A 57518-nucleotide genomic window follows, 5' to 3' on the forward strand; every position below is an offset into this window, starting at 1 on the left:
CTTGACTGCGAGACCTACAAGTCGAGCAGGGACGAAAGTCGGGCTTAGTGATCCGGTGGTTCCGCATGGAAGGGCCATCGCTCAACGGATAAAAGCTACCCCGGGGATAACAGGCTTATCTCCCCCAAGAGTCCACATCGACGGGGAGGTTTGGCACCTCGATGTCGGCTCATCGCATCCTGGGGCTGTAGTCGGTCCCAAGGGTTGGGCTGTTCGCCCATTAAAGCGGTACGCGAGCTGGGTTCAGAACGTCGTGAGACAGTTCGGTCCCTATCCGTCGTGGGCGTAGGAAATTTGAGAGGAGCTGTCCTTAGTACGAGAGGACCGGGATGGACGCACCGCTGGTGTACCAGTTGTTCTGCCAAGGGCATAGCTGGGTAGCTATGTGCGGAAGGGATAAGTGCTGAAAGCATCTAAGCATGAAGCCCCCCTCAAGATGAGATTTCCCATAGCGTAAGCTAGTAAGATCCCTGAAAGATGATCAGGTTGATAGGTTCGAGGTGGAAGCATGGTGACATGTGGAGCTGACGAATACTAATAGATCGAGGACTTAACCATATAATATGTAGCAAATGTTATCTAGTTTTGAAAGAATATAAAAAACTTGTTGACTTTCGAGGTCGAATGAGTTAAAATGATTCTTGTCTTAAATGAATACAGTCTGGTAATGATGGCAGAGAGGTCACACCCGTTCCCATACCGAACACGGAAGTTAAGCTCTCTAGCGCCGATGGTAGTTGGGACCTTGTCCCTGTGAGAGTAGGACGTTGCCAGGCAAAATGGAGGATTAGCTCAGCTGGGAGAGCACCTGCCTTACAAGCAGGGGGTCGGCGGTTCGATCCCGTCATCCTCCACCATATATGTCGGAGGGGTAGCGAAGTGGCTAAACGCGGCGGACTGTAAATCCGCTCCTTCGGGTTCGGCAGTTCGAATCTGCCCCCCTCCACCATTCTTAATTAATGGGCTATAGCCAAGCGGTAAGGCAACGGACTTTGACTCCGTCATGCGCTGGTTCGAATCCAGCTAGCCCAGCCATTAAGAGCCATTAGCTCAGTTGGTAGAGCATCTGACTTTTAATCAGAGGGTCGAAGGTTCGAGTCCTTCATGGCTCACCATTTTAATGAAATATGCGGGTGTGGCGGAATTGGCAGACGCACTAGACTTAGGATCTAGCGCCTTTGGCGTGGGGGTTCGACTCCCTTCACCCGCACTTTTAATAAAATAACTCATACATGTCTTGCGGAAGTAGTTCAGTGGTAGAATACAACCTTGCCAAGGTTGGGGTCGCGGGTTCGAATCCCGTCTTCCGCTCCAATTTTCAATATGACATGCCGGGGTGGCGGAACAGGCAGACGCACAGGACTTAAAATCCTGCGGTGGGTGACCACCGTGCGGGTTCGACCCCCGCCCTCGGCACCATATGCGCCCGTAGCTCAATTGGATAGAGCGTTTGACTACGGATCAAGAGGTTAGGGGTTCGACTCCTCTCGGGCGCGCTTTTATTAACGGGAAGTGGCTCAGCTTGGTAGAGCACCTGGTTTGGGACCAGGGGGTCGCAGGTTCAAATCCTGTCTTCCCGATATTCCCAAAAAACATGGGGCCTTAGCTCAGCTGGGAGAGCGCCTGCCTTGCACGCAGGAGGTCAGCGGTTCGATCCCGCTAGGCTCCACTTTATTTAATATATGTCTCGGAGGTATACCCAAGTTCGGCTGAAGGGATCGGTCTTGAAAACCGACAGGCGGTGAGAATCGCGCGGGGGTTCGAATCCCTCTACCTCCTCCATTTTTTCTTTAATGGTGTAGACATATAATAATAAAATATTTATTTTTTCCTTCATGGAGGTATACCCAAGTTCGGCTGAAGGGATCGGTCTTGAAAACCGACAGGCGGCGAGAGTCGCGCGGGGGTTCGAATCCCTCTACCTCCTCCATTTTTAAAACTTTATATTGTCGCGGGGTGGAGCAGCACGGTAGCTCGTCGGGCTCATAACCCGAAGGTCGCAGGTTCAAATCCTGTCCCCGCAACCAAATGGTCCCGTGGTGTAGTGGTTAACATGCCTGCCTGTCACGCAGGAGATCGCCGGTTCGACCCCGGTCGGGACCGCCATTTATGTTGGCTCGGTAGCTCAGTCGGTAGAGCAGAGGACTGAAAATCCTCGTGTCGGCGGTTCGATTCCGTCCCGAGCCACCATTTTTTTATGCCGGCTTAGCTCAATTGGTAGAGCAACTGACTTGTAATCAGTAGGTTGGGGGTTCAAGTCCTCTAGCCGGCATCATTTAGGGGCATAGTTTAAAGGTAGAACTGAGGTCTCCAAAACCTCCAGTGTGGGTTCGATTCCTACTGCCCCTGTAAAGTATATGGGCCTATAGCTCAGCTGGTTAGAGCGCACGCCTGATAAGCGTGAGGTCGATGGTTCGAGTCCATTTAGGCCCACCATATATTATTCCGCAGTAGCTCAGTGGTAGAGCTATCGGCTGTTAACCGATCGGTCGTAGGTTCGAGTCCTACCTGCGGAGCCATGGCCCGTTGGTCAAGTGGTTAAGACACCGCCCTTTCACGGCGGTAACACGGGTTCGAATCCCGTACGGGTCATACAAAAAAGAGTCAGCATTATGCTGGCTCTTTTTTATTTTGTTAATCCTTTTTATTACGTTACTTTCCAGAAATAAATAAAGGAATTTTGGAAAAGCTATGGTATGTATAAAAAGGAGGAAATCATAATGACACGAGTGAGAGACTTAATGAGTACCCATATTGTACATTGTACACCGCTAGACAATGTATATGAGGCAGCTGTAAAAATGAAGGAAGAATCGATTGGATTAATTCCTGTTGTTGAAAATGAGCAAGTTGTTGGGCTTGTTACTGATCGTGATTTAGTCGTTCGAGGGATTGCTGAAAAACATCCTGGATCTAATAAGATTACAAATGTAATGACAACAAATATTATCTCAGTTTCTCCAAATGATTCTATTGAAAAAGCTACAGAGCTAATGGCACAGCATCAAATTAGACGATTACCAGTAGTTGATAGTGGTCAACTTATTGGCATGTTAGCACTAGGAGATTTAGCTATAAGGGAATCAGCAGATGATCAAGCTGGATTTGCCTTGAGCGAAATCTCAGAGCGTACAGAGTAAATTGAAACTTTCATTAACCGAGAGTTTAATGGTCACTCATAAAGAGCTAAATTATATATAAATTTCAGATACATTATTCTAGTATATATGGATTAAACTAATATGTTAGCGTGATGTATCTGAGACATTATATAATAAGTATGTGGTTAATAATTTCGACATTTTTTTAAAATTTGTTATTCTTAATTTTTAATAAGAGAAAAGATGATATACTGATAGATATAAGTATTATGAGAGATTTTGAATATAACAATATTAATTTTTAGTGGTGCGATAATAAATTAATATTTCCTACATAGATGAAAAGGGAAGGGGAATTATATGAAGGCTGTACAGGGCGATCCAAATTGGAATTTGGTTACAGATACATATATAGAACCAAATAATTTCGCTGAATTATTTTCTTTGCTTGTACCTTGTCACCCAAAAGGTGAGGGGAAAGAACGAACTATATTAGTATGGAAAGAGAAAGAATTTTATAAAGAAGAAAATTTAGCGGCATTTATCGTATATGGCATGAATAAAGCAAAGAAATTACCGCAGTTTCATAAAGATGAAATTCCAACTTTAGTGCGTATTCTTCGCTTATGCCAAGAGATTGGTTGGTATGAAGAGGCAAATGATTTTATGATAGCGCAAGGATTAGCTGAGTTTGTTCATACTTCATTGGAATATGAAACATGGGATCTTTTGACGCAATCAGTTGCTTTAAATTATTTAATTATTAAATATCGTATAGGTGAATTGACAGATAGGGATATTGAAATTTGGGATAGAGTTAAATTTAATGAGAAGTGTATAACCGATTGTAAACATTTATTATCTCATAAAGAAGTATTGGAATTTACATTCTTTTATATGTGCAAGAGAGCGAAATCATTATCAAAAGAGCAATTAAATAGTGATATGATGAGTTTAGCAATGTATTGTAATACTTTTGTATATGATTTGTATACACATGATTTATTACGGAAATATCGTAAGTGTACAGATTTCCTATCATATTATGGGCCTAGTCAGGCAGTTTTAGCATGTCAAAGAGCTGTATTATCTCAAATTTCCGATCGCTTAGACCCATTAAAGACAACGCATGTAGATGATTATTTATATGTGATGAAAGAAATGATGGAGCATATGACGATAGGAGTAATGGATCGATATGGTCATTTTATTGGAAAGCTACTATCTTATGTGCCATTTTTCGAAATGATACAAGTTCCACAGCATGCATATTATTGTGAAGAATTACTGTATATTTGTAAGGGCATTGAATATAAAGAAGAAACACTACGCAATTATATATTTATACAATTACATGATTGTTTACCATCATTTTTTAGGCTATTTCTTAAAAATAAGCGTTACGCAACGATTCATGATATTCTTTTCTATTGGTGCGATGACGAACAACGAATGAGCTTAGAGAAAAAATATAATCTGAGCTTTATTTATGAAAAATATGCTTGTGGATAAACAATATTTTCGATATGAAAAATTAATATAAATTAAAAAGGATCTCCAGTTTATGTGAGATCCTTTTTTGTTAGTAAAACAAGGAGAAAGTGATTAAGACAAGAAACAACATTCCATATAGGAGAAGTTGTGCAGTATAACTTCCTTGTATACCAAAAAAAGTATTGGCTTTCTTATACAAATTCAATATGTATTTTATTGGAGTATCTTTGAAAGATTGGTACACAGTGTCTCCTCTTTCTAAGCTTCTTGTTTTTGTTTTTGGTTATAAGGGACATTAATATATCTAGCTACAAATAATAAAACAGCCATAAAGAATACTGGAAATACAGTAGATAAATAAAAGCCATTACTAATTATATTTGTTATGAGAGCACTCAAAAGAAAAATAGCATTATAAATATGGGCAATTTTTTGTTTTAGTTGCACTTGAAATGATTCCATCATAATTTCTAATGCAACAAAAGCAATAATAATAGATAAAAATACAATGTTTGTATTGTAAATGATTAAACAACAGATTAAACCTAAAAAGGCTACGTATTCAATTATAAGAGGTATATTGCGTGGCATACAATTTACCTAACTAAATATGGCAGTGGATTTACTGCATCTGTTTTTTCAAAATTCCATTCTCCATTATGTAATTCACAATGAAGATGTTGCCCGTATGAATGACCTGTGTTTCCCATATGACCTATTAATTGTCCAGTCTGTACTTGATCACCAGCTTGTACAGTGCGATCCTTCATATGAGCATAAACAGTTGTATATAATTTCCCATTGATTTGATGCGCAATGAAAACAACATTGCCATAGCTAGCTGAATAATAAGATTTCACAACTTTACCTGCAGCAGCAGCTTGGATAGAGACGTTTCCTGGAGCGGCAATATCTATACCATAATGCATTTGTTCCCAGCGTATATCAAAGGTTGAGCTAATTCTTCCTTGAGCGGGGAATTTGAAAGCAGCTGGAATTGATGAAGGCTGATCTGTTTTAGCTTGTGGTTGATTTTGTACTACATAGTGTTTTGCTACATATCCGTATCCTGTGCCAAAACGAATTTTATACCAAGTACCTACAGTTTCTACTACTTGTACTTGAGTACCGTTTTGTAATGAACCGAGTAGAGCGCTACTTGTACTAGCGGTGCTACGTACATTTAGATTAGGTGTTGCAACAGTATATTTTGTATTATTTTGAACGGTGATTCCTTTTACTAAGGGTTGTGAACCATTAGAGATGAATGCTTTTTGTACGTAACCTGTTTGGCCATTATGTGATATTTTATACCATTCGCCTTGATCTTCTTGAACGGTAATAAACTTACCATTTGGTAATACATCTAAAATGGAAGATTCTAAATTAGGTTCAGAGCGAACGTTTAATGCATTAGCATTAACGATGTATTGATCATTAGATTGAAGTTTGTTTTTTAGTAAAATAGCATCTTTTTGTACATAACCTACTTTATTATGAACAGATACTTTATACCAACCATTAGTTGTTTCAATGATGTTCACTTTTGTATTAAAGCGAATTGTATCAATTGATGTGCTTTTTACGTTATCTTCTGTATGTAATGCTACTTGATCGACTTTGACATACCCAGTTTTAATATTAGATAATTGTTCAGCGTTTGCTTTTTGTACATTTGTTTCACCCATAGAAGGAAGTAAAGAAGCAATCGCTACAGTAGTTGCTGTTAAAGCAGTAGCTTTCATATTCATGGAATAGAGACCTCCTCTAGTTGTATAGTTGTAATTTTATTATAGTATAAAGATATAATATAGTGGGGGTATTCACATAAATGTAATATGAAATCAATATAAAAATAAATTTTTTGAGGATAATTATTCCTTTTTATACAATTAATTGGGGTTTTATTTTCTAAAATAGAATGTATGTATTGTATAATTTTGATATTATGTTGATAATTAAGAAAATTAAAAAAGTTGATGATGTCTTATTAGGGTGTTATACTGACAGTGATAATTTTATAGTTTGCTAGGAGAGCTGGTGTTGCCAGCTGAGAGTAGGCCGTAAGCCTTTGATCCTTTTTATTACCTGATCTAGATTATGCTAGCGTAGGGAAGCAATTCGGACACTAACAATGAGTCCCCGTTTCTTTGCGTATAGAAACGGGGCTTTTTTATTTGAAAATTTCATATTGAAACCACTAGGGGTGCTTGACTTGCTGAGAGAGGAATAATCCTTAACCCTTACAACACCTGATCTAGGTAATACTAGCGAAGGGAAGTGGAACATCGAATAAATGTATAACTTTATTTGCTGTAACCACTTCTTATATATAGAAGTGGTTTTTTATTTAGATACATATATTGGAAGGGGATAGAGAAATGAAATTTTGCGATAGATTATTAGAAACTGTGCAACCGGTTTGGGAGATGAGTCATAATCATCCGTTTGTAGTGGGTATGGGAGATGGCACGTTAGAAAAAGATAAATTTCAGTATTATATTATTCAAGATTATTTATATCTGCTAGATTATGCAAAGTTATATGCGATTGGTGTTGTAAAAGCAACGAATCCACAAGTAATGGGAAAGTTCGCTGAACAAATTGATGGAATATTAAATGGCGAAATGACAATCCATAAACAATATGCAAAAAGACTTGGAATTTCTATAGAGGAGATAGAGTCTGCGAAACCATCTGCTAAAAATTTAGCTTATACAAATTACATGATGTCTGTATCTCAAAATGGCACACTTGCGGAATTAATAGCAGCGCTTCTTCCATGTATGTGGAGCTATTGGGAAATTGGAAAGCGTTTAAATGATATTCCTGGAGCAAGAGATCATGAGTTTTTTGGTGAGTGGATTCAAGGATATAGTTCGGAAGAATACGGTAATCTTTGTATTTGGTTAATAGATTTATTAAATGAAATGGCAGTTGGAAAGTCTGAGAAAGAACTAGAAAGATTAGAGGAGATCTTCTTATATTCCAGTCGATTTGAATATTTATTCTGGGATATGTCCTATCGTAAGGAGATGTGGGGATTTGAGGAGCAAGAACATACTACAGTTTCATAATGTTTCTTTTCATTACGATGAGAAACCAATCATCCATGAATTAAATGCTTCTATACATGAGAAAGAGTTTGTCAGTATTATCGGACCGAGTGGATGTGGAAAAAGTACTTTATTTCGCCTTATTACAGGTCTAGAAAAGGTAAGTACTGGACAGATAGAACTGACAGAAACAAAGAACCATCCTGTAGGATATATGCCGCAAAAAGATATGCTTTTGCCGTGGAGAACAATTATTGAGAATGCTGCCCTGCCGCTAGAGTGCCAAGGTGTACAGAAGAAAGAAGCAGAAGTAAAGGCAAAGGAACTGTTACATAAATTTGGTTTGCAAGGGTATGAGAAAAAATATCCGAAAGATTTATCTGGTGGTATGAGACAACGTGTATCTTTTATTCGAACTTTATTAACAGGCGGGGAGATATTGCTGTTAGATGAACCATTTAGTGCGTTGGATGCTTTAACGAAGACCTCTTTGCAAGAATGGTTGTTTGAACAATGGCAAGAGTGGGAAAAAACAATTTTATTCATTACTCATGATGTTGAAGAAGCGTTATTTCTTTCAAACAGAGTTTTAGTAGTGGAACAGCAGCCGATAACGACTTTGACTGAGCGGACTGTACCGCTTGATCATAACAGAACACGAAAAGATTTATATAAACCGGAAGTATTAGCGCTGAAAGATGAGCTTCTTAGTATGTTACAAAGGCAGGTACTTGTGTGATGAACCGATTGAAAGAATTAGTTCCTGCTATTACACTTTCTAGTATTTTACTAGCTGTGTGGGAAATAGGAGCAAGAATTGTAGATGAGATGTACATTTTACCGTCACCGTCTGCGATTGTAATGAAGATATGGAAACTAAAAGACATATTATTTACAGTTCATTTACCTGCAACGTTATACGTCGTTTTAATAGGTGTTGTTATCTCTATCGTATTAGGTGTAGGGCTAGCGATGTTAATGAATGCGAGTACATGGATGGAAAGAGCATTTTATCCATTATTAGTTGCTTCACAAACGATTCCAATTACTGCGCTTGCTCCGCTATTTGTTTTATGGTTTGGATATACAATTTGGAGTAAGGTTGTTGTCACAGTTTTAATTACGTTTTTCCCAATTGCGGTCAATACGTATGATGGACTGCGTAGTACGAAAAAAGAATGGGAGGAGCTCTTAGTTACATATGGAGCAACAAAAAGAGATATTTTTCTTAAATTAAAGTTGCCGTCTGCTCTTCCTTATTTTTTCTCAGCTTTAAAAATTGCAGTTCCGCTTAGTGTTATCGGAGCAGCAATTGGAGAATGGCTCGGTGCACAAGCTGGGCTTGGATATTTCAGTAAGAGAATGATGACGCAGTTAGATGGAGCTGGCGTATTTGCACCTATTGTATTGTTATCATTATTAGCTATTTTCTTCGTCGTAATTATTTCCATATTAGAAAAGAAATTCATTAGTTGGAGGAAGCATTCATGAAATTTTTAAAGCGCATCTTTGTGTTTACATTATTAATTGCAATAATTGCAGGATGTTCGAGTAATTCAGCATCAGATAAAAGTAAAAAAGAGAAAGAAATAACAGTCATGTTAGATTGGTATCCAAATGCGGTACATAGCTTTATCTATGCAGCAATTGAAAAAGGATACTTTAAAGAAGAAGGTGTAAAGGTAAATATTAAATTCCCTTCTAATCCGACTGATCCATTAACGCTAGCAGCAGCAGGGAAGGTGACAGTTGGCTTGTATTATCAGCCAGATGTTGTTATGGCGAGAGCGAATGAGCAAATTCCAGTGAAATCAATTGGGGCTGTCGTACGTTCACCATTAAATCATGTTGTATCACTGAAATCAGCGGGCATTCAATCACCGAAAGATTTAGAAGGAAAAACAGTAGGATACTCTGGAACACCATTAAGTGAGATGTATTTAAAAACGATGGTAAAAGAAGCTGGTGGTAATCCTGATACAGTGAAAGTAGTAGATGTTGGCTTTGATTTAGTACCAGCATTAATTACGAAGAAAGTAGATGCGGTAACAGGGGCATACATTAACCATGAAGTACCTGTTATGCGTCATGAAGGCCATGAACCAGCGTACTTTAATCCAGCTGATTACGGAGTACCAAACTATCATGAGCTTGTGTTTGTAACAGGTGATAAAACGTTGAAAAAAGATAAAGAGGCGTTGCAAGCTTTCTTACGTGGTACGAAAAAAGGCTATGATTTCATGAAGAAAAACCCAGATGAAGCATTGAATATTTTATTAAATCATCAAGAAAAAGAAAACTTCCCACTTGTGCCAGAAGTTGAAAAGGAAAGTATGAAAATTTTATTAGAGAAGATGGAAACGAAAGATGAGCCATTCTTATCAGATTCAAAAGAATCTTGGGAGAAACAAAATAAGTGGCTGAAGGACAAAGGAATGACGAAAGAAACCGTCCCAGCCGATGAATTATTCGAAAATATTTTAAAGTAGGCGAATGAATATGAAAAATGAGCTCCATGTAATCTCAAATGGCCATATGCCATTCGAAGAGTTAGTGAATGTAGCGATGCAAATTGAGAGTGAGATTGATTATTTGCATATTCGTGAGCGTGAGAAGAGTACGAAGGAATTATATGAAGGTGTGGAAAGTCTATTAATGGAGGGCTTTCCAGCTTCTAAAATTGTCATAAACGATCGAATTGATATTGCAATTTTATTAAATATTCCTCGTGTTCAACTAGGATATCGAAGTACAGATGTAAAGTCAGTGAAAGAAAAGTTTTCGTATTTGCATGTCGGTTATTCTGTGCATTCGCTAGATGAAGCAATAGTAGCTTTTAAAAATGGAGCGGATTCACTCGTTTATGGCCATGTATTTCCGACAGATTGTAAAAAAGGTGTGCCAGCGAGAGGGCTTGAAGAAATTTCAGACATTGCAAGGTGTTTATCTATACCGATTACAGCAATTGGAGGAATTACCCCAGAAAACACAGTGGATGTTCTTACTAACGGTGTAAGCGGTATAGCAGTTATGTCTGGAATTGTAAGTAGTAGTAACCCGTATAGCAAAGCGAAATCTTATAAGGAATCAATAAGAAAGTGGGCGGAAAAACATGTGTGAGAAGTATGATGTAGCGATTATTGGTGGTGGTGTAATTGGTAGTTCAGTTGCACATTTTCTAGCAGAAAGAGGACATAAAGTAGCGATTGTGGAGAAGCAAAGTATTGCATCGGAAGCTTCAAAAGCAGCTGCTGGTTTACTTGGTGTTCAGGCAGAATGGGATGCGTATAATCCGCTATTTGAACTTGCTAGAGAAAGCCGAGCTATATTTCCACAACTTGCAGCAGTTTTACGTGAAAAGACGGGTGTTGATATTGGATATGAAGAAAAAGGAATTTATCGTATTGCTCAAAATGAAGATGAGAAGGAAAGAATTCTTCACATTATGGATTGGCAGCAGAAAACAGGTGAAGATTCTTATTTTCTAACGGGAGACCATGTGCGGGAAAAAGAGCCATATCTATCCGAATCTATTATAGGAGCAGTATATTATCCGAAAGACGGTCATGTTATTGCACCAGAGCTTACGAAAGCATTCGCACATTCTGCAGCGATTTCCGGTGCTGATATATATGAACAGACAGAAGTATTTGATATCCGTATTGAAAATAATAAAGTGACTGGAGTTATTACAAGTGAAGGTATTGTCACATGTGAGAAAGTCGTTATTGCAGGAGGTTCATGGAGCACGAAGTTACTCAGTTATTTTCACCGCGATTGGGGTACATATCCAGTTAAAGGAGAAGTGGTTGCGGTAAGAAGTAGAAAACAACTTTTAAAAGCACCTATTTTTCAAGAAAGATTTTACATTACTCCAAAGCGCGGTGGACGTTACGTAATTGGGGCAACAATGAAGCCACATACGTTCAATAAAACTGTGCAGCCAGAAAGTATAACTTCTATATTAGAGCGTGCTTATACAATATTGCCAGCTTTAAAAGAAGCAGAATGGGAAAGCACGTGGGCAGGATTAAGACCACAATCGAATCATGAAGCTCCTTATATGGGAGAGCATGAAGAAATAAAAGGTTTATATGCTTGCACGGGCCATTATCGAAACGGTATTTTATTAAGTCCTATTTCTGGCCAATATATGGCTGATTTAATAGAAGGAAAGCAAGAGAATCATTTGCTAGATTCATTGCTTTCTAGAAGAGTTTAGAAAGGGGATGGAAGTTTGAATTTAAAAATTAATGGTAACCAAATTGAAGTGCCAGCGAGTGTAAAAACAGTAGCTGAGCTACTTACACATTTAGAGCTAGATAACAGAATTGTTGTAGTAGAGCGTAATAAAGATATTTTACAAAAAGATGATCATACAGATACATCTGTTTTTGATGGAGACCAAATTGAGATTGTAACTTTCGTAGGAGGCGGTTGATTATGTTAAACATTGGACCATTTTCATTTCATTCTAGACTTTTATTAGGAACAGGTAAATTCCCTGATTTTGACGTACAGCAAAAGGCAATTGACGTTTCTGAAGCTGAAATTTTAACGTTTGCAGTACGTCGTATGGATATCTTTGATGCAAAGCAACCTAATTTATTAGAGAAACTTGATGTGAAAAAATATACGTTATTACCAAATACAGCAGGAGCAAAAAACGCTGAAGAGGCTGTTCGTATTGCAAAATTAGCAAAAGCTTCTGGGCTTTGTGACATGATAAAGGTAGAAGTTATTGGTGATGATAGAACGTTATTACCTGATCCGGTAGAAACATTAAAGGCATCTGAAATGTTACTGGAAGAAGGATTTATCGTACTTCCGTATACATCTGATGATGTTGTATTAGCACGTAAATTACAAGAGCTTGGCGTGCATGCGATTATGCCAGGAGCATCTCCAATCGGATCAGGACTTGGTATTGTAAATCCATTAAATTTGAGCTTCATTATTGAACAAGCGACAGTACCAGTTATCGTTGATGCCGGTATTGGTAGCCCAGCTGATGCGGCATTTGCAATGGAATTAGGAGCAGATGGCGTGTTATTAAATACAGCTGTATCAGGAGCAAAAGATCCTATTAAAATGGCACAAGCAATGAAATTAAGTATTGAAGCAGGCCGTTTAGGATTTGAAGCAGTTCGCATTGCACGTAAGCGTTGTGCAACTGCAAGTAGTCCTTTAGAAGGAATGAGCGTAGTTGAATAATCGATATTCTCGCCAAGAACTATTTTCTCCAATTGGAGAAGAAGGACAGCAAAAGATAAGAGAAAAGCATGTGCTTATTATCGGTGCAGGTGCATTAGGTAGTGCAAATGCAGAGATGTTTGTAAGAGCAGGTGTTGGCAAGATAACAATTGTTGACCGTGATTATGTAGATTGGAGTAATTTACAAAGACAACAATTGTATGCAGAGAGCGACGTAAAGAATAATCTTCCAAAAGCTATAGCGGCTAAAAAACGTTTAGAAGAGATTAATAGTGATGTAACAATAGAAGCTCTCGTTCAAGATGTAACAGCTGAAGAGCTAGAAGAACTTGTTATAAATGTTGATGTAATTATTGATGCGACTGATAATTTCGAAACGCGCTTTATTGTAAATGATATATCACAAAAATATTCTATTCCATGGATTTACGGTGCATGTGTAGGTAGTTACGGTCTTTCTTACACAATCCTTCCTAGTAAAACACCATGTTTATCATGTTTATTACAGTCGATTCCGCTTGGCGGGGCAACATGTGATACAGCGGGTATTATATCACCTGCTGTATCTCTTGTCGTTTCTCATCAAGTAACAGAAGCTCTTAAACTGTTAGTAGAAGATTACGAATCACTTCGAGATGGGCTTGTATCGTTTGATATGTGGAAGAATGAGTATTCATGTATGAATGTGCAAAAACTTCGCCAGCATAATTGTCCTTCATGCGGAGAGAATGCATTATATCCGTATTTAAATAAAGAAAACACATCAAAAACAGCAGTTTTATGCGGGCGAAATACAGTTCAAATTAGACCACCTCATAAAGATGAAATGAATTTTGAACAATATAAAGAGTTGTTGGAAGGTCGTGTAAATGATTTAAATATAAATCCATATTTACTATCATTTTCTGTTGAAGACAAGAGGTTAGTAGCCTTTAAAGATGGCCGTGTGCTCGTACATGGAACGAAAGATATAAGCGAAGCAAAAACGATTTATCATCGCTATTTTGGATAGAAAAGGATGAGTGGGATGAAAGTGAATAAAGCTTTAACAATTGCAGGGTCTGATAGCGGCGGCGGTGCTGGAATTCAGGCAGATTTAAAAACATTCCAAGAGCTTGGTGTATACGGAATGACGGCTATTACGGCAATTACTGCTCAAAACACGCTTGGCGTTCAAGGGGTATATCCTGTTCCATTAGAAGGTATTACAGAACAGCTGAATTCAATTGGTACGGATGTAACACCAGATGCAGTGAAACTAGGAATGTTATTTAGTAGTGAAATAATTCAAATTGTTGCAGAACAAATTAAAAAGTTTGGCTGGAATAATATTGTGCTAGATCCCGTTATGATTGCAAAAGGCGGTGCATCATTATTACAGCAAGAAGCAGTTCAAGCATTAAAAGAATATTTATTACCAGTAGCAACTGTTATAACACCGAATGTTCCAGAAGCAGAAGTGTTAACTGGGGTGGAGATTCATAATGTTGAAGATAGTAAGGAAGCTGCAAAAGTATTGCACAAATTAAGTGCTAAATATGTGCTTATGAAGGGCGGACATGCAGAATATCAAGGGAATGAAGTAATTGATTTCCTCTTTGATGGAGAAGAATTTATTGAGTTTAGAAGCGAGCGAATTCCTTCAAAGCAAACGCATGGAAGTGGGTGTACATTTGCTTCAGCGGTTACAGCAAGACTTGCGAAAGGATACTCAATTGAAGATGCTGTTCAAGAAGCAAAACGATTTATTAGTATAGCAATTGAAGAGCCATTGAATATTGGTAGTGGTCATGGACCGACGAATCATTTTGCGTATAAAGTGAATAGAACGCGTGTATAGATAAGTGAAAAGCCAGTTTTATAACTGGCTTTTTTTCTGTTTACTTTTTCAAAATACAGGAGTAATATATCAGCCAGAATACATTTTTTTGTAAACGCTGAGTCCAATTATATGGAGCGGAGGAACCAATTTGTGCAGTGTCACTAGGGGTGAATCTTTCAAGTTTGAAAGTAGGGCTACTCTCAAAGTCCGAATCCGACAGCTAACTTCGTAAGCGTCTTGAGAGAGGACGGTGCCATGATGGATACATCACTTCATCGATCTGATTAGTATAGGGGAATATCAATCTATGTTTGATTTCTTTTATACTAAGGAGGATGAGGTACATGGAACTAACACTTATTTGTGTTGGAGAAGAAAGTAAGGTAAATAGTTTAAGAGATTTAGTATCATTTCAACATGAGTTAATTATTTTTACAGCAAATGAAGAGATAGCGGCTGAAGTTAGGAATTGTGGGTTTGATTGGACTTATAGTTGTAGTAAGGAGCAGGACTTTACTAGTATTTGTGAGTGTATTAAGAAGGTGATTTTACTAGGGGATGAGCTTCCAATCGTTAGTTTTTTCACAGAACACATTCGCTTTTCTTTCCAAGCACCTATTACTGTTGTTACAAGGAATAAACGATATCCAGCGAGGCTCTATGAAACCATTGGAGCTAAGTTTGTCGTGTTTACAAATTGTGATAATATTTCTTTTTTATTTTTTGAATAGGGCGGGGGAAGAAATGATGAAGGTACTATTACTTGGAGATATAGCAAATCGTTGGGCAGTATCGGTAGAGCGAGTTCAAGAATTGGTTCAGATCGATCCCCTTTTTCCAGGGCCGTATATTATATTACCATCAAAAGATGCTTTGTATTTAGAGGTAGATATTACCGAGTATGAGCAGCTACATGCAGAATTGACACAAGTTTATATTCGCGGGAGAAATTTACGTGCATTTTTACGAGGAGAATAAAGGTTGAATAAAAAAGAGCGAATGCTGAGTGCAACAAGCTATGCACTTCATGTCATTCGCTTTTTTTATTTCATATTTAAAAGGTCATTTTTAAGAAAAGAAAAGAGAAATAAAGAAAATAGATGAAATAACAGTAATAATCTTCAATGTAAGCGTTTAAATTAATGTAAATATTATTATTTTCAGTAATTTACCCCTTTACAAGTGAAATATAGAGGAGTATATTTACTCTCATAAATCATTCATAAAATTTCCAAAAAAACCTAAAATCGCTGAGTTCCAGAAATGGAGCGGGGGAACCAATTTTGTGCATCGTCACTTGGGGTGAATCTTTCAGTTTTGAAAGTAGGGCTACTCTTTAGGCCCGAATCCGACAGCTAACCTCGTAAGCGTTTAGAGAGGAGGTTTACTTTTTGTTGTTCATTTTTTGAACACTGAGTAGAGCTCAGTGTTCTTTTTTAATATTTAAATGGTAAATTTTAACAAAAAGAGAGGGATAGTTATGTTAGATGTTGTAATGGTCGGGATTTTTATTTTATTAGTTGCATCGATGGCAAGTCTTGCAAGTTGGTCAGATAAAGTTGTGAAAGAAGGAAAGCAATCATGATGATTGTCTTATCGGTTATTGTCGCAGCAATTACAGTGTATTTAGTGTATGCATTATTAAATCCAGAGAAGTTTTAATTAGGGGGAATCATTCATTATGATTTGGGTTGCAGTCATTATTACAATGCTCTTGTTTATTTTAGTAGCAAAGCCAACGGGGATTTATTTAGAAAAAGCTTTTCAAGGTAGCAAAACGTTAGATAAAGTATTCGGGCCTTTTGAAAAACTTATTTTTAAAATTACGGGTGTAAAAGCATACAATCAAACGTGGAAACAGTACGCATTATCATTAGTTTTATTAAATGGATTTATGATCGTTGTCGTATACTTCATTTTCAGATTACAAGGTGTGCTGCCGCTAAATCCAGCACATATTGAAGGGATGGAGCCTACGCTCGCTTTTAATACAGCGATTAGTTTTATGGCTGATACAAATTTACAGCATTATAGCGGTGAAAATGGTTTATCCTATTTATCACAATTAATCGGGATTACATTTTTAATGTTTGCGGCACCAGCAACGACATTAGCGCTCGTTATGGCTTTTATAAGAGGACTTGCTGGAAAAGAACTTGGTAACTTTTTCGTTGATTTTACGAGAGCGTTAACGAGAGTGTTTCTTCCTATTGCATTTATTGCGGCACTAGTTTTTGTCGCACTTGGCGTACCACAAACGTTAGATGGGGCGGTTACAGCACAAACGATTGAAGGTGCAAAGCAAAGTATTTTACGTGGACCTGTTGCATCATTCGTTTCCATTAAGGAACTTGGAAATAACGGCGGTGGATTTTTCGGAGCAAATTCTACGCATCCTTTCGAAAATCCAGGACAAATGAGTAATATTTTGCAAATGATGCTTATGATGTTATTACCAACAGCACTTCCATTTACGTACGGACGAATGGTCGGAAATAAAAAACAAGGCCGCATCCTTTTCGTGTCACTATTTATGGTATTTTTACTAGGGTTTATAACGATTACGACATCTGAACTAAACGGGAACCCGGCATTAAATGGAATGGGTATCGAACATGTACAAGGAAGTACAGAAGGGAAAGAAGTACGATTTGGAACAGTATTTTCTTCACTATACGCAACGGTAACGACAGCTGCTGAAACAGGCGCTGTTAATACGATGCATGATACGTTAACACCAATTGGCGGTTTAGTTCCGCTTGTAAATATGATGTTAAATACTGTGTATGGCGGCGTTGGAGCAGGTTTTGTAAACATTATTATGTATGCAATTATCGCGGTGTTTATATCTGGGTTAATGGTTGGACGGACACCAGAGTTTTTAGGTAAAAAGATTGAAGGTAAGGAAATGAAATTAATCGCGGTCACGATTTTATTTCATCCATTGCTCATTTTAGGATTTTCGGCATTAGCTCTTTCAACAAATTTAGGGACGGATGCTATTTCTCATTCCGGTTTCCACGGTTTGACGCAAGTGGTATATGAATATACATCGTCAGCTGCGAATAACGGATCTGGATTTGAAGGATTAGGAGATAATACACCGTTTTGGAATATTACGACTGGTTTAGTTATGTTTTTAGGACGTTACTTCAGTTTAATTACGATGCTAGCTGTGGCAGCTTCATTGAAAGAAAAAACGGTAGTGCCAGAAACAGTCGGAACGTTCCGTACAGATAATAGTTTATTTGGTGGCATCTTCATCGGAACAATTGTAATTGTCGGTGCATTAACATTCTTCCCGATGTTAGTACTCGGTCCAATTGCAGAATTTCTTACATTGAAGTAATGGAGGGTAAATGATGAGACCGGTAGTAGTAAAAGAAAAACAATTAAATGAGTCACAAATACATGCTGTAGAAGATGAAGTTAGACAAGCGAAAACGATGGATCGTGATATCGTAACACATGCGATGAAGCAATCCGTTGCGAAATTGAATCCGAAAGTCATGATAAAGAATCCGATTATGTTCGTTGTGGAAATTGGATTTATCATTACGTTCATTTTATCTTTTCTTCCAAGCAGTTCTAGTAGTATACCAGGATGGTTTAATATAACAGTTTCTCTCATTCTATTATTTACAGTTTTATTTGCGAATTTTGCAGAAGCATTAGCAGAAGGTCGTGGTAAAGCGCAAGCCGATTCTTTAAAGCAGTCGAAGAAAGATGTGTTTGCAAATGTAGTAAAAGAAAATGGAGACATTGTCCAAGTTTCAGCAACTGATCTTAGAAAAGGTGACGTTGTTATCGTAAAACAAGGAGAAATGATTCCAAGTGATGGCGAAGTAATCAAAGGATTAGCATCTGTAGATGAATCTGCAATTACAGGTGAATCAGCTCCTGTTATAAAAGAAGCAGGCGGTGATTTTTGTTCCGTAACAGGTGGAACGATGGTCGTAAGTGATGAAATTACAATTGTCATTACGAGTAATCCTGGTGAATCATTTATCGATAAAATGATTTCTTTAGTAGAAGGAGCTGCTCGTCAAAAAACGCCGAATGAGATTGCTTTAAATACAGTATTAACGAGCTTAACTCTTATTTTCTTAATCGTCGTTGTGACGTTGCCGATTTTTACAAATTATTTAGGTTTTCAAATTGATACTGCTGTACTTGTAGCGTTGTTAGTATGTTTAATTCCAACGACAATTGGTGGTTTGCTATCAGCGATTGGTATTGCGGGGATGGATCGGGTGACAAAATTTAACGTGCTAGCGATGTCAGGGAAAGCAGTAGAAGCTGCGGGCGATATTAATACAATTATTTTAGATAAAACAGGTACAATTACTTTTGGGAACCGAATGGCTCATACATTATTGCCTGTAGGAAATGAAACGATTGAGCAAGTTGGAAAGTGGGCCGCTATTAGTTCTGTTTTAGATGAAACACCAGAAGGTCGATCTGTTATCGAGTATGTGCAGGGAAAATCTATATCATATAATAGAGAACTTGCAGAACAAGGTGAGTTTGTTCCGTTTAAAGCAGAAACGAGAATGAGTGGTGTTGATTTACAGGACGGAACGAAAGTGAGAAAAGGTGCTGTCGGTAGCGTGATTGAATGGGTTCAGTCACAAGGTGGAACAATTCCGAAAGATGTAAATCAAAAAGCAGATTTCATTTCAAAAGAGGGCGGAACACCACTTGTAGTTGCAGTGAATAATCGTATTTACGGTTTAATCTATTTAAAAGATACAGTAAAACCTGGTATGCGTGAACGTTTTGAACAGTTACGTCAAATGGGGATTAAAACGGTTATGTGTACAGGGGATAACCCATTAACAGCAGCAACCATTGCAAAAGAAGCAGGAGTAGATGAATTCGTTGCCGAGTGTAAACCGGAAGATAAAATTGCTGTCATTAAAGCAGAGCAAGATAAAGGGAAACTTGTAGCGATGACAGGTGATGGTACAAATGATGCTCCAGCATTAGCACAGGCGGACGTTGGATTAGCGATGAACAGTGGTACGACAGCAGCGAAAGAAGCGGCAAACATGATTGATCTAGACTCGAATCCAACGAAAATTATTGAGGTTGTAGGAATCGGTAAGCAATTGTTAATGACGCGAGGTGCTTTAACGACGTTTAGTATTGCGAATGATATAGCAAAATATTTTGCAATCATTCCAGCAATGTTTACACTTGCGATTCCGCAAATGGAGGCATTGAACATTATGAAATTAACATCACCACTGTCAGCGATTTTATCAGCATTAATATTTAACGCTGTTATTATTCCATTACTCATTCCGTTAGCGATGAAAGGTATTGCATATAAACCGATGAGTTCTAATGCATTGCTTAGCCGAAACTTACTTATTTATGGGCTTGGCGGAGTTATCGTTCCGTTCATTGGAATTAAAGTAATTGATATAATTGTCGGCTTGTTCATATAAGGAAGAGGGGAAAAAGATGGAGAAGAAACAAAGTATACTATCACCAATTATCCGTATTACTTTTACATTTCTAGTGTTGTGCGGACTTGTATACCCGCTTATTGTTACTGGTATTGCACAAGCCGTGATGAAGGATAATGCGGATGGAAGTCTAATATATAATGATAAAAATGAAGTGATTGGTTCTAAATTAATCGGGCAAAACTTCACGGATCCACGTTATTTTCAAGGGCGTGTTTCTAGTATTGAATATAAGGCTGAAGCATCTGGTTCAAATAACTATGCACCATCTAATCCAGATTTAGAGAAACGAGTAGAGAAAAGTATTGAAGAGTGGAAGAAACAAAATCCGAGCGTTCCAGTTACAGAAGTACCGATAGATTTAGTGACAAATTCAGGTTCAGGGCTTGATCCTGATATTAGTCCGAAGGCAGCTTCTGTGCAGGTGGATCGCATATCGAAATTAACGGATATTCCGAAAGAAAAACTTAATCAATTGATTAAAGATCAAACAGAAGGTGCTGCGCTTGGTTTATTTGGAGAGACCCGCGTAAACGTCTTAAAGCTAAATTTGGCATTACAGGAATTAATGAAATAGTAACAGTGCTACCTCAATCTAACGGATTGAGGTAGCGTTGTTTCGAATGAAAGGTAGTGTTTATTTTGTATGCAGATGATTATGAACCGAAGTTTCAAAGGCGAACGCCAGAGGAATATTTAGAATATATTCGTCAGCAAAATCGCGGAAAGTTAAAGTTATATGTAGGAGCAGCTCCAGGCGTAGGAAAAAGTTATAAAATGCTCTTTGATGCAAGGGAAATGAAAAAAGATGGAATTGATATTGTAATTGGTTTAATTGAAACGCATGGAAGAAAAGAGACGGAAGAAGCAATTGCTGATTTAGAAAAAGTTCCTTTGAAAGAAATACAGTATAAAGGAAAGGTATTTTATGAGCTTGATGTGGAAGGAATAAAAAAACGCGCGCCGCAAGTAGTCGTAGTGGATGAACTTGCGCATAGTAATGTTCCTGGTTCTAAGCATAAAAAACGTTATATGGATGTGCAGGAATTGTTAGAGGCTGGTATATCGGTATTATCAGCTTTTAATATTCAACATTTAGAAAGTGTTCATGATATTGTAGCTCAAATTACGAATGTAAAAGTAAGAGAACGAGTTCCAGATTTTATTTTACAAAAAGCAAATGAAATTCAGCTCGTTGATGCAACACCGGAAGTACTTCGGAAGAGGTTAATAGACGGAAAGATATATAAAGAAGAAAAAATTCAGCAAAGCTTACAAAATTTCTTTACGCTTAATAATTTAGGAGCACTTAGGGAATTATCACTTCGCGAGGTGGCCGATGATATGGACGAGAAAATTAGCCAAACAGTAATAGAACCAATTGGCGTAAAAGAAAAAATTCTTGTTTGTGTACAATACAGTTCAACAGCGGAGAAATTAATAAGACGGGGATGGCGCATGGCTGATCGGTTAAATGCTGAATTGTATGTATTAAATGTTGAAAGAGAAAATATAGACTCTCTTTCAGCTGGTAAAAAACAAACAATTGAAGAGTGGAAGACGCTCACGAATCAATTTGATGCGAGTTTTGTATTAGAAGAAGCAAAGGGAAGAAAGCCAGCGGATGTTATTATTGAAGTCGCGAAAAGATTGCAAGTAACACAAATTTTACTTGGGCAATCAGCGAGAACGCGGTGGGAAGAAATTCGAAAAGGTTCTATTGTAAATGAAATTATGAGACAAACAAAGTATATTGATATTCATATTGTTGCGGATCAAAGAGGGTAAAATAGAGCCGACCTTTTTTGGGGCTCTATTTTGCTTTTTGTACAGAATGAAAACTTAGCATTTTCATTGTATATAAGATTACAAGTAAAAATATAATTGCGCCTAGGAAGAAAATCCAAAAGTAATTTTGGTTAAATAAAAGAAATCCACCTATAAGTGGCCCTGTGCCCATACCAAGATAGCGGATGAAGTTGTACATACCGATAGCTGTTGCGCGTTCTTGTACGAATTCTTCTGTTAATAAAGTAGTGTGAGTTGGCATAGAAAGTCCCATACTAAAACCGTACAAAGATGTAACGATAATGATGAATGGGATATTGATGTTATATGTGAAAGAGAATAAAACGACACATATAACATTGAAGAAACTCGTAATAAATAAAGCTTGCTTTGTTGTGAGGCGTTTTTGCAAAAACTTGTAGCAAAAACTTCCTAGCATGATAGAAAGAGACATTGGTACAAACATAAGACCAATTTTATCTACAGTTAAATGAAATGAATTTGTTAAAATACTCGGTAAAAAAACGAGAAAGCAAAAGTAAATACAAAATTGAATGAAGCCAATAAGAGTAATAGAAAATCCAGTTTTATTTTTTAAGATAAGAGAGTAATTCTTTTGTGCTTTAGATTGTTTAATTATATTTGGCTTTGTTTCTGGGAGTAGTGAAATGTTTATAATTAATAAGATAATGCCAAGTGTAGATAAAAAGAGAAATACAGATAAGTGACCATTTATACTGCCAAGATAACCACCTATGAGAGGAGCCATTGCAGGTGCGAGGGCAAGTAACATTTGGTATAGGCTCATCGCTTCTCCGCGTTCTTTTCCTTCAAATAAATCGCCGATAATCGTTGCTGAAACTACAGGTATAGCCGCTATTCCTATAGCTTGAACAGCTCTAAAAAAGAGAAATAAATAAATGTTTGCCGAAAAGGCACATCCGATTGAACCAATTGTACTAATGACTAAACTAGGGATAAGGACAGATTTTCTCCCTTTTGTATCAATTAAAGGTCCATATACGAGCTGCATAATTGCAAGAACGAATGTGAAAAGTGAAACTGTTACATTTACAAGATAAAGAGAAGTGTGAAAAGAATTTTGAATCATCGGTAAGATAGGTGTGTAAATATTTTGAGCGAAGGAACCGAGTAAGGCACTAATACAGACAACATATAAAATGAAAGTTAGTTTAGATTTTTTCATCTTGTTAACCTCCTTGTATTTTGGTTTCCTTGGAAACTAAATTTATTTTAACATGATTTTCTCACTTGTAAAGATGAAAAAATAATTTTAAAATGGTATATAGTTAAATTGTTTCTTTGGAAACTTAGGAGGCGAACGGATTGAAGCATACAACGAAGCAAATGGAAATACTGTCGGACATTCGTACACTTTTGCATAAAAAAGAAGAACATTTAAAACGACAAAACGAGAAGTTTCTTCGTGAGACAGGTGTAAGTAGTATGTCTTTATCTGAGTTACATGTAATCGAATGTATCGGAAAAAATGGTTTGATGAATGTAACGGCAATTACGACAGAAATGGGCATGACGAAGGGAGCAATCTCTAAAATTTGCACAAAGTTGTTTCAAAAGCAATTCGTTGAGAAGCTGCAAATGTTAGATAATCAAAAAGAAATCTTCTTCAGCTTAACGGAGAGTGGGAATGAAATATATAAAGCTCATGAAAAATTGCATAAGCAAGCTGAAGAAAAGTGGTTGTTACTTTTAGATGGATATACGAAAGAAGAGCAAGACTTTATTCAAAGGTTTATAAAGGATGTCTCCGGTCATTTGGAAATATAATTGGAAGAAAAAACTCCTTTTTCTCAAGTCTTTTAAATATAATTTCTGAAAGAACTCATATATAATAGAAAAAGATACTTAACATGGTGAATAATTAAAGAGTCAATATATATAGAGGAGAGAGTAACATGCTTGAAAATACGGGGTTAGTATTAGAAGGCGGCGGTATGCGTGGTGTATACACGGGCGGGATATTAGAATACTTTATGGAACAAGATTTATATTTTCCATATGTAATCGGTGTATCAGCTGGTGCTTGTCATGCAGCGTCGTATCTTTCCAGACAAAGAAATAGAAATAAAACGGTCAATATTGATTATGCATCACATCCGAAATATTTATCGTATAAAAACTTATGGAGAAAACGTCAGCTATTTGATATGGATTTCATTTTCCACGAAATTCCAGAAAAGCATGTGCCGTTTGATTTTGAAACATACTTTAATAGCCCGGAACGTTTCCTTGTAGGAACGACGGATTGTGAAACAGGGCAATCTGTTTATTTTGAAAAAGAAGGAACGAATGATGATGCGCTAAATTTATTACAAGCGTCTAGTTCATTGCCTTTCATTGCACCAGTAGTAAATTACCGCGGTAAACAACTGTTAGATGGCGGGATTTCTGATCCAATTCCAGTTCGTAAAGCGCAAGAGGATGGATTTAAAAAATCAGTCGTTATTTTAACGAGAAATCATGGCTACGCGAAGAAAAAATCAAAGTTTGGATGGATTGCAGCGAAAGCTTATAAAAAATATCCGAACCTTGTTAACACGATGCTGAATCGTTATGAAGTGTATAATGAAACACTTCACTATATTGAAAAAGAAGAACAAGCTGGCAATTTATTTGTTATTCGCCCAGAAGTGCCGCTTCAAGTAGATCGTATGGAAAAAGATACAGCAAAACTACAAAATTTATACGAGCAAGGCTATGAAGATGCAAAGAGGCAATTTGCAGATTTGCAGGCGTTCTTGCAAAAATAAATATTAGGCTGTGGAGAAGAATTTCTCTGCAGCCTTTTTATATTGCTACTTATACGTTACTTTTTAAAAATGTATGAATGTTTAAGTGTTTAAAGAGTTTGTAAAACATCGGGGTTTCTTGTTGAGGAGAATTTATTTGAAGGATATTATGATGATGTAGCGCTACTAAAATATTAAATTTATGAGGTGATTGTTAATGAAAGGAAAAGTTTTTTCAATTACGACTTTAGTATTATTAGCAACATCAATCTCAACAAGTGCATTCTATCCAACTCTAAGCGGTCACAAAAGCGGTAACCTACTATCTTATAGAGCTCAAACTACTACGAATCAAAATGCATCTCGTTGTTCAGTAGCAATTTCTTTTATTAAATCAAATGGAAATAATTCATATATTGAAAGCGCTTCAGACAAATTAGGGTCCCATGAATCTGGAAGAGCATTAAACGCAACTGTGAGTAATGGTGCATATAACGCCTTTGGTGCAAAAGGACTATACTCGGAGCATTATGCAAATGAGAATAATGACTATCAAGAAGATACACACAAAGGTACTTTTGATAGTAACGGTAACTTACGATTACAGTGGTAAAAAGCATTAAACAGTTGTCTTTATAAATATTTGGATAAGGAGAAGGGGATGTTCATCATCTCCTTCTTATTTAAAAGGAGCACAGACATGTACCTAGCTTTTAAAAATATAAAAAGTAATAAACTGTTTTTCTTAATTCTCCTTATGTCATTTTTTATTTCTTTTCTTTCTATATCAATAGCCGCACTTTTAACAGAATCTAAACGAAACTTTATATCTGCTTTTCAAATCGGTTTTCCAGAGAAGAATCAAATTTTAACTGTTCCGATAGCGAATGCAACTGAATTGGAAGAGATAATTCCTTTCATACAAGATATTTTTGTTAAAAGTGATATTTATGTAGAGCATTTAAAAGCATTAAATAGTTCAGGGGCAACAAAGATTATAGCTGTGAACTTAAAAGATGATTATTATTGGAAGCCATATATTTCTGAAGGACAATATTTTCATCGTGAAAATGTAAACAATATGGTTGTTGGCGATCAAACGAATGTAGAGGAGTTATATGAATTTGATGATACATATAAAAAAATAGGAACTATATCAAGAAAAGACAGTGACGTCGGTGTAGCAGGTATATACGTTCCACTTCAAAACTTACCTACTATATCTAAAAAAGGTATTATCGCGAGTAAACAATTACAATTAACAGTTGTTAATCCTACATCATCTATTCATAACGAAATAAAAAAGTTTATGGATAGGAGTAAAGAAGTGCTTTCGGGAGATGTTCAAATACTGAATGAACGAGATCTTCAGGAACTACATGTGACACATATAGATCCAGCAAATAAGTATTATTATAAATTCATTCTTGTTGCAATTGTTTCTGGCATTTCTGCGGTTTTATTTTGGATTTATAAAAAAGAAAGAGAGATTTCATTAAAAAAAGCAGTAGGTGCTTCTAATATATCTATTTACTGCGAACTATATATTCAAATTTTGTTTATTTCTCTAGTGGCGATGCTGTTGGTTTTTCTGGTGTTAGAAATGTTTTCTGGAACAATTCATACGTATTTTCAGACATACTTATTAAAACCGTTAACACCATATGTATTGGTATGTAATATTGTTTTTATAATTTTTCTTACAATGTTTGTTACTGTAATTCCAATCAAGCACATTATAAATATATATCCCGGAAAACATTTAAGAACGTAGGAGGTCTTCATGTTTTTTATATTTGATTCTATACGGTCTGTGAAAAAACGGTTGTTACCAAGTTTGATTATAGTAATTTCTTTAATTATTGCATTTTCTTCAGCAATAGAATTTGTTAGTAATCTTTCGGGATATCGAAAAATGATGACGGTAGCAAATAATTTATCGACTCATAAAAATTTTTATGAACTTTATGCGACGCAAGATATAACATTGTTTAGCGAAGAAAAAGCAAAAAGTGATTATCAACATTTCATGCAAGGGTTATCTAATACGATACCAATAACAAATAAAACAAATTATTTGTTCCGTAACTATTCACTTAGTTTAAAAAAAGAAAATGGAACGATAAAGACTCTTATTGTTGATAAAGATATTAATAAGTACTTTCATATACGAATTTCACAAGGAAGATATTTTGAGGAATCGGAATTTCATAAATCAGTATTTGATATTAGACCTGTTATATTAGGGGCTAATTATATAGAAAGAGGTATCTATTGGTGATGTTATACCATCTGGAAAAATGAAGCTAAAAGTAATTGGCTTTTTAGAAAAAAATTCACCATTTACATATCCTCGAAGTGGTGAAATATCGGATAATCGTATTACATTATTAGATGACATGGCGATTTTACCAATTGGAACAGAAGAAATAGAGTTCTATAGTGTAGAACTTTTATACAATGGGTTAATTATAGAAACAAAGGAGCAGATAAATATAAATGAATTTCAAAAGAAAGTATTAAAGGTAACGGAAGGTAAGGGTTATTCGTATTATGTTACAAATCCGAATAAATTGTTAGAAAATGAAAAACAAGGTATTGATAATATGTCATACCCCTTATTATTAAGCGGTACAGTCTTATTTTTTTCATTTCTATCTATTGTATTGACATCAATGGCAGCACTTTATATGGAACGTAAAAATATTTCTATTAAATCAGCGTTAGGTGCAAGCACTTTTCAAATATGTCTTCCATTTATTATTGAGTATATGTTGCTATTCGTTTTAGCGATATGTATAGGAATAATGTATTTTCAATGGGAGAATAGCGGAGTAATTGAAATTCAGAAAGGGCTAGAAAATAGTATAGTATCTTTCTTTGGAACGTTAAAAGTCTCTATAGAATCATTGGTTGTTATAGGTGCTTTATCACTTGTAATGATCCTCGTTATATATGCAATCATTTATTTCAATGTACTAAAAATAAAAAATACATATATGAAAGAGGTGTTATAGATGATTCAGCTCGCAAATGTGGCTAAGGGCTTTGGAAAGAATAATTTTAGTGCTTTAAAAGATATTAATCTTACAATAGAAAAAGGCGAAATGATAGCCATTATGGGCCCCTCTGGTTCGGGGAAGTCTACTCTCCTTAACATTATTGGCTTAATCGATAGCCCCTCTGCTGGAAAGTATTTTTTAGATGGAATGGATACGAGTACATTAAAGCAAAACTATCATAAGTATAGAAACACGGAAGTTGGATTTGTGTTTCAAAACTTTTCGCTACTCGATGATTATACGATTATTGAAAATGTAATGCTTCCACTTGTATATAGAAGAATTTCTCATAAGAAACGTATGCAAATATCAAAAGAAATGCTGAAAATGGTAGGGCTTGAGAGGCATATTAACAAATATCCTTACGAGTTATCAGGAGGAGAACAGCAAAGAACAGCAATAGCAAGGGCTTTAGCACAAGATACAAAAATTATACTTGCTGATGAACCGACTGGTGCTCTTGATCAAGAAAATGGGGAAAAAATTATGAGTATTTTACAAGAGATTAATAAAGAAGGAAAAACAGTGCTAGTTGTTACACATGATCAAAAGGTAGCTGCATATTGTCAGAGGACGATAAGGTTACTTGATGGTTGTATGGTATAATATGGATAATGTTATGTGAAGAGGTGATACATATGGAAAATGTATATAAAGGACTTAGGCATACCGGATTTACTGCAATGCTTATTTTTGGAGGGGTATTTCTACTTCGCTGGCTCATACATGATGAGATGCTACTGGATCAGCTTATTGGATTTAGTGTAGGAATGGTAATGGTTGTTTCGTCAGTTTCCATTCAAAAGTATAGTAAAGAATTACAGATGAATGAGAAATATTAATAATTTTTAATTGCTGTTATCTTTTTCATAGTTTAGTAATCGTGGAGGCTTTCGTGTGATTTTCTTATTTGTAGTATATTTTGTTTTCATTATGACGTTGGTAATTACGTTTCTTCTTTCACAAAAGTCATATAAGAAGCCTGTTATTAAATATATACCAACGTTAGTATTGTTTATTTTGGCTTTCATTTCTTCTGCTATGTTTGTATTGAATAATGGAATGGGAGAGCTGATGATATCGGTCTCTTTAGGGGTTGCAGCGATAGTGAACGGTCTTTTACTTCTTGTTTTGAAAGTAGTTCGTGTGATTGTTGCAAAGGGAAAGTAGAGCATCGAATTCGATGCTCTACTTTTTATTTACGCTTCTTTTTAATAAATGAAAAGGCTAAAGCTGTAATTAAAATGCTGCCTTTAATAATATCTTGTGCATAATAAGGGACGTTCATCATTGTGAGTCCATTTAATATAATTCCAATTAATACCGAGCCGAGGAATGTTCCGACTATATTTGGTTTCTTGGCACCGAACATTGCGTAACCGATATAGGCAGCTGCGACTGCATCCATTAATAATGGAGCACCAGCTGAAACTTGTCCTGTTCCAACGCGGCTGCATAGAATAATGCCGCCAATAGAAGCTAGTAAACCACTAATCATATAAGCATATACACGGTAACGATCAGTAGGAATACCGGCTAATCTAGCAGCTTCTCGATTCCCACCAGTCATATAAAAGAAACGACCGTACGTTGTTTTTTCTAAAAATAGATGTGCAATTAAAACGACAGTAAGCATGATAATGACAGGGACTGGAATTCCTAAGACGGAACCTTGACCGATAAATAAAAAAGATGGAATAAAATGTCCTGTTGCACCGGACATTCCTTCATAAATTGAAGATCCTTTTGAAAATGTTAAGTGTAGTCCATTGACGATATACATGATACTTAATGTAGCTAGTAAATCAGGTAGTTTAATTCGGATAACGAGTAGTGCATTTAATAATCCAACTAATAATCCGCAAAGAATAGGAACAAGGAGTGTAACTAATAGTTCTTGTCGATATAAAACGAGACAAGAAGCAGCTGCAATTGTTGCTAAACTAGCGGTAGAGCCGACTGATAAATCAAACCCATCTACAATCAATGTAAAGGTAACGCCGATTGCAAGTAACGTTACGATGGAGATAGAGCGTAAAATATCACTAATATTGTTATATGTTAAAAAAGAATCATTGACGATAGAGAAAAAAATTGTAACACCTATAATAATAGCAATTGTACTAAATTGATAAAAAAGATGAGTAGGTAAATATAGTTTCTTAGTTTTCGTTTTATGAACGAGATTCAATGGAATAGCTCCCTTCAGATAAATGTAAAAGCTGTTCAGGAGATAGTTCGCTTGGTAAGTATTCACCTACAAATTCTCCGTTTGCCAGTATAAGAATGCGATCAGCGATATGCAACGCTTCATCTTGTTCTCCTGTGAAATAAATTACGGAACTTCCGTTTTCTGTAATGTTGCGAATGAATTGAAAAATGTCTTGTTTCGCAGCGATGTCTACACCTTTAGTTGGCTCGTCTAAAAGAAATAGATTAGGTTTGAATCCACTCCACTTTGCAATTGAGACTTTTTGTTGGTTTCCACCGCTAAGTGAATGAATAAGTGCCTTTGGGTCATTTGGTGAAATACCGAAAGAAGAAATTGCTGTAGTAGCATCATTTAATTCGGTTTGTTTTCGTTTCCAACCTGATTGATGTAAATTTGTGTGACTTATAATATCTTCCGAAAGAAATACGCCTTGTTTTCTTCTTTCTTCTGGTACAAGTGCGATTTTCGCTTTAATCGCATCTCGTGGTGTTTTAATCGTTAGTTTTTGACCGGCTATTTCTGCGTGATAAGTATGAAGAGCACCAAATAACGTTTCAGCAAGTGTTGTTTTTCCACTTCCAATTAATCCGTATATCACAACAGTTTCTCCTTTTCGTATTGTAAGAGAAAGGGGAGAATGACCTTCGTGTAATAGAAGCTCTTGTACTTTAAATAGTTCCTCGCTCCCGGTTTTTGGTGCTGTATTAATAGGAAGTGTAAGTTGTTTTCCAGTCATCGCTTCCACAATTTGTTGATCTGTAATCGTTGTAATGGTTTCAGAAAGGGCAACTTGACCGTTATGTAATACAGTTACATCATCCGCGAAATTTCGAATCTCTGATAAACGATGAGAAACTAAAAGGATGCCAATTCCTTTTGATGTTAAATCTTTTAATAGTTTCCCAAAGGTTTCAACTTCTTTTGGTCCAAGAGAAGAAGTAGGTTCATCTAATAAAAGGTAATTTGTATTGTTAGATAAAGCTCTTGCGATAAGAAGTAATTGTTTTTCATGTAATGAACAGTTTGAAACATCTTCCGAAACATTTAAATTTACCTGTACAGTTTGCAAATGTTGTTTAGCAAGTGCGACTAATTTGGACTTTGAAAATAGTACTTTATTTTGCATTGCTAAATGATCGATTAGTACATTTTCTAATACAGATAATCCGGGAATAAGTCCGTGATCTACTTCTTGTGTTACGAAAGAAATGCCATGCTTTTTTGCATCGCGCGGTGAAGTAAAGGAAACAGACTGAGTATCAATTTTTATATCGCCAACAACTGGTTGAATTTCACCAGTTGCTATTTTTAGTAAAGTACTTTTTCCTGCACCGTTCATGCCTAGTAAAGCGTGTACTTTTCCTTTTTGAATATGAATAGAAACATCTTCTAGAACAGGTGTAGCGACATGATAAGAATGTGTAATGTTTTGAAGAGAGAACGTCATCATTTTTTCTCCTTCTCTAATTTTTTCATCCAAGGGGAATATGCATCTTTTGAGTCTCCCCAACCGTTTATATATTTTGATAACTGATCCATTGTTATATTTTCTTTTGGTAAACTATTTTTCTTTACTAAATAAGGTTCTAGTGAATAAATATCTGGCGTTTGTTCACCAGCAATTTTTTTGTATAAAAATCGTACTTGAACCTTACCTACTTCAGCTGGATCAGTTGCAGCTGTAGCAGTCCAAGGTGAGTTTTCTTTTTGCATGAGTTGTAAATCCTCATTACTTAAGTCAATGCCATATACTTTTATATCTGTACGACCAGCTTGTTCAAGTGCTTTAACAGTCCCTTTAGCAAACTCATCCCACGAAGCGAAAATAGCTTGTAAATCGCCTTTTTTCGGATATTTCTTTAGTAAAGCTTCTACTTGTGTTTGTGTATCGAGTGGCGTGTTATTACTAGCAGTACCGAATCTTGCGACTTCTTTTATATTTGGATACCGTTTATAAAAAGCATCAATGATAACATTGCGACGTTCCATTGGAGCAAATCCGCCGACCCATACAACTGCGATATTTCCTTGTCCATTCAAATCTTCCGCTAACGTTTTTAATGATTTCCATGCAAGACTATAGTCATCTTGATCAATAATTGTCACACCTGGCAAGCGTAGATCGTTATCGAACGCAACTACGGGAATGTTCGCTTGTAACGCTTTTTCTACTCCAGGTTTTAGTGCTTCAGAACGGCCATGATCAATTAAAATACCATCCACTTTTGAATTAATAGCAGTATCTAAATTTGCAGCCATTTTTGCTAAATCGTTATCAGAATTGTAGACTTGTACACTGCCGCCAAATAGCTCAACTTGTTTTTTGACACCCTCAATATATTGAGAGGAAAAAGTTCCGATGGACATTTGCATAATTAATGCGATTTTTAATGGCTTCTTCATTTGGCTTGGAATTTCTGTTTGTAATTGATTTTCTACCGTTGTAGTCGCCTTTCTCACAGTTTGTTGCTTTTGTGAAGAGATAGTATCTTGTTCATTTGTACAAGCTGCTAATGTAAATAAGAGAAAAATAAGTACGATGGAACATAATTTTTTCATAAAAAAATCCCTCCTAAACTAAAAAGAGAGGGGAGGGAGTGAAAATAAAAAACGCCTTTTCATATAGAAAAGACGCCTTATCATATTACTCTTATCTTTCAACACAATGTGTTGTAAGAATTAGCACCGTGCCCATAAATGGGTCGGTTGCCGGGCTTCGTAGGGCTCATCCCTCCACCTGCTCTTGATAAGACATCCGATATTTAACTATTTTGAATTATTCCACAAACGAATGGTATTGTCAAACAGTATTTATAAAAAAATCCCTCAGGAAGAGGGATTTTAATGTGGTAAGAATATCAATTGATAAGCAAACAAAATTCCAAATACATATACAAGTGGGTGAACAGCACGGAATTTACCTTTTGCCACTTTCATAAGTGGGTATGAAATAAATCCAAGTGCGATACCTGTTGCGATACTTGATGTAAGTGGCATGCTTAAGATTACTAAGAATGCTGGGAATGCTTCATCAAATGCGTCCCAATCGATGTGGCGAACTGAACCCATCATAAGACTACCAACGATAATTAATGATGGTGCAGTAATAGCTGATACACCAGAAACAGCACTTACTAATGGGCCGAAGAATGCTGCTAGTGCGAATAGAACCGCTACTGTAACAGTTGTTAAACCAGTACGACCACCAGCTGCAACACCAGCAGATGATTCAATGTAAGCTGTTGATGGTGTCGTTCCGAACATAGAACCAATAGTTGCTGAGAATGAGTCAGATAGAAGAGCTCGTCCTGCTTTTGGAAGCTTTCCGTCTTTCATAAATCCACCTTGTTGTGCAACGCCAAGTAATGTACCTGTTGTATCGAATAGTGTAACAAGGAAGAATGAGAATACAACGCCGTATAATCCGTAGTTAATTACGTCAGATACAGCAGTAATTGGATTTGAAACGATAATTCCTTCTGGTAAACCAGGCATTGATGTAACACCGTTTGAGAATGATAATTGTCCCGTGAAGAAAGCGATAATACCAGTTAATAGCATCCCGATAAATAGTGCGCCATTTACATTTAAAGACATAAGGACAATTGTAATTCCAAGTCCAGCTAATGCTAGTAGTACTGGAGCAGAGTGAAGATCACCAAGTCCAACTAAGTTTGCATCATTTTTTGTAACGATACCTGTTAAACGTAAACCGATAAAGGCGATAAATAGCCCGATACCAGCAGTAATTGCATGTTTTAAGTTTTCAGGAATTGCTTCCATTAATTTTGTACGGAAAGATGTAAATGATAGCAAAATTAAAATCATACCTGCTACGAATACAGCAGAGAATGCAATTGCGAAAGTCATGCCTTCATGCGCTTTTACAACAGAGTAAGAGAAGTAAGCATTTAATCCCATACCTGGCGCGATTGCGATTGGTAAGTTTGTAAAGATTGCCATAAATAATGTTCCGACAACAGCAGCGATAATTGTTGCTGTAAATGCTTGTTCAAATGGAACACCTGCATCTCCAAGGATAACAGGGTTTACGACAATGATATATGCCATTGTTAAGAAGGTAATAATACCTGCCATAATTTCAGTTTTAATAGAAGTTTTATGTTTTGAAAGGTTAAACATATAAACATCCTTTCTGTTTACGAATAATTTTCACAACAGTTATATATAATATTCGTTTTTTATCTATTTTGCAATAGTTTTGCATAAAAAGTTTATAACAATTCATATTTTGTGTCTTAAATTCGAATATTAATCGTAAAACGATGTGTGAATTTCAGCTTTTTATTGTGCACATGCTAAGGAAAAGGAGTTGAAAGCAGCTATGCCACAGCAAAAAAACTTTATAACAATGCCTGCGCAACATCAAAATAAGCAGCCAGGTATTGAATCATTAATGAGCCCCCTTCCGCAGTTTGAAGATGCAAACTATAAAGGAAGTGAAAAGTTAAAAGGGAAGAATGTGTTAATTACGGGAGGAGATAGCGGAATTGGACGAGCAGTTTCCATCGCTTTTGCAAAAGAGGGAGCAAATGTTGCGATTGCTTATTTAGATGAGGAAGAAGATGCAAATGAGACGAAACAACGTGTTGAAAAAGAAGGTGTAAAGTGTGTATTGTTGCCGGGGGATTTGAGTAATGAACAGCATTGTAAAGATATTGTGGAAGAAACCGCCCGGCAGTTAGGTAGTTTAAATATTTTAGTGAATAACGTTGCACAGCAATATCCGCAGCAAGGGCTAGAGTATATTACAGCAGAACAGCTAGAAAAAACATTTCGTATTAATATTTTTTCTTATTTTCACGTTACGAAAGCAGCCCTTTCTCATTTGAAGAAAGGGGATGTCATTATAAATACGGCATCTATCGTTGCATATGAAGGAAATGAAACGTTAATTGATTATTCCGCAACGAAAGGAGCAATCGTAGCTTTTACAAGATCACTTTCTCAATCGTTAGTGCAAAAAGGGATTCGGGTAAATGGTGTTGCACCAGGCCCGATTTGGACACCGCTTATTCCATCGAGCTTTGATGAGAAGAAAGTCTCTCAGTTTGGGAGCAATGTCCCGATGCAACGGCCTGGTCAACCATATGAATTAGCGCCGGCATACGTATACTTGGCATCTGGTGATTCATCCTATGTTACTGGGCAAATGATACATGTAAATGGGGGCGTTATTGTAAATGGATAGTTTTCATTTATAAGAGCAAAGTAATGTTAATTCCACTTATTATAGGGAGCGCTAGGGGGGATATAGCTGAAAAAGTTATGTTTCATCATACTATTATTTTTCATCCTACCGGTTAGTGCTTTTGCTAATACAGATCATTTAATATTAGTAAATCTTACGACGAACCAGTTGTCTTTTTTTGAAAATGGAAATTACACAAAAACATTTCCAGTAACGACTGGAAGAGATCGTACACCTACGCCTGAAGGTAATTTTTGTATTATAACTAAATTTAAAAATAAAGAATACCATCGAAAAAAAATACCTGGGGGTGCACCGAATAACCCTCTTGGTACGAGGTGGCTTGGACTAGATAAGAATGAATATGCAATTCACGGGACGAACCGGGAATGGACGATTGGAAGTAGGGAATCAAATGGCTGTATTCGTATGCATGACAGGGATATACAATGGTTATATGACCGAGTACAATTACAAACAAAAGTAATCATTTCTCGTTTTCATACGAGCCCCGAATATGAAGCGAATAAACTTGGTTATCGCGTTGTGAGCTGGAATGGTCGAAAAATAGAAAAAGAACAAATTGGAGTACTTACGTTAGTAGACCGCGCGGATATATATTGGCAAGAACCAAATGGACAGTTAACGAAAGTGAAAACGGTATTGCCAAATGAAAGATATCCAGTGTACTCAAAACGAAAAGATGGAATATATTATATAGGAAACAATTCGTATATTATAGATGAAACAGGAGAGAAAGTTCGTTACGAGCAAATTCCTTCTTCGATTTTAAGTAATATATATAAACGGAAATACAATGTTCCGTAATGGCTACCGTATTATAGACGGTAGCTTATTTATACTTGGAGTTTAACTGCAACTATTGTATTTTGCTGAATATAATACAGTACAGATAGGGGGCGGTTATATTATGAAAAGTGAATTTGCGTTTAAAGTTTTCTTAGTAACGACCTGTTTATTTATCGTGTATTTATATGCGTTTCTCGTCTTTTCTTTTTATGTTCCATATGTTGATTTAATATTATTCTTCGGATTTATTTGGGCGTTTGTGAAAGCGAGGGAAGGAGAGAAGAGTATATATCGGCGCATTACCCTATGCGGGACGGCCGTTCTCGTTATTTTGTACTTTTTTATTATGCATGATTTTTGGAGAGGAATGTAAAAAAAGCATACGATTAATCGTATGCTTTTATATCTGTTAATGATGGAAGAGAGGCAATTGCACCGTAATTTGTACATGTGATAGCGCCTACTTTATTTGCAAAGGAGATAAATGCTGTTAAGTCTTTGAAATGATACGAAAGTGTATGTTCACTTTGGGCAATCTGATATAACATTGCTCCAACGAAAGCGTCACCAGCACCAGTTGTATCGACTTGTTGAATGGAAATAGAAGAGACAATAGTTTGACCTTCATTTGTCGCAAGAAGGGTACCGTCTTTTCCAAGTGTAATAGCTACTACTTTTGCGCCATAATTTAATAATTTGAGTGCAGCTTGTTGTAAATCACTCTCTTTAGAGAGCATAGTAGCTTCCTCTTGACTTACTTTTACGAAGTGTGCATGTTTTATAAAGGTTAGACAATCTTGAGAGAATTGTTCTGTATTTGTAATGAGTGCACTTCGATAATTTGGATCAAAAGAAATGAAATGGCCTTTATCTTTCGCATATTGTAACAACTGAAAATACGTTTCTTTTAATGGGCTTGATAGTAAAGCTGTCGCTGAACCGAAATGTATTAAATCATTCGTTTGTATTTTTGATAAATCAATGCTATTGAATTGATATTCACCATCTGCACCACGCATAAAAGTAAAATCACGTTCGCCATCTTGATCGATGGATACGAATGCAAGTGTTGTTTGTTTATCTTTTATGAGCATGGATGTATCGACTTGCGCACGCTGTAAAGTTTGTTCAAGAAACTCACCAAATGGGTCGTTTCCTACTTGCCCCATAAATGTAGCGTGTCCACCTAATTTTGTAATCGCAGCAGCAACGTTAGCGGGTGCTCCACCAGCTTTTTTTTCGAAATCTGAACCGTTTACTAAAGAAACATTAGTATTTCGGCACACAAAATCAATTAATAGTTCACCTATACAAAAGACATTTCTCATACAATCCCTCTTTTCAGCTTATATTGTGTGATGGTAAAGTTTAGTTTTGCATCTGAAAAGATTGCGATATGATGTTTCATGTCTTTTCGAGGAAAAACTCGGGACGTAAAGACTGTTGAACCATCGTATAAGAAAATTTCCACGATGCTTTTATCTACAAATATTTGTAGTTCTATCGTATCTTGAATATCGATTTTTTTACAGCGTTCAAATCCATATTCTCCGCCAAATTGATGGTAGAAGTTGCCCCTGTCTATAGAAATAGTACCTTGTTCCCGATTAAATGTAATGGGGAAACATTCCTCCTCATTGTGGAAGAGAGAAAGACCAAAACGTTTTGCATCTTCTGTTTTAAGTGTAACAATTAATTCATAGGAGTCTTCATCATCAAGCGTTGATAATACATTTAATCCAGCTGTTATATCTCCTGAAATGTCTTTTTTTGTTGTTCGTAGTTTTGTTAATTCTGAAACTGGTTTTTGTTTTAAGATGTTATCTTCTAATGTTAATTCACGTGGAAGTGTTAGGCAATGAGCCCACATATAATCATCAGAAGGATATGTGATTTCACTTGATCCTGCCCAAGCAAACAATAGGCGACGACTAGTAGAGTCTTCTAAAGTTTGAGGGGCATAAAAATCGAATCCTTTATCAGCTTCGTAATAGGAATCAACATGGAAATATAAATTTTTAATATCGAAATGGCCTATAGCATAAACGACATTGTATACATTGTGAAAGTTTTCTCCGTCTTTTTCAATTCCTTGCGGTGAAAAGAGAAGTACATCTTTCCCTGATAATTGGAAGTAATCGGGGCATTCCCACATAAATCCGAATTCTTTTAAGTTTGTTGTAATTTCGCCTTGGAAATGCCAATTGTATAGGTCTTGTGATTTGTATAGTAATAGAGTTCCTGTTTTATTTTCACGTTGGGCACCGAGTAACATATAGTACATATCATTATGTTTCCAGACTTTTGGATCACGTACATGTTTTGTATATCCGTCAGGAATTATATCAATAACAGGATTATTACTATATTTCGTCATCGTATATTGTGAATCCATTGATGCCATACATTGTTTTGCATCACGGGAATCATCAGGCTTTTTTATATTCCCTGTATAAAGTAGATGAAGAAGGCCATCTTTTACGATAGCACTACCAGAATATGCACCGTGTGATTCATAGCTTTCAGTAGGGATGATGGCTACAGGCATACGCTCCCAGTTAATAAGGTCTTTTGACCTCACATGCCCCCAATGCTTCATTCCATGAATGGGACCAAATGGATACCACTGATAAAAAACGTGATATTCATCATTGTAGTATGATACACCGTTAGGATCATTCATTAATCCAAATGGTGGGTGGATATGATAAATTGGTTTCCATGAATCTTGGTTTGCAATTTCATATAAAGAATGTAATTCGTCTTTATTAGATTGCAGTATTGTTTTATATTTTGACATAGGTTTTCACCCCGTTATTATTTACTTTCTTTATATAAAATGAATGTGGCAACAAAAGCAGTGATAACTGCAATAGCGAAACCAATTATATAGTGAATCATGTTCATCATGCCAAGAGGTGCAACAATTGTAAGCATCGGAATACCTGTTAAACCGTATGCATTAGCCGCTACTTGCATCCAAACAACGTAAGCGCCTCCAATTGCGCCGCCAATAGCTGCTGCAATAAATGGTTTACCAAGTTTTAAATTAACACCAAAAATAGCTGGTTCTGTAATTCCTAAAAATGCTGAAGCTGCTGCTGGAATTGCAATTTCTTTCGTTTTTTTGTTTTTTGTTTTGAAATAGACAGCTAAAGTAGCACCGCCCTGTGCAACGTTCGCCATTGACCAAATAGGGAGTAAGAAATTGACACCGATATCTTTATTTGCGAGTAAGCCCGCTTCAATAGCGTGGAAGCTATGATGTAAGCCAGTAAGAACAATTGTTGAATACAATCCACCGAATATAAGTCCAGCTACTGGTCCTGCAAATTGATAAATTGTATTTAAAAGGTACGTAATGCCGTCACCGATTTTATATCCAATTGGTCCGATAATAATAAGTGATAAAAAGCCAGTTATAATAATTGTTAAGAATGGTGTAACTAATAAATCTAAAGAGTTCGGAACACGTTTTCGAAGTTCTTTTTCAATTGTACTCATAACATATACACATAATAAAATAGGTAAAACAGTACCTTGATAGCCAATCATATCAATATCCATACCAAGGAAATGTAAAACTGTGGGTTTTGCATTTGAAAGAGTCCAAGGATTTGTTAAGCTTGGGTGAGTTAATATACCACCAACAACTGCACCTAAGAAAATGTTTCCACCAAATTCTTTAGCGGCACTAACTCCAATTAAAATGGGTAAAATGATGAAAGCTGCACTTGAGAACATATCAAGTAATTGGATAAGTGAGTGATCTCCAGGAACTAATTTAAACGCTTTCAACATTCCGAGTAGACCCATAAGTAAACCGCTTGCAACGATAGCTGGAATAATTGGAACAAAAATATTAGATAGTGTCTTTGCTAGGCGGGCGATAGGATTCATTTTTTTCTTAGGTATATCGTTTGATGTTGTAGAATCTAGTTCGGCTATTCCAATTAGTTTTGAGAATTCATCATATACTTTGTTTACTATGCCAGTTCCAAAAATAATTTGATATTGCTCGGTCGTTGCAAAAGCACCTTTTACTCCATCGATGTTTTCGATTTCTGCAGCGTTTATTTTCGTATCATCCTTTAATATAAGACGAAGGCGAGTCGCGCAATGTGTGGCACGAACAATGTTTTCCTTTCCACCAATATTCTGTATTACTTGAGTTGCAATTTGTTTCATATCCATAAAAATTCCCCCTTACTATAAATTCTCTTTTATGGAACCGGTTCCGCAATAAGTTAAAATAAAAAACAGGGAAATGATGTTGAAAATCCTGTTTTTAAAATGTGGAACCGGTTTTAATTTTATTATAGAGCGCCTTTATATTTTGTCAACGCTTTCTTGGATTTTTAATGTATAACGGGAGTGTAATATTTTTGGTATAGTTTTGTTTTCAACAAGCTGTGAAAGAGAAGTGGCAGCAAGCTTTCCAGCATACTCATAGTCAAACGCAATTGTCGTTAAACTAGGGTGTACCATTTCTGAAATATCATATCCACCGAATCCTGTTACAGAAATATCACCTGGTACAGAAAGAGAGTGGGAGTGAATGACTTTCATTGCGCCAAGAGCGATGTTATCTGTAGCACATACGATAAGAGTTGGGCGATTATTATCTAAAATATGTTGTACTTGTTTCATGGCATCTTCTATGCGGAAAGTTGTTTCGTAATATGAAACGTTGCAAGTCGGTTCTAAATTTTCAATTGCTTTTTGAAAACCATTTTTTCGATTTATTCCAACAGAAATATCATCTTTTTCTATCCCTAAATAGGCAATATGTCGATGGCCTTGCGATAAAACGTATGCCCCTAACTCATAAGCTGCATCATAATCATCGTGAACGAGGCAATATTGATCTTTATATTCTTGCCCGACGAATAAAATAGGGATGTTTGAATTAGCCATAATTTTTTGATGTTCATTCGTTAATGTTTTTGTTAATAAAATAATGCCAGCTACCTTTTGTTTTATAAAGTTTTCAATTGCTTGTATTTCAGTTCCAGTTGTTTGATTTGCATTTGCTACAAGCATTTGATAGTTATTTTCCTGTAATGTTTTATCGATCCCGATAAGTGTTTTCATTGTAGCGAAGGAGTCTAATCGGGGGATGATGACACCAATTAAATTTGTTGTTTTTGCTTTTAAACTTTGAGCAAATGTATTGGGAGAGAAATTTGTTTCCTGAATAATACCTTCGATTTTAAGTTTTGTTTTATCACTTACATATCCGCCGTTTAAGTAACGAGAGACTGTGCTTTTTGCAACTCCAGCCAATTTGGCGATATCTGCAATTGTTTTAGCCATAGTATTTCACCTTCGTATTCATAAAAATGTTAACTTTATTATAGGGAGAATTAGAGATGACGTAAACAAGAAGAGAGAAAGAAAAAACCACCTCACGTATATGAGGTGGAATAATTGTTAATATCTAGGCTTAAATGTATGACAACAAGTCTCTACACTCGTTGCTACAGAACTTTCTAGCGTTTCGTTTGTTAAAACAGAAGCTGTATATGAATCATTTTCAGTTTGACCAGTTTCATCTGCATCAGGCTGAACGATGATCGCACTTGCTTGACAAAAGTTACCGTGTCCCCAAAAAGAACAGTTGGAAACAGAACATCTTACTTCTGGCATAAAACCCCCTCCTTATACATTAGTGTGGGATTTTACGCCCATTTCATGTGTAGAAGGAGTTTCCTTTTCTCGTTACTTTTTCGTTTGCTCAAGCCATTCTTTTAATTTGTCTTTCGGCTGTTCACCGCTAATACGGCTCACTTCTTTGCCATCTTTAAAATGAATGATTGTTGGTGTACCTTGAATTTTATATTCATCCCAAGGAGCATCTAATTTTTCAATATCCATAACTTTCATATCAACGTTTAAGTCTTTAGCCATTGGCACTAGGACAGGAGATAATTTTTGGCAATGAACGCAAGATGTTTGATAAAAGTATACTGTTTCTTCTTTTTTCTCTTTTAAGTTCTTTTGAAGATCTGAAAGAGAAATTTTATTTGTGTAGTAGTCAGGACCGTTTGTCTTACTTTCAGTAGGATTATCAATCTTTTGACTAGTGGCATTTTTTTCTTCCATTTGTGTTACAGCAAAAATTGCCACGAACAAGGCGATAATAATACCACCAAATATAAGCATTTTTTTCATTCTTTCATCTCCTTATTTGTTTTTGATGACAATAAAGCTACAAACAGCGATTGTAATAAAGCCGATAAGTGCTAAAAACGGGATTGTCACAAAGCCGAACCAGTTTATGTATTCTCCCGTACATGGTACACGTCCACAAGCTGCCCCAGCAGCTGAAAATGCTGCGACTTTTTGAATTGCATAGTGATATAAAGAAATACAAGCACCAATACTTGCAATTGGTAAAGAATAACTTGCAATGCGATAATCTTTCTTTGCTACAGCGATACCAAGCCATAAAACGAATGGATACATAAAAATACGTTGATACCAACAAAGAACACAAGGCTCAAATTTCATGATTTCGGAAAAATAAAGACTTCCTAGTGTAGCGATAAAAGAAGCTCCCCATGCGGTAAGTAAAGCATATTCTTGCTTTTTTTCTCGTCCCATATTTTATACCTCTCTTATAATAGTTACATACTAAATTATAGTATGAAGTGGTATGGAAAAGAAAGAAAAAATATGTTTATCAATAAAAGTTTTATAAGAGGGAACTTTTATTAGTATTAATATTAATAAAAGCGCTACCCTCCTAAAGAGAATAGCGCTATAGTTTACATTTGAATTTGTTCTACTTCTTCTACATGCGACTTTTGGGATGCGTGGTCAATATATTGAAATAGGAGCTGCAATTGTTTATCAACTTCTGGTAGTTCCTTGCTGTATTGATAAGCGTGTAAAAAATGCTCAATACGCTTAGAAAATAATTGATCGTTCGTTTGAACCATGAGAACGAGTAATTTATCCCAATTACAGCAATACGTGTAATAGAGAGCTTTATCATAGTCGTTATATGTTTGCACTGTGTACCCTCCTTACCGAGAGTTATATATAGTGTGTGATAAGTAAGGGGAAATACACTTGAAAGAATTTGTTAAGAAAAAAAGTGAATGAAAAGAAAAAACGAGGAGTTTCCTCGTTTTTTAAGCTTTTGGCATTGGCGTAGGTGTTGGTTTGCCATAGCCTTCTTTATATTTATTATCAATATAGTTACGAATTTCTAGCGTTGATTTTCCTTTTTGTTTCATGGAAGCAGATTCAACTGCGATTTCTAGGCAATTGACGCAAGTCGTTGCGTGGGAATCCCAAACAACTTCACCATTCTTTTTAATTTCACGGATAAAGCAGTTTTTATTATTTTTATGTCCTACACTTTCGCCGCAACCACAATAGCATGGAATCCAATCTAATAGCTCTGCATTTTGTCCAGCGACGGTGTAGATATCTTTCATTTGTGGATCAAGCTTATCTAGGAAGGTCGGAAGTGTGTCGACTCCTTTTGTTTTCTCTTGAATGTCAGCTTGCTGAGTGTGCGATGCGTGGTCATGTTCTTCTTTTTTTGATTCAGAAGATTTTTGGTCATTTGTACCAGTACTTCCGCATCCAGCAAGAATTAAGCTTAGTACTGCAAGTAAAGAAAATACATACTTTTTCATTCGCTTGTCCCCTTTACAAATGTATTAATCAAATTGTATCAGAGATTAAGGTGTATCGGTTGAAGATTTTTTTGACTGATTTTTGAAGCGCCATCTTAGCGAATGAACTAGAAATAAAATTGGGATATAAGCGTATACAATATACAATCCCGCTTGAGATAGTACAGTATTTAATGCGTTGATACTTTCCCGATTTTTAAAAAATAAAGAAGCTGTAAAAACGATGAAAATAAAAAATGGTAGTGTAAATTTAAATGAAATATGAAAGGAACGCTTCATCGTTTGACATGATGACCAAATAGTTAAACAAAGATTCGGCAAAATTATTAAAAACCAAACAAAAATAATAATATATTCGAACCGTTGAATAAAAGGAACTTTAATTATTTTTAACATCGTTAAAGTAGGCCAAATAGTGTGATTCAATTGTCCTTCACTATAATACATAAATGATACAATAGCTAAAACTACATAAATTAGAGTGCTAAAAACAATCCCTGCGTGAGCCCATCTTTTTAAAGATTTTCCTTTTTCAATAAAGGGATAGAAGATAAGAATTGTTTCAAATCCGAGAAATTCTAATGCAGATTGTTTTGCTGACACAAGTATGTCGAAAGGGGAATGCGTAAAAATAGGTAAAATATTACGGAAATGTGCATACTTCATCGGATAGACTAAAAAGAATACAACGAACATAGGAAGAACAATACCCCAAAAACATATCCCTGTCACAGAACGGAAGCCACCTTTTATAATGTAGTAAGTGACCAATAAAAACATTAGGGTAAGTTTCCATAACTTAATGGTAGGAAAGATCCAAACTTGTATTACTTCCATATATGTACGAAGAACAGTAAGGCAAAATAATAAGCAATAGAGAGTGAAAATTACCGAAAATATAGAGCCAATCCATTTTCCAAAGGTTGTTGTATGAATGCTAATTAAATCTCCGTCTTTTTCAAGCATTTTTAACATACAAAACAGTACAATATGAGTTGCAATACCTGCAATAATAAGAGAAATCCAAGCATCATAACCTGCATTTTTCAAAATTACACGTTGATATCCGAGAATTCCTATTCCGATTTGGAGAGAATGCAATAAAATAAATGCAAAATATGGAGAGACAGTTTTTGTTTTATTCATTGTATTCATTGCTCATTTCACCTCACTATTCCCCGATTCCAGATTGTACAATATTAAGATCTAAATTTATATCCACCGCTACATTTTGATACATATTTCGAATTTGTTTTATATTCCATTTTCTCGTATGGCTTCTAATTTCATCTCGTATTCCTAAAGGATCAATTTTCTTTTCTTGAAATTGTTTTATTAAATCTTCACAGTCTTTTTCAACATTTCGTTCAATTTGTTTTTTTATATAGTTGATATTTGTTTTTTTTCTTAGATCAATCCAATTTGGAGAGTTTTTAATTAATCCATTTAATTTTAAATGGATTTTTACTTTTGGTATGTCGCCAGTTTGATCTATATCATACTTATTTTCCCCAGCTAAGTTTTGTATAACAACCATACCTTTATGTTTATCCTTTGTTATCGCTGCTTCGTAACGTCCATTTTTCGTAGGATTAATAAGTAATTTTGCTAAAACAGAATGTCTTTTATCCGTATACATAACGACTTTATCGCCTTTTAAAAAAGCAAGTCCTTTGACAGCGACGGAATGATTATCGTCCATTTTAAGATAAGGGACATAGGCATCACATACAGAAGAGTAGTAATTATATAAAAAAATGTCTAATGCGGTTTGTGGAATGTTCTCATTTCGGATATTTTGTTCAAGTAAATCAGCAATGTATAAAGATCCATTTTTTTTTCCGTAATTTAAAAGTTCCTCAGCTGATCCATCTACAATTGCTAGTTGTACATCGCGCCCGATATTTGGGTCACGTTGTAAGTTAGTAATAATCTCTCCCATTCCGCGTTCTCCTAGAGCCTTTCCAAATAGGACGACACGCATTTGACCTACAACGACATTGTGAGGTGATTTTGCATTTAATCGTGAAGCGATTGTCTCAAGTGAACGGGCAGATGTTGATTGAGTTTCTGGTTTAGACTTTACACCATGTGTGTACTCTGGGAAGAGAATAGTTCCTTGGAATCTTTTGTTTTTAGTGATGTCAAATCCAGCGACATGAATAATACGCTGCGTATCCACTATATACGTTTGTGTACAGCCAGTTTGTAAAATGAAGAAGATAATGATAATAAGGTGCAATAAAATTTTCTTCATTCATTCTCACCATCACGTTTTTGCTTCGATTTGTTTGGATTGTAGCGCCATTTTGATTTTGGTCTAAGAAAAGAAGGTCTTTGTGCCGTTTGACTAAATGGTAATCGAAGAAAACCTTCTGCTGTACCTAAACCACGAAATGGATATAAAGGTAACAAATAAGGTGATCCAAGCGATTTTAATTTAATTAAATGAGCTAAAATAAATACAAATCCGACAGCGAGGCCTAATCCTCCGAATGCACCGGCTAAAAGAATAAGCGGAAAGCGTAACAACCGGATAGTAGAAGACATCTTTACTGTTGGTGTTGTGAAAGATGCAAGAGCGGATAAAGCAACTGCAATTAATAAAATTGTACTTGTCAAAGCTGCCTCCACGGATGCTTGGCCAATTACAACCCCCCCAACAATCCCGATTGTTTGTCCGACTTTTGTCGGTAAACGCGCTCCAGCTTCACGGAGCAATTCAATTGTAATTTCTAAAAAGAGTGCTTCTAGAATAGGAGGGAAAGGTACGTTAGCTCTCGAGAAAATAATAGGACCTAGTAAATCGGCAGGGATCATTTGATAATGATATGTTAAAGCCGCTGTATAAATAGCGGAGGAAAAAAGAGAAAATATAGCTCCGAAAAAACGAATAATACGAAAGAACGATCCAATCATCCACGGTAAATAATAATCTTCTGGTGAAATGAAAAAATCCAGTAACGTTGTTGGTCCTGATAAAGCATATGGAGAGCCATCTGTTAAGATTAAAACTTCCCCGTTAATTAATGCAAATACAGCTCGATCTAATCGTTCTGTAGGTAATAGAACAGGAAAAGGTGAATTGCTATTATCACTAATAAATTGCTCAATCATAGTTGAATCAAATGGGACATCAAAGTCAATGTCTTCTAGCCGTTGAATTGCTGTGTTGACAAATTGTTCATTTGTAATTCCTTCTATATAAGCAACTGCTACTTTCGTTTTTGATATAGATCCGACGGTAACTTCTTTAAAAATGAGTTGCTCCGTTACGATATTTCGGCGTAATAAGTGGATATTTGTATCAAGGTTTTCAACGAAACCGATTTTAGGTCCGATTACGCTATACTCATTTTCTGTATCGTTATATAATCGTTTTCCTAAAACAGTACTTTCGGCACGAATTAAAGCATATTGATCAGGATTCGAATTGTTTTTTAAGCGTATTAAAATATATCCACCTAATAATTTTTCACGAATATCATCAATAGAAGGGGAGGTAATAATGTCTTCAATAGAGATGATATTACATAAATCAGAGATGTTTTGGATCTGGTCCGATTCCTTTTTTAGAGGAGTTAAAATGAATTGTTTAATAATAAGTGCTTCCACGACAGATTTATAATAAAACAAGCACAACGTTTCATCTTTAAGTATGTTATAAGAGACAAAATCGCTTGATTCTTTCATGGTTTGTATAAATTCTGGGATAGAACAAAGTGTTTTTGTATTAGTCTTTTTTGATTTTTTAGATGATAAACCGAACATTTTCTCACCCCTAACATATATCATTTACTTGTGTTAGTTTTTGGGAAAGACGGGAATTTATACTTAAAAATTGAAAGTTCATAAAGAAAAGGAAGAGTGGTGAATGGCTCTTCCTTTTTAGCATTTTAATTTGTTTTTTGTTCTTTAATAGACTTCACTAATTTCATCATTTCCGCTCGTATATCTTCTCTTTTTACATTTAATTTTTCGGCAATTTGTTTAATGTCCATTCCATCTTTTTTCATCTTTAATACATCATCAAGAGGAGTATTGCTTTTTTGAGAGATGATTGTTAACACAGTAAGATGACGCAATTTGATGTTATATTCTTTCATTTTTTGCTTTAGCTGATCCGGTGTGGATTTTTGCATAGTTGCTAACTGTTGTAGCAGTGCTTGCTTTGTTTCTTTATTCATATGATGCTTTTTCAGCTTACTTGGATCTATACCGAAATGCTCGGCTGTTTTCTCCCAAGATTTATTTTGCTTATAGTAAGCTAAAACATCTTTTATTTCTTTATTACTAATTCTTGCAATATGAGCAGCTTTCCAAATTTCATGTTTGTTATAGCCGAGTTTTTCTAGCGATTGCATTTCTTCTTCTGAAATTGGGTTATGGTGATGCAGTGTTACTTCTTTTGGCGTGGCAGCGGATATAGGGAAGGTGGATATCCCGCATAATAATGCTGCCATAGTCATACAAACAGCGATTTTTTTGTACATGTAAACTCCTCCTAGATGGATAATGTAGAAAACTGTACACATATCATTTCCATAAAATGTGAAATACTTGTGAACAAGCTAAGTTTTTTTATTCACAGCATGAAATGACGTTTTTAGAAGTTTTCCAACATAAAACATTGATTAATAGTAAAAAACTAAGGTATAATCGAAATTGAAAATCAATATCAATACTAACGATAAACTTATACATATAGATAAAAATAAGGGAGAGATAAATATGACTACATATACTTCCATCGCAAATGTGATTAAAGAAAGACGTTCTGTACGTACATTTACAGATAAAGCAGTAGAAAAAGATTTATTAATTGAACTATTAAACGACGCAACATGGGCACCTAATCATAAGCACCGTGAACCATGGAATTGTAAACTATACATCGGAGAAGGCCGCAAGAAATTAGTAGACGCAGTATTAAACTCTTTCACAGAAGAAGAAAGAGCGAAACGCGGTAAAATTTTATCAGATCGTTTTTTAAGCACACCTGCACAAATCGTTGTATATATGAATGAAGATCCACGTCAAATTCAGCGTGACGAAGATTACGCTGCAACATGTGCATTTATGCAAAACTTCCAACTTCTTGCTTGGGAACGTGGATTAGGTTGTGTTTGGAAATCAGGCGGATTAAACTACAATCCATTATTTATAGAAGGAATCGGTTTAACAAGAGGCCAACGTATCGTTGGAATTCTTCATATCGGCTATTTCGATAAAGCACCAGAAGGAAAAGCTCGTACTCCGATTACGGAGAAGATGGAGATTATTGAAGGTTAATAGATGAGACATTCTCGTTTTTGCGGGGGTGTCTTTTTATTATGCAATCAATCCTCATGAAAGCTTGTTCTTCATCATACACTTTCTTAAGGGAAAGTGTAAGGAGGGAAAATAATGAGAGCAAGTGACGATAAAGCACTGCAATATGCGATTGCGGAAATTACGGAAATTGCGACTGGATTTGGGCTTGATTTTTATCCGATGCGTTATGAAATATGTCCAGCGGAAATTATTTATACATTTGGTGCATATGGGATGCCGACAAGGTTTTCACATTGGAGTTTTGGAAAACAATTTTTCAGAATGAAATTACAATACGATTTAGGACTTAGTAAAATATACGAACTCGTTATTAACTCTGATCCATGTTACGCCTTTTTATTAGATACGAACTCTTTAATTCAAAACAAATTAATTGTAGCGCACGTTTTAGCACACTGTGATTTCTTCAAAAATAATATTCGTTTTTCAAATACGAAGCGAGATATGGTAGAGAGTATGGCGGCAACAGCGGACCGTGTGAAAGCGTATGAGCATAAGTACGGAAAGGCAGAGGTAGAAACATTTTTAGATGCCGTACTTGCCATTCAAGAGCATATTGATCCGTCGCTTATGCGTCCGAAGCTCGCATGGAGTATTGATGATTTAGAAGATGAAGAAGTAGAAAAGAAAAAGGTGTCGCAATACGATGATTTATGGAATTTAGATAATCGCAATAAAAAGCAGGAACGTTCTAATGTGCGTAAAAAGAAGAAAATTCCACCACAACCAGAGAAAGATTTACTGCTCTTTATTGAAGAATATAGCCGTGAGTTAGAAGATTGGCAGCGTGATATATTAACGATGATGCGCGAAGAAATGTTATATTTTTGGCCACAGCTTGAAACGAAAATCATGAACGAAGGCTGGGCATCCTACTGGCATCAACGCATACTTCGTGAAATGGACTTAACCTCTGATGAAGCTATTGAATTTGCGAAATTAAATGCAGGTGTTGTACAGCCATCAAAAACAAGTATTAATCCATACTACCTAGGTATTAAAATCTTTGAAGATATTGAAGAACGGTACAACAATCCAACAGAAGAAATGAAGCGACGAGGCGTAAAACCAGGATCTGGCCGTGACAAAATGTTTGAAGTACGCGAAATTGAATGGGACGTATCGTTCCTAAGAAACTACTTAAATAAAGATCTTGTTATGCGAGAAGATATGTACTTATTCCAGCGCCAAGGAAAAGAATATAAAGTCATAGATAAAGAATGGGAGAATGTGCGTGATCAACTCGTAAATATGCGGACAAATGGTGGGTTCCCGTACTTAGTAGTAGAAGATGGAGACTACTTAAAGAACGGAGAATTATACATTAAACATAGTTACGAAGGAATCGAGCTCGATTTAAAATACTTAGAAAAAGTATTACCATATCTTCATCAGCTATGGGGAAGAACGGTGCATATGGAGTCGATTGTGGAGAGTAAGGGCGTTGTGTTTTCTTATGATGGGAAGATGGTGCATCGGAAGTATGTGTGAGGGGAAGAACGGACATAGGATACTGTGTCCGTTCTTTTTATTTGGAACAAAGTTAAATATGCTATTCTTGAAAAAAGGGAGTTACATAGAGAAATGGAGTGATTTAAATGAGCAAAGTAGGGATATGTAAGGTTGATATTACGCCGCCTGTAGGTATTGATTTTGTCGGATATCATAGAGAGACAGGCATAAATAATGTTGAAGAACGTATTTACGGGACAGTTTTTGTATTTGAAAAAGATGAAATGAAGACTGTGTTTATAAGTATTGATAATATTGGGATGCTAGTAGAAGATACGAATATGATTCGTGAGCGAGTAGCAAGTAGGCTTCATGTGCCATTTGAGCGAATAACGGTTGTTTATACTCATACGCATTCCGGTCCAGAGACAGTCGGTGATAATCCGCTAGTGCAGTCGTATAAAACGATTTTAGTAAATAATGTAGTGCATGGTGCTATTACTGCGAATAACAACTTGAAGCTATGTGAAGTTGGCTGGGGTGTTACGACAGGTGATATTGGGGTAAATCGAAGAGAGAGAACATGTGATGGAAGAGCGAAGATGGGAACAAATATAGATGGTGTTGTAGATAAGCGAATTGGTATGTTAGCAATAAGAGATGCTGAAACGAAGGAGTTATCTGGGATTTTAGTATTTTGTACTGCGCATCCTAATGTTTTAAAAGGTGATAGTGATGAATTATCAGCGGATTATCCTGGAATGACGAGAGAGATTTTAGAGCAGATAGTGAACTGCCCTGTTATTATCGTTCAAGGTGCCGCTGGAAATGTGAATGCGAAGTACCGCGGTTCAAGTGAAGCGTTAAAACAAATGGCCTATTTACTTAGTGGACATGTATTAACGATGTTACCAACAGTTACATATAGCCCAATTGTAAATTTAAGAACAGTTTCAAGTATGCTGCAAATGAAGTTGAAGGATATTCCTGAAATTGATGAGATACGAAGCATGGCTCAATTAGCCGAGAAGCAGTGGGGCGTGAATACGGATGAATGGCTTGCTATCGTATTAGAGAAATATAGGCAAGGTATTCGGAAGTTACGTATAGATTTAGAAGTTCAACTGTTTCAAGTTAATGATGGTATGTTTTCAGGTATACCGATGGAACCTTTTTCAGAAACTGCCTTAGCAATGAAAGAGAGCCTTCAAAATGAATTGGCTTTCTTTGGTGGATATATGAACGGATATCTTGGTTATTTACCGACAAAAGACGAATATGCATATGGCGGATATGAAGTAGAATTAAGTCCTATTGTGTATGGAACAGTTACAAATTTGTTAATGCCACCGGGAGAGAATATTGCGGAGTTGATTGTGAAAAAGGTTATGGATTTATGTAATATGGTGAAACTTTAATGAGACAGGTTTTTGAACGCAGAGTAAAGAATATGACTCATTGTTTGATTTTGTTAAGTCAATGTAATTAATAATGATAATCATTATTAATTACATTGACTTCTAAAAAAAGAAAAACTAGAATTTATAAAGGGATCTTCAATTGTTCGCTATCATTTGTATAGGAGGTAAGTTATGTTGGATAGCTTTAGTTCTATAAGATGTAGGTTGGCTCTTTATAGTTTTGGTGTTCTTTTTATCTTTTTTTGTACAGTATTTTTGGTGAATCAGAAGGTGTATGCAGAAGATGTACCGTGGACATCAGTTTCAAATGAGGGAGAACGTGTACTTTTTCAAAAACAATCTTTGTATAGTAATGATCGAAGGGGAGAAGATCTTGTTTCACCTTCATTTGAAGGGCGTAAACATGGTGGGGAAGATTGGGGATACTTATTAAGAGACAGTAATTTTAATTATCCATCTAATATCCTTATACATTCTGTAATAGGAAGAGATGATCGAATTAGAGTTACTAATACAACTTTGTATCCTTATAGGGCTATAGTACACTTAGTAATTCAATTTAATGGACAAGAGGTTTATGGGTGTACAGGAGCGCTAATTAGTAAAGATACAGTATTTACAGCTGGGCACTGTGTTTACAATAAAAAGCTTGGTGGATGGGCAAAAAATGTTATTGTGACTCCTGGTAGAAATGGAGACCAAGCACCGTATTTGCCTTATAGTTGGACAAAGCTTTATTCAGTAAGTGGATGGACTGATGATGGAGATTCGGAATTTGATTATGGAGCCATTAAATTAAATGGATCTCCTGGAGATTATACAGGTTGGTTAGGATATAGAACTACTAATGTAGAGTCTCCAAAGGGATTACTCGCAGTAGTTCCAGGGTATCCATGTGATAAAGTAGGAAATGAAAAATATACTATGTGGACAGATTATGGACCAATTGAAGGCACTAGTCCTAGAATTTTAACATATAGGATGGACACTTATGGATGTCAAAGTGGAGCACCTGTATATCATGACTATTCTCGTACGGGTGTAACAATAATAGCTACCCATACAGTAGGAAGTAATTCTTGGAATTCTGGAAACCGGGTGACAGACGATGTTTTTAATAATCTTAAAAAATGGTCTGAATAAATATAATAAGCTTTTATGGATTTTATTTTGTGTATTGGTCATAATCGTAATGACTAGTTATATAGTAAATAATGAAAAGAAGTTTAGTAAGGTTGTTAATTCTGTAACTTTTCACGTGAAAAATAAAGAAAAACAGCCAATAAAAGATTTTGAAATTATACTTATGAAAGACGAATCACCTGAACCCAGTAAAGAAATTGGGATCTCAATAGGGAAAACAGACGAAGAAGGAAAAGTTATTTGGAGGAATGTGAGAACGGGAAAATATATCGTATTTTTGCCAAATAACGAGACGCAGATGGTTATGATTAATGATAGAGATGCAACGAAAAAAATAAATATATCATTGTAGAAAAAGAGTCCATTGGGATTCGTTTTCTCAGGTTGTGGCATTAAAGAATTTTACGTGGAATGGATTTAACCTTATGTAAAGAAGCTATTGATTTTGAAAATTTAAATACAGGTGTATTTAAATTTTCAAAACACGTATTTATACATTGGTTTAATCGTGCAGAAAGTTATAGAACTATACGCAAAAGAACTTGGAGGTATCTAAGTTCTTTTTTATTTGTTTCAAATTTGTGAAAGAAAGACATATTGATTGAAAATAAATTTTTCATACTCTATCATATACCCATACAGGTATAGGTTTTTCTGTGTGATGCATGAGAAAATTAAATAATATGGAGGTTCGAAATATGTCTAGAAAAATTGTTGTAGTAGGCGGAGTTGCTGGCGGGGCATCAGTAGCTGCAAGGCTTCGTCGTTTAAGTGAGGAAGATGAAATTATTATGGTTGAACGCGGTGAATACATTTCGTTCGCAAACTGTGGATTGCCATATTATATTGGCGGTGTCATTACAGAAAGACAAAAGTTATTAGTACAAACTGTTGAAAGGATGTCAAAACGTTTTAATTTAGATATACGTGTATTGAGTGAAGTTGTAAAGATTAATAAAGAAGAGAAAACAATTACGATAAAGAATGTAACTACAGATGAAACATATAACGAGGAATATGATGTTTTGATTCTTTCACCAGGGGCGAAACCAATTGTTCCACCTATTCCGGGCATTGAAGAAGCGAAGGCGTTGTTTACGTTACGAAATGTACCTGATACAGATCGTATAAAAGCGTATATTGATGAGAAGAAACCACGTCATGCGACGGTTATTGGTGGAGGATTTATTGGAGTGGAAATGGTTGAGAATTTAAGAGAACGCGGGATTGAGGTTACTCTTGTAGAGATGGCAAATCAAGTGATGCCACCAATTGATTACGAAATGGCGGCATATGTACATGAGCATATGAAGGTGCACAATGTTGAGCTTGTTTTTGAAGATGGTGTAGATGCGTTAGAAGAGAATGGGACTGTTGTACGTTTAAAAAGTGGCTCAGTTATAAAAACAGATATGATTATTTTAGCAATTGGTGTACAACCAGAGAGTAGTTTAGCGAAAGATGCAGGATTAGCATTGGGAGTTAGAGGAACGATAAAGGTAAATGAGAAATTTCAAACATCTGACCCATATGTATATGCAATTGGTGATGCGATTGAAGTGAAAGATTTTGTTACAGAAACAGAAACGATGATTCCTTTAGCGTGGCCCGCTAATCGTCAAGGTCGCATGTTAGCAGATATTATTCATGGCCATACAGATTCTTTATATAAAGGTACAATGGGAACTTCTGTGGCTAAAGTTTTTGATTTAACAGTTGCTTCGACTGGGGTAAATGAGAAAATATTAAAACGATTAAATATACCCTATGAGGTAGTACATGTACAGGCAAATTCTCATGCAGGATACTATCCAAATGCTACGCCAGTGCTAATAAAATTAATTTTTAATAAAGATAGCGGAAAAATTTACGGAGCACAGGCTTTAGGGCGTGATGGAGTAGATAAGCGTATCGATGTTATTGCAACGGCAATGAAGGCAAATTTAACTGTAATCGATTTACCAGATTTAGAATTATCATATGCCCCGCCGTATTCTTCTGCAAAAGATCCAGTAAACATGGTGGGGTATGCTGCAAGTAATATAGTAGATGGCTTTGTGGACACAGTGCAATGGCATGAAATAGATCACATTGTTGAAAATGGTGGGTACCTTATTGATGTTCGAGAGCCTAATGAACTAAAACAAGGAATGATTAAAGGCTCTATTAATATTCCGTTAGATGAATTACGTGATCGATTGGATGAAGTGCCAATGGACAAAGAAATATATATCACTTGTCAACTTGGTATGAGAGGGTATGTTGCAGCGCGTATGTTAATGGAAAAAGGATATAAGGTAAAGAATGTAGATGGTGGTTTTAAATTGTATGGGACAGTATTGCCAGAACGTGTTGTATATTGATATTTTTCATTTTCTATTTCAAGATTTAGTGGAAGATGAAAACTTATAGATTAAGGTTTTACTTTTTGTTTTGCGAACATATAAGGCGAAAAATAAAAATAGGGGTTTACAAAATACCCTATAGGGTATAATATATTGTCATAGGTTATAAATAGTGACATAATGGTAATGAGGTGATTATAGGATGGAATATAATCAAGATATGAAAAATAGATTGAAACGTATTGAAGGTCAAGTTCGTGGTGTGCTTCGTATGATGGAAGAAGGAAAAGATTGCCGAGAGGTTATTACACAGTTAACGGCATCTCGTTCTGCCCTTGATCGTACAATTGGGCTCGTTGTTGGAACGAATTTAGAGCAATGTTTGCGTGAACAGTTTGAAAGTGGTAATGGTTCAAATGAAGAGTTAATTAAAGAAGCTGTTCAATTACTTGTAAAAAGCCGATAATCTGTCAAACGTAAGTGTTGACAGATTTTCAAAAACGTTTTAATATACCCCTACAGGTATATGTATATGAATTTTGGAGGAATCGATTATGAGTATAAAAGTGGATATGAGTTTAGATTGTAAAGGTTTGGCTTGTCCGATGCCTATTGTGAAAACGAAGAAGGCGATAGAAGGATTGGCACCAGGGCAAGTGATTGAAGTTAAGGCAACAGATAAAGGATCTACGATAGATATAAAAAGTTGGGCGAGTAAAGTAGGACATCAATATATCGGGACGAAACACGAGGGTGATGTATTGGTGCATTATGTTAGGAAAGCAAACGAGCATGAAGTGAATGAAGTTGTGAAATATCCACATACAATTACGAATGCAGAATTACAGTCTATATTGTCTCATGGAGAAGAGAGCATTGTATTAGATGTTCGCGAAGCAGCGGAATTTGCTTTTGGCCATATTCCATCCGCCATTTCGGTACCATTAGGTGAATTAGACAGCGCAGTATTAGATGAGACGAAGCGAATTTATGTTATTTGTCGAACTGGTAACCGTAGTGATGTAGCTTGCCACATGTTGAAAGAGAAAGGTTATGCAAATGTGAAAAATGTCATTCCAGGCATGTTAGAGTGGAAAGGGAATGTAGAAAAATAAAATTTTTTAAACAAAAATATACCTATGGGGGTAATAGAATGAATGTTAAACCGTTACAAGCAAAGGATGTTGCAGAGAAAGTTTTATTCGGAGAGTTATTCATTTTAGATGTTCGTAATGAGGCGGATTATGAAGATTGGAAAATTGAAGGGAAACAAGTTTCTTCTATTAATAAACCTTACTTTGACTTGTTAGATGGTGTAGATCATATTGTAAGTGAATTACCTAAAGATAAAGATGTTTTAGTAGTATGTGCAAAAGAAGGGTCTTCTATATTTGTGGCAGAGCAATTAACAGAGGCGGGATTACAAAATATTTATTATTTAGCTGGTGGCATGAAAGCTTGGAGTGAATATGTAAAGCCTATAAAAGTGGGAAATTTAAAAGATGGCGGAAGTATGTATCAGTTTAACCGTCTTGGAAAAGGTTGTTTATCATATATGGTTATTTCAAACGGTGAAGCAGCAGTTATTGATGCGGTAAGGACAGCCGAGGCATATGAAGAGTTTGCGAAAGAGCATGGCGTTACGATTAAGAATGTAATGGATACACATTTACATGCAGACCATATTTCTGGAGGACGTAAGTTAGCGGAAAAAGTAGGGGGTACGTATTGGTTACCGCCAAAAGATGCGGAGGAAGTCGTTTTCTCATACGAACCGCTCGTTGAAGGATCTGTTATTACGGTGGGGGGTACTAAAATTGAAATTGACGCGTTATACTCACCAGGGCATACGATTGGAAGTACGTCATTCATTGTAGATGATTCTTATTTATTATCAGGCGATATTTTATTTGTAGATTCAATTGGGCGTCCTGATCTTGCTGGTAAGGCTGAAGATTGGGTGAGTGATTTACGTAATACTTTGTATAGCCGATATAAAGAGCTATCTCAAAATTTAGTTGTGTTACCGGCTCATTATTCAAAAGTAAGTGAAATGAACGAAAGTGGTATTGTTAGCGCAAAATTAAAAGATTTGTTTGCGAATAATGCGGGGTTAAATATTGAGGATGAGGGAGAGTTCCGTAAAGTTGTAACA

59 protein-coding genes, 20 tRNA genes, 2 rRNA genes, 1 pseudogene and 5 riboswitches (2 of these 87 running past the window's edge) are annotated in these 57518 nt (G+C 36.0%); of the genes and pseudogenes, 62 read left to right on the forward strand and 20 right to left on the reverse strand.

Annotated features, from left to right (window positions below):
* The 24 genes from BC_RS03595 to BC_RS03710 form a co-directional block, all read left to right on the forward strand.
* Positions 1-558: ribosomal RNA gene (locus BC_RS03595) — 23S ribosomal RNA — on the forward strand; it begins 2364 nt to the left of the window's first position.
* A gap of 102 nt (positions 559-660) precedes the next feature.
* A 5S ribosomal RNA gene (gene rrf, locus BC_RS03600) occupies positions 661-776 on the forward strand.
* A gap of 5 nt (positions 777-781) precedes the next feature.
* Positions 782-857, forward strand: a tRNA-Val gene (locus BC_RS03605).
* 8 nt (positions 858-865) lie between these two features.
* Positions 866-949: transfer RNA gene (locus BC_RS03610), tRNA-Tyr, on the forward strand.
* Between the two features lie 11 nt (positions 950-960).
* Positions 961-1035: transfer RNA gene (locus BC_RS03615), tRNA-Gln, on the forward strand.
* A gap of 4 nt (positions 1036-1039) precedes the next feature.
* Positions 1040-1115, forward strand: a tRNA-Lys gene (locus BC_RS03620).
* Positions 1116-1129: 14 nt separating this feature from the next.
* A tRNA-Leu gene (locus tag BC_RS03625) sits at positions 1130-1210 on the forward strand.
* Positions 1211-1239: 29 nt separating this feature from the next.
* Positions 1240-1314: transfer RNA gene (locus BC_RS03630), tRNA-Gly, on the forward strand.
* A gap of 16 nt (positions 1315-1330) precedes the next feature.
* Positions 1331-1419: transfer RNA gene (locus tag BC_RS03635), tRNA-Leu, on the forward strand.
* A 3-nt stretch (positions 1420-1422) separates the two neighbouring features.
* A tRNA-Arg gene (locus tag BC_RS03640) sits at positions 1423-1496 on the forward strand.
* Between the two features lie 10 nt (positions 1497-1506).
* Positions 1507-1580 (forward strand) — tRNA-Pro (locus tag BC_RS03645).
* Positions 1581-1596: 16 nt separating this feature from the next.
* Positions 1597-1669, forward strand: a tRNA-Ala gene (locus BC_RS03650).
* Positions 1670-1689: 20 nt separating this feature from the next.
* Positions 1690-1782, forward strand: a tRNA-Ser gene (locus tag BC_RS03655).
* Between the two features lie 55 nt (positions 1783-1837).
* Positions 1838-1930 (forward strand) — tRNA-Ser (locus BC_RS03660).
* A gap of 20 nt (positions 1931-1950) precedes the next feature.
* Positions 1951-2027, forward strand: a tRNA-Met gene (locus BC_RS03665).
* Between the two features lie 3 nt (positions 2028-2030).
* Positions 2031-2106 (forward strand) — tRNA-Asp (locus BC_RS03670).
* Between the two features lie 8 nt (positions 2107-2114).
* A tRNA-Phe gene (locus tag BC_RS03675) sits at positions 2115-2190 on the forward strand.
* A gap of 9 nt (positions 2191-2199) precedes the next feature.
* Positions 2200-2272 (forward strand) — tRNA-Thr (locus BC_RS03680).
* Between the two features lie 6 nt (positions 2273-2278).
* Positions 2279-2349: transfer RNA gene (locus BC_RS03685), tRNA-Trp, on the forward strand.
* Between the two features lie 10 nt (positions 2350-2359).
* Positions 2360-2436, forward strand: a tRNA-Ile gene (locus BC_RS03690).
* An 8-nt stretch (positions 2437-2444) separates the two neighbouring features.
* Positions 2445-2519: transfer RNA gene (locus BC_RS03695), tRNA-Asn, on the forward strand.
* Position 2520: 1 nt separating this feature from the next.
* Positions 2521-2592: transfer RNA gene (locus BC_RS03700), tRNA-Glu, on the forward strand.
* Positions 2593-2720: 128 nt separating this feature from the next.
* On the forward strand, positions 2721-3140 hold the full coding sequence (locus BC_RS03705; RefSeq protein WP_000199006.1) for a CBS domain-containing protein: 420 nt from the start codon (positions 2721-2723) through the stop codon (positions 3138-3140).
* Positions 3141-3461: 321 nt separating this feature from the next.
* Entirely contained in the window at positions 3462-4613 is a 1152-nt protein-coding gene (locus BC_RS03710) for a DUF3965 domain-containing protein (RefSeq protein ID WP_000648912.1), read from the forward strand.
* 240 nt (positions 4614-4853) lie between these two features.
* Here the strand turns inward: BC_RS03710 and BC_RS03715 are convergent, their stop codons facing one another.
* Both BC_RS03715 and BC_RS03720 read right to left on the reverse strand, forming a co-directional pair.
* Positions 4854-5186: a hypothetical protein gene (locus BC_RS03715; protein WP_001137823.1), complete on the reverse strand. Its 333-nt coding sequence runs from the start codon at positions 5184-5186 to the stop codon at positions 4854-4856.
* A gap of 5 nt (positions 5187-5191) precedes the next feature.
* The gene (locus BC_RS03720) at positions 5192-6346 is read right to left on the reverse strand and encodes an SH3 domain-containing protein (protein WP_001056029.1); all 1155 of its coding nucleotides are present in this window, start codon (positions 6344-6346) and stop codon (positions 5192-5194) included.
* Between the two features lie 269 nt (positions 6347-6615).
* Positions 6616-6727, forward strand: a riboswitch (TPP riboswitch).
* A gap of 60 nt (positions 6728-6787) precedes the next feature.
* Positions 6788-6891, forward strand: a riboswitch (TPP riboswitch).
* Positions 6892-6976: 85 nt separating this feature from the next.
* On the opposite strand from BC_RS03720, the gene tenA reads away from it, so the two are divergent.
* The 18 genes from tenA to kdpDN all read left to right on the forward strand — a co-directional run bounded on the left by tenA (position 6977) and on the right by kdpDN (position 21949).
* Entirely contained in the window at positions 6977-7672 is a 696-nt protein-coding gene (gene tenA / locus BC_RS03725) for a thiaminase II (protein WP_000666827.1), read from the forward strand.
* Positions 7641-8390: an ABC transporter ATP-binding protein gene (locus tag BC_RS03730; RefSeq protein ID WP_001256797.1), complete on the forward strand. Its 750-nt coding sequence runs from the start codon at positions 7641-7643 to the stop codon at positions 8388-8390. Before tenA ends, BC_RS03730 begins: the two co-directional genes overlap by 32 nt.
* Positions 8390-9142 (forward strand): ABC transporter permease, encoded by a 753-nt coding sequence (locus BC_RS03735; RefSeq protein ID WP_001080855.1) that lies wholly within the window; start codon positions 8390-8392, stop codon positions 9140-9142. Before BC_RS03730 ends, BC_RS03735 begins: the two co-directional genes overlap by 1 nt.
* Positions 9139-10140 (forward strand): ABC transporter substrate-binding protein, encoded by a 1002-nt coding sequence (locus tag BC_RS03740; protein WP_000670416.1) that lies wholly within the window; start codon positions 9139-9141, stop codon positions 10138-10140. Before BC_RS03735 ends, BC_RS03740 begins: the two co-directional genes overlap by 4 nt.
* A 10-nt stretch (positions 10141-10150) precedes the next feature.
* Positions 10151-10771: a thiazole tautomerase TenI gene (tenI, locus tag BC_RS03745; RefSeq protein ID WP_000787170.1), complete on the forward strand. Its 621-nt coding sequence runs from the start codon at positions 10151-10153 to the stop codon at positions 10769-10771.
* Positions 10764-11873, forward strand: coding sequence for a glycine oxidase ThiO (thiO, locus tag BC_RS03750; RefSeq protein ID WP_000333314.1), 1110 nt, complete (start codon positions 10764-10766; stop codon positions 11871-11873). Before tenI ends, thiO begins: the two co-directional genes overlap by 8 nt.
* Before the next feature lie 15 nt (positions 11874-11888).
* Complete coding sequence (thiS, locus tag BC_RS03755; protein ID WP_001049502.1) at positions 11889-12092, forward strand: sulfur carrier protein ThiS; 204 nt, start codon at positions 11889-11891, stop codon at positions 12090-12092.
* Between the two features lie 2 nt (positions 12093-12094).
* The gene (gene thiG, locus BC_RS03760) at positions 12095-12865 is read left to right on the forward strand and encodes a thiazole synthase (RefSeq protein ID WP_000931982.1); all 771 of its coding nucleotides are present in this window, start codon (positions 12095-12097) and stop codon (positions 12863-12865) included.
* Positions 12858-13877 carry a thiazole biosynthesis adenylyltransferase ThiF gene (thiF, locus tag BC_RS03765; RefSeq protein WP_001065417.1) on the forward strand — a complete coding sequence of 340 codons (1020 nt, stop codon included), beginning with the start codon at positions 12858-12860 and terminating at the stop codon, positions 13875-13877. The genes thiG and thiF overlap by 8 nt, the downstream gene beginning before the upstream one ends.
* A 15-nt stretch (positions 13878-13892) precedes the next feature.
* Entirely contained in the window at positions 13893-14705 is an 813-nt protein-coding gene (thiD, locus tag BC_RS03770; RefSeq protein ID WP_000867389.1) for a bifunctional hydroxymethylpyrimidine kinase/phosphomethylpyrimidine kinase, read from the forward strand.
* Between the two features lie 85 nt (positions 14706-14790).
* Positions 14791-14938, forward strand: a riboswitch (cyclic di-AMP (ydaO/yuaA leader).
* A gap of 93 nt (positions 14939-15031) precedes the next feature.
* Entirely contained in the window at positions 15032-15418 is a 387-nt protein-coding gene (locus BC_RS03775; protein ID WP_000424090.1) for a hypothetical protein, read from the forward strand.
* A gap of 13 nt (positions 15419-15431) precedes the next feature.
* Entirely contained in the window at positions 15432-15665 is a 234-nt protein-coding gene (locus BC_RS03780) for a hypothetical protein (protein WP_001985933.1), read from the forward strand.
* A gap of 260 nt (positions 15666-15925) precedes the next feature.
* Positions 15926-16071, forward strand: a riboswitch (cyclic di-AMP (ydaO/yuaA leader).
* Between the two features lie 96 nt (positions 16072-16167).
* Positions 16168-16272, forward strand: a complete 105-nt coding sequence (locus BC_RS03785) for a SipW-dependent-type signal peptide-containing protein (RefSeq protein WP_000887894.1) — start codon at positions 16168-16170, stop codon at positions 16270-16272.
* Positions 16272-16349 carry a K(+)-transporting ATPase subunit F gene (gene kdpF / locus BC_RS03790; RefSeq protein WP_223153441.1) on the forward strand — a complete coding sequence of 26 codons (78 nt, stop codon included), beginning with the start codon at positions 16272-16274 and terminating at the stop codon, positions 16347-16349. The genes BC_RS03785 and kdpF overlap by 1 nt, the downstream gene beginning before the upstream one ends.
* 19 nt (positions 16350-16368) lie before the next feature.
* Positions 16369-18036: a potassium-transporting ATPase subunit KdpA gene (kdpA, locus tag BC_RS03795; RefSeq protein ID WP_000638330.1), complete on the forward strand. Its 1668-nt coding sequence runs from the start codon at positions 16369-16371 to the stop codon at positions 18034-18036.
* Positions 18037-18049: 13 nt separating this feature from the next.
* Positions 18050-20140, forward strand: a complete 2091-nt coding sequence (gene kdpB, locus BC_RS03800) for a potassium-transporting ATPase subunit KdpB (RefSeq protein WP_001248004.1) — start codon at positions 18050-18052, stop codon at positions 20138-20140.
* A gap of 16 nt (positions 20141-20156) precedes the next feature.
* Positions 20157-20738 (forward strand): K(+)-transporting ATPase subunit C, encoded by a 582-nt coding sequence (gene kdpC, locus BC_RS03805; protein ID WP_000412605.1) that lies wholly within the window; start codon positions 20157-20159, stop codon positions 20736-20738.
* Between the two features lie 56 nt (positions 20739-20794).
* The gene (gene kdpDN / locus BC_RS03810) at positions 20795-21949 is read left to right on the forward strand and encodes a KdpD-like non-kinase potassium sensor (RefSeq protein ID WP_002195165.1); all 1155 of its coding nucleotides are present in this window, start codon (positions 20795-20797) and stop codon (positions 21947-21949) included.
* A gap of 25 nt (positions 21950-21974) precedes the next feature.
* Here kdpDN and BC_RS03815 read toward each other — a convergent pair whose 3' ends face one another.
* Complete coding sequence (locus BC_RS03815) at positions 21975-23156, reverse strand: MFS transporter (RefSeq protein WP_000748725.1); 1182 nt, start codon at positions 23154-23156, stop codon at positions 21975-21977.
* Between the two features lie 140 nt (positions 23157-23296).
* On the opposite strand from BC_RS03815, the gene BC_RS03820 reads away from it, so the two are divergent.
* The 8 genes and pseudogenes from BC_RS03820 to BC_RS03855 all read left to right on the forward strand — a co-directional run bounded on the left by BC_RS03820 (position 23297) and on the right by BC_RS03855 (position 28952).
* A complete protein-coding gene (locus BC_RS03820; RefSeq protein ID WP_000683326.1) occupies positions 23297-23758 on the forward strand; it encodes a MarR family transcriptional regulator in 462 nt (153 codons plus the stop codon).
* A gap of 128 nt (positions 23759-23886) precedes the next feature.
* Positions 23887-24741: a patatin-like phospholipase family protein gene (locus BC_RS03825; RefSeq protein ID WP_000892675.1), complete on the forward strand. Its 855-nt coding sequence runs from the start codon at positions 23887-23889 to the stop codon at positions 24739-24741.
* 196 nt (positions 24742-24937) lie between these two features.
* Positions 24938-25333 carry a hypothetical protein gene (locus BC_RS03830; RefSeq protein WP_000676983.1) on the forward strand — a complete coding sequence of 132 codons (396 nt, stop codon included), beginning with the start codon at positions 24938-24940 and terminating at the stop codon, positions 25331-25333.
* A gap of 87 nt (positions 25334-25420) precedes the next feature.
* A complete protein-coding gene (locus tag BC_RS03835) occupies positions 25421-26494 on the forward strand; it encodes an ABC transporter permease (protein WP_000280225.1) in 1074 nt (357 codons plus the stop codon).
* A gap of 9 nt (positions 26495-26503) precedes the next feature.
* Positions 26504-27737 (forward strand): annotated as a pseudogene (locus tag BC_RS03840) (ABC transporter permease).
* Entirely contained in the window at positions 27738-28388 is a 651-nt protein-coding gene (locus BC_RS03845) for an ABC transporter ATP-binding protein (protein WP_000615281.1), read from the forward strand.
* Positions 28389-28396: 8 nt separating this feature from the next.
* Positions 28397-28624, forward strand: a complete 228-nt coding sequence (locus tag BC_RS03850; RefSeq protein ID WP_002195168.1) for a hypothetical protein — start codon at positions 28397-28399, stop codon at positions 28622-28624.
* A gap of 55 nt (positions 28625-28679) precedes the next feature.
* The gene (locus BC_RS03855) at positions 28680-28952 is read left to right on the forward strand and encodes a hypothetical protein (protein WP_000576483.1); all 273 of its coding nucleotides are present in this window, start codon (positions 28680-28682) and stop codon (positions 28950-28952) included.
* A gap of 25 nt (positions 28953-28977) precedes the next feature.
* Here the strand turns inward: BC_RS03855 and BC_RS03860 are convergent, their stop codons facing one another.
* The 4 genes from BC_RS03860 to BC_RS03875 form a co-directional block, all read right to left on the reverse strand.
* Positions 28978-29973 (reverse strand): ABC transporter permease, encoded by a 996-nt coding sequence (locus BC_RS03860; protein ID WP_001054980.1) that lies wholly within the window; start codon positions 29971-29973, stop codon positions 28978-28980.
* Positions 29957-31444 (reverse strand): sugar ABC transporter ATP-binding protein, encoded by a 1488-nt coding sequence (locus BC_RS03865; RefSeq protein ID WP_002164630.1) that lies wholly within the window; start codon positions 31442-31444, stop codon positions 29957-29959. The genes BC_RS03860 and BC_RS03865 overlap by 17 nt, the downstream gene beginning before the upstream one ends.
* Positions 31441-32553 carry a sugar ABC transporter substrate-binding protein gene (locus tag BC_RS03870; RefSeq protein ID WP_000732065.1) on the reverse strand — a complete coding sequence of 371 codons (1113 nt, stop codon included), beginning with the start codon at positions 32551-32553 and terminating at the stop codon, positions 31441-31443. Before BC_RS03870 ends, BC_RS03865 begins: the two co-directional genes overlap by 4 nt.
* 88 nt (positions 32554-32641) lie before the next feature.
* Positions 32642-32747: riboswitch (SAM riboswitch) on the reverse strand.
* Between the two features lie 88 nt (positions 32748-32835).
* On the reverse strand, positions 32836-34137 hold the full coding sequence (locus BC_RS03875; protein WP_000482713.1) for an NCS2 family permease: 1302 nt from the start codon (positions 34135-34137) through the stop codon (positions 32836-32838).
* A gap of 202 nt (positions 34138-34339) precedes the next feature.
* Between BC_RS03875 and BC_RS03880 the strand changes: the two genes are divergently transcribed.
* The 3 genes from BC_RS03880 (at position 34340) to BC_RS03890 (ending at position 36389) form a co-directional block, all read left to right on the forward strand.
* Positions 34340-35206, forward strand: a complete 867-nt coding sequence (locus BC_RS03880; protein WP_001136261.1) for an SDR family oxidoreductase — start codon at positions 34340-34342, stop codon at positions 35204-35206.
* Between the two features lie 66 nt (positions 35207-35272).
* Positions 35273-36034 carry a L,D-transpeptidase gene (locus BC_RS03885; RefSeq protein ID WP_025921749.1) on the forward strand — a complete coding sequence of 254 codons (762 nt, stop codon included), beginning with the start codon at positions 35273-35275 and terminating at the stop codon, positions 36032-36034.
* 103 nt (positions 36035-36137) lie between these two features.
* Positions 36138-36389: a hypothetical protein gene (locus BC_RS03890; RefSeq protein WP_000834195.1), complete on the forward strand. Its 252-nt coding sequence runs from the start codon at positions 36138-36140 to the stop codon at positions 36387-36389.
* 13 nt (positions 36390-36402) lie between these two features.
* Here the strand turns inward: BC_RS03890 and BC_RS03895 are convergent, their stop codons facing one another.
* The 13 genes from BC_RS03895 to BC_RS03955 all read right to left on the reverse strand — a co-directional run bounded on the left by BC_RS03895 (position 36403) and on the right by BC_RS03955 (position 48161).
* On the reverse strand, positions 36403-37344 hold the full coding sequence (locus tag BC_RS03895; RefSeq protein ID WP_001246640.1) for a carbohydrate kinase family protein: 942 nt from the start codon (positions 37342-37344) through the stop codon (positions 36403-36405).
* Positions 37341-38816, reverse strand: a complete 1476-nt coding sequence (scrB, locus tag BC_RS03900; protein WP_000049747.1) for a beta-fructofuranosidase — start codon at positions 38814-38816, stop codon at positions 37341-37343. The genes BC_RS03895 and scrB overlap by 4 nt, the downstream gene beginning before the upstream one ends.
* 17 nt (positions 38817-38833) lie before the next feature.
* A complete protein-coding gene (locus BC_RS03905) occupies positions 38834-40210 on the reverse strand; it encodes a sucrose-specific PTS transporter subunit IIBC (protein WP_000367320.1) in 1377 nt (458 codons plus the stop codon).
* A 135-nt stretch (positions 40211-40345) separates the two neighbouring features.
* Positions 40346-41332 carry a LacI family DNA-binding transcriptional regulator gene (locus tag BC_RS03910; protein WP_001140402.1) on the reverse strand — a complete coding sequence of 329 codons (987 nt, stop codon included), beginning with the start codon at positions 41330-41332 and terminating at the stop codon, positions 40346-40348.
* A 117-nt stretch (positions 41333-41449) separates the two neighbouring features.
* On the reverse strand, positions 41450-41665 hold the full coding sequence (locus tag BC_RS03915; protein WP_001115477.1) for a DUF1540 domain-containing protein: 216 nt from the start codon (positions 41663-41665) through the stop codon (positions 41450-41452).
* 72 nt (positions 41666-41737) lie between these two features.
* Complete coding sequence (locus BC_RS03920) at positions 41738-42190, reverse strand: thioredoxin family protein (protein ID WP_000738450.1); 453 nt, start codon at positions 42188-42190, stop codon at positions 41738-41740.
* A 12-nt stretch (positions 42191-42202) separates the two neighbouring features.
* Complete coding sequence (locus tag BC_RS03925) at positions 42203-42622, reverse strand: disulfide oxidoreductase (RefSeq protein WP_000532263.1); 420 nt, start codon at positions 42620-42622, stop codon at positions 42203-42205.
* A 164-nt stretch (positions 42623-42786) separates the two neighbouring features.
* Complete coding sequence (locus BC_RS03930) at positions 42787-43035, reverse strand: YhdB family protein (protein WP_001195459.1); 249 nt, start codon at positions 43033-43035, stop codon at positions 42787-42789.
* Between the two features lie 120 nt (positions 43036-43155).
* Entirely contained in the window at positions 43156-43668 is a 513-nt protein-coding gene (locus BC_RS03935) for a PCYCGC domain-containing protein (protein WP_000761026.1), read from the reverse strand.
* A gap of 45 nt (positions 43669-43713) precedes the next feature.
* Positions 43714-44823, reverse strand: coding sequence for a GerAB/ArcD/ProY family transporter (locus BC_RS03940; RefSeq protein ID WP_001095034.1), 1110 nt, complete (start codon positions 44821-44823; stop codon positions 43714-43716).
* 16 nt (positions 44824-44839) lie between these two features.
* Entirely contained in the window at positions 44840-45925 is a 1086-nt protein-coding gene (locus BC_RS03945) for a Ger(x)C family spore germination protein (RefSeq protein WP_000722252.1), read from the reverse strand.
* Complete coding sequence (locus tag BC_RS03950; RefSeq protein WP_000467497.1) at positions 45922-47439, reverse strand: spore germination protein; 1518 nt, start codon at positions 47437-47439, stop codon at positions 45922-45924. Before BC_RS03950 ends, BC_RS03945 begins: the two co-directional genes overlap by 4 nt.
* Positions 47440-47564: 125 nt before the next feature.
* On the reverse strand, positions 47565-48161 hold the full coding sequence (locus BC_RS03955; protein ID WP_000276964.1) for a hypothetical protein: 597 nt from the start codon (positions 48159-48161) through the stop codon (positions 47565-47567).
* Positions 48162-48399: 238 nt separating this feature from the next.
* On the opposite strand from BC_RS03955, the gene BC_RS03960 reads away from it, so the two are divergent.
* From BC_RS03960 to BC_RS04000, 9 genes are all read left to right on the forward strand, one after another.
* Positions 48400-48960, forward strand: coding sequence for a nitroreductase family protein (locus tag BC_RS03960; RefSeq protein WP_000214821.1), 561 nt, complete (start codon positions 48400-48402; stop codon positions 48958-48960).
* Positions 48961-49074: 114 nt separating this feature from the next.
* Positions 49075-50493 carry a stage V sporulation protein SpoVR gene (spoVR, locus tag BC_RS03965; RefSeq protein WP_001202693.1) on the forward strand — a complete coding sequence of 473 codons (1419 nt, stop codon included), beginning with the start codon at positions 49075-49077 and terminating at the stop codon, positions 50491-50493.
* Positions 50494-50600: 107 nt separating this feature from the next.
* Positions 50601-51872 (forward strand): neutral/alkaline non-lysosomal ceramidase N-terminal domain-containing protein, encoded by a 1272-nt coding sequence (locus BC_RS03970; protein ID WP_000048639.1) that lies wholly within the window; start codon positions 50601-50603, stop codon positions 51870-51872.
* Between the two features lie 174 nt (positions 51873-52046).
* The gene (locus tag BC_RS03975) at positions 52047-53018 is read left to right on the forward strand and encodes a trypsin-like serine peptidase (RefSeq protein WP_000887285.1); all 972 of its coding nucleotides are present in this window, start codon (positions 52047-52049) and stop codon (positions 53016-53018) included.
* Positions 52984-53370: a YbfJ family protein gene (locus BC_RS03980; RefSeq protein ID WP_000478588.1), complete on the forward strand. Its 387-nt coding sequence runs from the start codon at positions 52984-52986 to the stop codon at positions 53368-53370. The genes BC_RS03975 and BC_RS03980 overlap by 35 nt, the downstream gene beginning before the upstream one ends.
* 346 nt (positions 53371-53716) lie before the next feature.
* Positions 53717-55381, forward strand: coding sequence for a CoA-disulfide reductase (gene cdr / locus BC_RS03985; RefSeq protein WP_000087584.1), 1665 nt, complete (start codon positions 53717-53719; stop codon positions 55379-55381).
* Between the two features lie 184 nt (positions 55382-55565).
* The gene (locus BC_RS03990) at positions 55566-55829 is read left to right on the forward strand and encodes a metal-sensitive transcriptional regulator (protein WP_000456206.1); all 264 of its coding nucleotides are present in this window, start codon (positions 55566-55568) and stop codon (positions 55827-55829) included.
* An 88-nt stretch (positions 55830-55917) separates the two neighbouring features.
* Complete coding sequence (locus BC_RS03995; protein ID WP_000023947.1) at positions 55918-56478, forward strand: sulfurtransferase TusA family protein; 561 nt, start codon at positions 55918-55920, stop codon at positions 56476-56478.
* 38 nt (positions 56479-56516) lie between these two features.
* On the forward strand, positions 56517-57518 hold the 5' portion of the coding sequence (locus BC_RS04000; RefSeq protein ID WP_001101329.1) for an MBL fold metallo-hydrolase. It continues 129 nt past the right edge of the window; the window shows 1002 of its 1131 coding nt (coding positions 1-1002); it begins with the start codon at positions 56517-56519; its stop codon lies off the right edge, out of view.

It is taken from the genome of Bacillus cereus ATCC 14579, assembly GCF_000007825.1.
GTDB lineage: Bacteria > Bacillota > Bacilli > Bacillales > Bacillaceae_G > Bacillus_A > Bacillus_A cereus.

Excerpts from the sequence above, each read along its gene's own strand:
- BC_RS03950 (WP_000467497.1), bottom strand. The coding sequence starts at position 47,439 with ATGTTCGGTTTATCATCTAAAAAATCAAAAAAGACTAATACAAAAACA.
- BC_RS03710 (WP_000648912.1), top strand. The coding sequence starts at position 3,462 with ATGAAGGCTGTACAGGGCGATCCAAATTGGAATTTGGTTACAGATACA.
- BC_RS03980 (WP_000478588.1), top strand. The coding sequence starts at position 52,984 with ATGTTTTTAATAATCTTAAAAAATGGTCTGAATAAATATAATAAGCTT.
- BC_RS03705 (WP_000199006.1), top strand. The coding sequence starts at position 2,721 with ATGACACGAGTGAGAGACTTAATGAGTACCCATATTGTACATTGTACA.
- spoVR (WP_001202693.1), top strand. The coding sequence starts at position 49,075 with ATGAGAGCAAGTGACGATAAAGCACTGCAATATGCGATTGCGGAAATT.
- tenA (WP_000666827.1), top strand. The coding sequence starts at position 6,977 with ATGAAATTTTGCGATAGATTATTAGAAACTGTGCAACCGGTTTGGGAG.
- BC_RS03880 (WP_001136261.1), top strand. The coding sequence starts at position 34,340 with ATGCCACAGCAAAAAAACTTTATAACAATGCCTGCGCAACATCAAAAT.
- BC_RS03910 (WP_001140402.1), bottom strand. The coding sequence starts at position 41,332 with ATGGCTAAAACAATTGCAGATATCGCCAAATTGGCTGGAGTTGCAAAA.
- thiG (WP_000931982.1), top strand. The coding sequence starts at position 12,095 with ATGTTAAACATTGGACCATTTTCATTTCATTCTAGACTTTTATTAGGA.
- BC_RS03780 (WP_001985933.1), top strand. The coding sequence starts at position 15,432 with ATGATGAAGGTACTATTACTTGGAGATATAGCAAATCGTTGGGCAGTA.
- BC_RS03715 (WP_001137823.1), bottom strand. The coding sequence starts at position 5,186 with ATGCCACGCAATATACCTCTTATAATTGAATACGTAGCCTTTTTAGGT.
- BC_RS03920 (WP_000738450.1), bottom strand. The coding sequence starts at position 42,190 with ATGAAAAAAATGCTTATATTTGGTGGTATTATTATCGCCTTGTTCGTG.
- BC_RS03720 (WP_001056029.1), bottom strand. The coding sequence starts at position 6,346 with ATGAATATGAAAGCTACTGCTTTAACAGCAACTACTGTAGCGATTGCT.
- BC_RS03825 (WP_000892675.1), top strand. The coding sequence starts at position 23,887 with ATGCTTGAAAATACGGGGTTAGTATTAGAAGGCGGCGGTATGCGTGGT.
- BC_RS03735 (WP_001080855.1), top strand. The coding sequence starts at position 8,390 with ATGAACCGATTGAAAGAATTAGTTCCTGCTATTACACTTTCTAGTATT.
- cdr (WP_000087584.1), top strand. The coding sequence starts at position 53,717 with ATGTCTAGAAAAATTGTTGTAGTAGGCGGAGTTGCTGGCGGGGCATCA.
- BC_RS03940 (WP_001095034.1), bottom strand. The coding sequence starts at position 44,823 with ATGAATACAATGAATAAAACAAAAACTGTCTCTCCATATTTTGCATTT.
- kdpC (WP_000412605.1), top strand. The coding sequence starts at position 20,157 with ATGGAGAAGAAACAAAGTATACTATCACCAATTATCCGTATTACTTTT.
- kdpF (WP_223153441.1), top strand. The coding sequence starts at position 16,272 with ATGATTGTCTTATCGGTTATTGTCGCAGCAATTACAGTGTATTTAGTG.
- BC_RS03845 (WP_000615281.1), top strand. The coding sequence starts at position 27,738 with ATGATTCAGCTCGCAAATGTGGCTAAGGGCTTTGGAAAGAATAATTTT.
- BC_RS03990 (WP_000456206.1), top strand. The coding sequence starts at position 55,566 with ATGGAATATAATCAAGATATGAAAAATAGATTGAAACGTATTGAAGGT.
- BC_RS03875 (WP_000482713.1), bottom strand. The coding sequence starts at position 34,137 with ATGTTTAACCTTTCAAAACATAAAACTTCTATTAAAACTGAAATTATG.
- BC_RS03890 (WP_000834195.1), top strand. The coding sequence starts at position 36,138 with ATGAAAAGTGAATTTGCGTTTAAAGTTTTCTTAGTAACGACCTGTTTA.
- BC_RS03925 (WP_000532263.1), bottom strand. The coding sequence starts at position 42,622 with ATGGGACGAGAAAAAAAGCAAGAATATGCTTTACTTACCGCATGGGGA.
- BC_RS03835 (WP_000280225.1), top strand. The coding sequence starts at position 25,421 with ATGTACCTAGCTTTTAAAAATATAAAAAGTAATAAACTGTTTTTCTTA.
- BC_RS03740 (WP_000670416.1), top strand. The coding sequence starts at position 9,139 with ATGAAATTTTTAAAGCGCATCTTTGTGTTTACATTATTAATTGCAATA.
- thiO (WP_000333314.1), top strand. The coding sequence starts at position 10,764 with ATGTGTGAGAAGTATGATGTAGCGATTATTGGTGGTGGTGTAATTGGT.
- BC_RS03775 (WP_000424090.1), top strand. The coding sequence starts at position 15,032 with ATGGAACTAACACTTATTTGTGTTGGAGAAGAAAGTAAGGTAAATAGT.
- BC_RS03960 (WP_000214821.1), top strand. The coding sequence starts at position 48,400 with ATGACTACATATACTTCCATCGCAAATGTGATTAAAGAAAGACGTTCT.
- BC_RS03785 (WP_000887894.1), top strand. The coding sequence starts at position 16,168 with ATGTTAGATGTTGTAATGGTCGGGATTTTTATTTTATTAGTTGCATCG.
- BC_RS03945 (WP_000722252.1), bottom strand. The coding sequence starts at position 45,925 with ATGAAGAAAATTTTATTGCACCTTATTATCATTATCTTCTTCATTTTA.
- tenI (WP_000787170.1), top strand. The coding sequence starts at position 10,151 with ATGAAAAATGAGCTCCATGTAATCTCAAATGGCCATATGCCATTCGAA.
- thiD (WP_000867389.1), top strand. The coding sequence starts at position 13,893 with ATGAAAGTGAATAAAGCTTTAACAATTGCAGGGTCTGATAGCGGCGGC.
- BC_RS03865 (WP_002164630.1), bottom strand. The coding sequence starts at position 31,444 with ATGATGACGTTCTCTCTTCAAAACATTACACATTCTTATCATGTCGCT.
- BC_RS03955 (WP_000276964.1), bottom strand. The coding sequence starts at position 48,161 with ATGTACAAAAAAATCGCTGTTTGTATGACTATGGCAGCATTATTATGC.
- kdpB (WP_001248004.1), top strand. The coding sequence starts at position 18,050 with ATGAGACCGGTAGTAGTAAAAGAAAAACAATTAAATGAGTCACAAATA.
- BC_RS03815 (WP_000748725.1), bottom strand. The coding sequence starts at position 23,156 with ATGAAAAAATCTAAACTAACTTTCATTTTATATGTTGTCTGTATTAGT.
- BC_RS03995 (WP_000023947.1), top strand. The coding sequence starts at position 55,918 with ATGAGTATAAAAGTGGATATGAGTTTAGATTGTAAAGGTTTGGCTTGT.
- BC_RS03830 (WP_000676983.1), top strand. The coding sequence starts at position 24,938 with ATGAAAGGAAAAGTTTTTTCAATTACGACTTTAGTATTATTAGCAACA.
- kdpA (WP_000638330.1), top strand. The coding sequence starts at position 16,369 with ATGATTTGGGTTGCAGTCATTATTACAATGCTCTTGTTTATTTTAGTA.
- BC_RS03850 (WP_002195168.1), top strand. The coding sequence starts at position 28,397 with ATGTTATGTGAAGAGGTGATACATATGGAAAATGTATATAAAGGACTT.
- BC_RS03975 (WP_000887285.1), top strand. The coding sequence starts at position 52,047 with ATGTTGGATAGCTTTAGTTCTATAAGATGTAGGTTGGCTCTTTATAGT.
- scrB (WP_000049747.1), bottom strand. The coding sequence starts at position 38,816 with ATGTCAAAATATAAAACAATACTGCAATCTAATAAAGACGAATTACAT.
- BC_RS03870 (WP_000732065.1), bottom strand. The coding sequence starts at position 32,553 with ATGAAAAAATTATGTTCCATCGTACTTATTTTTCTCTTATTTACATTA.
- BC_RS03970 (WP_000048639.1), top strand. The coding sequence starts at position 50,601 with ATGAGCAAAGTAGGGATATGTAAGGTTGATATTACGCCGCCTGTAGGT.
- BC_RS03935 (WP_000761026.1), bottom strand. The coding sequence starts at position 43,668 with ATGAAAAAGTATGTATTTTCTTTACTTGCAGTACTAAGCTTAATTCTT.
- BC_RS03905 (WP_000367320.1), bottom strand. The coding sequence starts at position 40,210 with ATGGATATGAAACAAATTGCAACTCAAGTAATACAGAATATTGGTGGA.
- BC_RS03895 (WP_001246640.1), bottom strand. The coding sequence starts at position 37,344 with ATGAGAAATGTCTTTTGTATAGGTGAACTATTAATTGATTTTGTGTGC.
- BC_RS03915 (WP_001115477.1), bottom strand. The coding sequence starts at position 41,665 with ATGCCAGAAGTAAGATGTTCTGTTTCCAACTGTTCTTTTTGGGGACAC.